The 57,671-nt window shown below is 58.6% G+C and carries 54 protein-coding genes and 2 pseudogenes (1 of these 56 running past the window's edge); 33 read left to right on the forward strand and 23 right to left on the reverse strand.

What is annotated here, in order from left to right; translation table 11 throughout:
* Positions 1-93: 93 nt before the first annotated feature.
* Both IVA98_RS27435 and IVA98_RS27440 read left to right on the forward strand, forming a co-directional pair.
* On the forward strand, positions 94-459 hold the full coding sequence (locus IVA98_RS27435; RefSeq protein WP_247355823.1) for a hypothetical protein: 366 nt from the start codon (positions 94-96) through the stop codon (positions 457-459).
* Positions 460-469: 10 nt separating this feature from the next.
* Positions 470-733, forward strand: a complete 264-nt coding sequence (locus IVA98_RS27440) for a hypothetical protein (protein ID WP_247355824.1) — start codon at positions 470-472, stop codon at positions 731-733.
* 95 nt (positions 734-828) lie between these two features.
* Here the strand turns inward: IVA98_RS27440 and IVA98_RS27445 are convergent, their stop codons facing one another.
* The 5 genes from IVA98_RS27445 to IVA98_RS27465 all read right to left on the reverse strand — a co-directional run bounded on the left by IVA98_RS27445 (position 829) and on the right by IVA98_RS27465 (position 7,016).
* Positions 829-4,224 (reverse strand): TM0106 family RecB-like putative nuclease, encoded by a 3,396-nt coding sequence (locus IVA98_RS27445; RefSeq protein WP_247355825.1) that lies wholly within the window; start codon positions 4,222-4,224, stop codon positions 829-831.
* 487 nt (positions 4,225-4,711) lie between these two features.
* Complete coding sequence (locus IVA98_RS27450; protein ID WP_247355826.1) at positions 4,712-4,993, reverse strand: hypothetical protein; 282 nt, start codon at positions 4,991-4,993, stop codon at positions 4,712-4,714.
* 390 nt (positions 4,994-5,383) lie between these two features.
* Entirely contained in the window at positions 5,384-5,839 is a 456-nt protein-coding gene (rnk, locus tag IVA98_RS27455; RefSeq protein ID WP_247356086.1) for a nucleoside diphosphate kinase regulator, read from the reverse strand.
* Positions 5,840-5,844: 5 nt separating this feature from the next.
* On the reverse strand, positions 5,845-6,300 hold the full coding sequence (locus IVA98_RS37325) for a GreA/GreB family elongation factor (protein ID WP_247355827.1): 456 nt from the start codon (positions 6,298-6,300) through the stop codon (positions 5,845-5,847).
* Between the two features lie 245 nt (positions 6,301-6,545).
* On the reverse strand, positions 6,546-7,016 hold the full coding sequence (locus IVA98_RS27465; protein WP_247355828.1) for a GreA/GreB family elongation factor: 471 nt from the start codon (positions 7,014-7,016) through the stop codon (positions 6,546-6,548).
* A gap of 1,409 nt (positions 7,017-8,425) precedes the next feature.
* Here IVA98_RS27465 and IVA98_RS27470 point away from each other — a divergent pair.
* From IVA98_RS27470 to IVA98_RS27510, 11 genes are all read left to right on the forward strand, one after another.
* Positions 8,426-8,665 carry a hypothetical protein gene (locus tag IVA98_RS27470; RefSeq protein ID WP_247355829.1) on the forward strand — a complete coding sequence of 80 codons (240 nt, stop codon included), beginning with the start codon at positions 8,426-8,428 and terminating at the stop codon, positions 8,663-8,665.
* Positions 8,666-8,677: 12 nt separating this feature from the next.
* Positions 8,678-9,187, forward strand: coding sequence for a GreA/GreB family elongation factor (locus tag IVA98_RS37750; protein ID WP_524536417.1), 510 nt, complete (start codon positions 8,678-8,680; stop codon positions 9,185-9,187).
* Positions 9,188-9,195: 8 nt separating this feature from the next.
* Positions 9,196-9,648 carry a nucleoside diphosphate kinase regulator gene (rnk, locus tag IVA98_RS27475; protein ID WP_247355830.1) on the forward strand — a complete coding sequence of 151 codons (453 nt, stop codon included), beginning with the start codon at positions 9,196-9,198 and terminating at the stop codon, positions 9,646-9,648.
* Between the two features lie 1,464 nt (positions 9,649-11,112).
* On the forward strand, positions 11,113-14,034 hold the full coding sequence (locus tag IVA98_RS27480; protein WP_247355831.1) for a monovalent cation/H+ antiporter subunit A: 2,922 nt from the start codon (positions 11,113-11,115) through the stop codon (positions 14,032-14,034).
* Positions 14,034-14,375, forward strand: a complete 342-nt coding sequence (locus IVA98_RS27485) for a Na+/H+ antiporter subunit C (RefSeq protein WP_104463919.1) — start codon at positions 14,034-14,036, stop codon at positions 14,373-14,375. The genes IVA98_RS27480 and IVA98_RS27485 overlap by 1 nt, the downstream gene beginning before the upstream one ends.
* Positions 14,372-15,988: a monovalent cation/H+ antiporter subunit D gene (locus IVA98_RS27490; protein WP_346657741.1), complete on the forward strand. Its 1,617-nt coding sequence runs from the start codon at positions 14,372-14,374 to the stop codon at positions 15,986-15,988. Before IVA98_RS27485 ends, IVA98_RS27490 begins: the two co-directional genes overlap by 4 nt.
* Positions 15,985-16,473, forward strand: a complete 489-nt coding sequence (locus IVA98_RS27495; protein WP_247355832.1) for a Na+/H+ antiporter subunit E — start codon at positions 15,985-15,987, stop codon at positions 16,471-16,473. The genes IVA98_RS27490 and IVA98_RS27495 overlap by 4 nt, the downstream gene beginning before the upstream one ends.
* Complete coding sequence (locus IVA98_RS27500) at positions 16,470-16,751, forward strand: K+/H+ antiporter subunit F (RefSeq protein WP_122400504.1); 282 nt, start codon at positions 16,470-16,472, stop codon at positions 16,749-16,751. The genes IVA98_RS27495 and IVA98_RS27500 overlap by 4 nt, the downstream gene beginning before the upstream one ends.
* Positions 16,748-17,146 (forward strand): monovalent cation/H(+) antiporter subunit G, encoded by a 399-nt coding sequence (gene mnhG, locus IVA98_RS27505; protein WP_247355833.1) that lies wholly within the window; start codon positions 16,748-16,750, stop codon positions 17,144-17,146. Before IVA98_RS27500 ends, mnhG begins: the two co-directional genes overlap by 4 nt.
* A gap of 283 nt (positions 17,147-17,429) precedes the next feature.
* Positions 17,430-17,558, forward strand: coding sequence for a hypothetical protein (locus IVA98_RS37015; protein ID WP_256468183.1), 129 nt, complete (start codon positions 17,430-17,432; stop codon positions 17,556-17,558).
* A 180-nt stretch (positions 17,559-17,738) separates the two neighbouring features.
* Positions 17,739-18,734, forward strand: a complete 996-nt coding sequence (locus IVA98_RS27510; RefSeq protein WP_247355834.1) for a universal stress protein — start codon at positions 17,739-17,741, stop codon at positions 18,732-18,734.
* A 1,093-nt stretch (positions 18,735-19,827) separates the two neighbouring features.
* On the opposite strand, the gene IVA98_RS37755 is transcribed toward IVA98_RS27510, so the two are convergent.
* Positions 19,828-20,337, reverse strand: a complete 510-nt coding sequence (locus IVA98_RS37755) for a GreA/GreB family elongation factor (protein ID WP_524536431.1) — start codon at positions 20,335-20,337, stop codon at positions 19,828-19,830.
* Positions 20,338-22,015: 1,678 nt separating this feature from the next.
* Between IVA98_RS37755 and rnk (IVA98_RS27520) the strand changes: the two genes are divergently transcribed.
* Both rnk (IVA98_RS27520) and IVA98_RS27525 read left to right on the forward strand, forming a co-directional pair.
* Entirely contained in the window at positions 22,016-22,441 is a 426-nt protein-coding gene (rnk, locus tag IVA98_RS27520) for a nucleoside diphosphate kinase regulator (RefSeq protein ID WP_247355836.1), read from the forward strand.
* 1,385 nt (positions 22,442-23,826) lie between these two features.
* Positions 23,827-24,309 (forward strand): hypothetical protein, encoded by a 483-nt coding sequence (locus tag IVA98_RS27525; RefSeq protein ID WP_247355837.1) that lies wholly within the window; start codon positions 23,827-23,829, stop codon positions 24,307-24,309.
* 172 nt (positions 24,310-24,481) lie between these two features.
* On the opposite strand, the gene IVA98_RS37760 is transcribed toward IVA98_RS27525, so the two are convergent.
* Positions 24,482-24,925 carry a GreA/GreB family elongation factor gene (locus IVA98_RS37760; protein ID WP_524536418.1) on the reverse strand — a complete coding sequence of 148 codons (444 nt, stop codon included), beginning with the start codon at positions 24,923-24,925 and terminating at the stop codon, positions 24,482-24,484.
* Between the two features lie 1,136 nt (positions 24,926-26,061).
* On the opposite strand from IVA98_RS37760, the gene IVA98_RS27530 reads away from it, so the two are divergent.
* Positions 26,062-27,486, forward strand: a complete 1,425-nt coding sequence (locus tag IVA98_RS27530; protein WP_247355838.1) for a cytochrome ubiquinol oxidase subunit I — start codon at positions 26,062-26,064, stop codon at positions 27,484-27,486.
* Positions 27,487-27,488: 2 nt separating this feature from the next.
* On the forward strand, positions 27,489-28,469 hold the full coding sequence (gene cydB / locus IVA98_RS27535; RefSeq protein ID WP_276577993.1) for a cytochrome d ubiquinol oxidase subunit II: 981 nt from the start codon (positions 27,489-27,491) through the stop codon (positions 28,467-28,469).
* Between the two features lie 1,258 nt (positions 28,470-29,727).
* On the opposite strand, the gene IVA98_RS37330 is transcribed toward cydB, so the two are convergent.
* From IVA98_RS37330 to IVA98_RS27580, 8 genes are all read right to left on the reverse strand, one after another.
* The gene (locus IVA98_RS37330) at positions 29,728-30,558 is read right to left on the reverse strand and encodes a universal stress protein (protein WP_247355841.1); all 831 of its coding nucleotides are present in this window, start codon (positions 30,556-30,558) and stop codon (positions 29,728-29,730) included.
* A 290-nt stretch (positions 30,559-30,848) separates the two neighbouring features.
* A complete protein-coding gene (ctaD, locus tag IVA98_RS27550) occupies positions 30,849-32,450 on the reverse strand; it encodes a cytochrome c oxidase subunit I (RefSeq protein WP_247355842.1) in 1,602 nt (533 codons plus the stop codon).
* Positions 32,451-33,330: 880 nt separating this feature from the next.
* Positions 33,331-34,059, reverse strand: coding sequence for an ABC transporter ATP-binding protein (locus IVA98_RS27555; protein WP_247355843.1), 729 nt, complete (start codon positions 34,057-34,059; stop codon positions 33,331-33,333).
* Positions 34,056-34,790, reverse strand: a complete 735-nt coding sequence (locus IVA98_RS27560; protein ID WP_247355844.1) for an ABC transporter ATP-binding protein — start codon at positions 34,788-34,790, stop codon at positions 34,056-34,058. Before IVA98_RS27560 ends, IVA98_RS27555 begins: the two co-directional genes overlap by 4 nt.
* Positions 34,787-35,734: a branched-chain amino acid ABC transporter permease gene (locus IVA98_RS27565; protein WP_247355845.1), complete on the reverse strand. Its 948-nt coding sequence runs from the start codon at positions 35,732-35,734 to the stop codon at positions 34,787-34,789. The genes IVA98_RS27560 and IVA98_RS27565 overlap by 4 nt, the downstream gene beginning before the upstream one ends.
* Positions 35,731-36,594, reverse strand: a complete 864-nt coding sequence (locus IVA98_RS27570) for a branched-chain amino acid ABC transporter permease (RefSeq protein ID WP_247355846.1) — start codon at positions 36,592-36,594, stop codon at positions 35,731-35,733. The genes IVA98_RS27565 and IVA98_RS27570 overlap by 4 nt, the downstream gene beginning before the upstream one ends.
* 37 nt (positions 36,595-36,631) lie before the next feature.
* Positions 36,632-37,786, reverse strand: coding sequence for an amino acid ABC transporter substrate-binding protein (locus tag IVA98_RS27575; protein WP_247356088.1), 1,155 nt, complete (start codon positions 37,784-37,786; stop codon positions 36,632-36,634).
* A gap of 59 nt (positions 37,787-37,845) precedes the next feature.
* Positions 37,846-38,328 (reverse strand): universal stress protein, encoded by a 483-nt coding sequence (locus IVA98_RS27580; RefSeq protein WP_247355847.1) that lies wholly within the window; start codon positions 38,326-38,328, stop codon positions 37,846-37,848.
* A gap of 883 nt (positions 38,329-39,211) precedes the next feature.
* Here IVA98_RS27580 and IVA98_RS27585 point away from each other — a divergent pair.
* The 4 genes from IVA98_RS27585 (at position 39,212) to IVA98_RS36865 (ending at position 40,692) form a co-directional block, all read left to right on the forward strand.
* On the forward strand, positions 39,212-39,580 hold the full coding sequence (locus IVA98_RS27585; RefSeq protein WP_247355848.1) for a BA14K family protein: 369 nt from the start codon (positions 39,212-39,214) through the stop codon (positions 39,578-39,580).
* A gap of 84 nt (positions 39,581-39,664) precedes the next feature.
* Complete coding sequence (locus IVA98_RS27590) at positions 39,665-39,817, forward strand: trehalase-like domain-containing protein (protein ID WP_247355849.1); 153 nt, start codon at positions 39,665-39,667, stop codon at positions 39,815-39,817.
* Between the two features lie 110 nt (positions 39,818-39,927).
* Positions 39,928-40,221, forward strand: coding sequence for a hypothetical protein (locus IVA98_RS27595; protein ID WP_247355850.1), 294 nt, complete (start codon positions 39,928-39,930; stop codon positions 40,219-40,221).
* 126 nt (positions 40,222-40,347) lie between these two features.
* Positions 40,348-40,692 carry a glycoside hydrolase family 15 protein gene (locus tag IVA98_RS36865; RefSeq protein ID WP_253075106.1) on the forward strand — a complete coding sequence of 115 codons (345 nt, stop codon included), beginning with the start codon at positions 40,348-40,350 and terminating at the stop codon, positions 40,690-40,692.
* Here the strand turns inward: IVA98_RS36865 and IVA98_RS37335 are convergent.
* Positions 40,677-40,913 carry a hypothetical protein gene (locus IVA98_RS37335; RefSeq protein ID WP_346657742.1) on the reverse strand — a complete coding sequence of 79 codons (237 nt, stop codon included), beginning with the start codon at positions 40,911-40,913 and terminating at the stop codon, positions 40,677-40,679. The genes IVA98_RS36865 and IVA98_RS37335 overlap by 16 nt on opposite strands.
* Between IVA98_RS37335 and IVA98_RS36870 the strand changes: the two are divergent.
* The 11 genes and pseudogenes from IVA98_RS36870 to IVA98_RS27645 form a co-directional block, all read left to right on the forward strand.
* Positions 40,851-41,246 (forward strand): annotated as a pseudogene (locus tag IVA98_RS36870) (glycoside hydrolase family 15 protein); the annotation flags it as partial. The gene IVA98_RS37335 and the pseudogene IVA98_RS36870 sit on opposite strands and share 63 nt — an antisense overlap.
* Positions 41,155-41,490, forward strand: a complete 336-nt coding sequence (locus IVA98_RS37340) for a glycoside hydrolase family 15 protein (RefSeq protein ID WP_346657743.1) — start codon at positions 41,155-41,157, stop codon at positions 41,488-41,490. The pseudogene IVA98_RS36870 and the gene IVA98_RS37340, both read left to right, overlap by 92 nt.
* 290 nt (positions 41,491-41,780) lie before the next feature.
* Positions 41,781-42,627: pseudogene (locus IVA98_RS27605) on the forward strand (SDR family oxidoreductase).
* Positions 42,628-42,725: 98 nt separating this feature from the next.
* On the forward strand, positions 42,726-43,409 hold the full coding sequence (locus IVA98_RS27610) for a hypothetical protein (RefSeq protein WP_247355851.1): 684 nt from the start codon (positions 42,726-42,728) through the stop codon (positions 43,407-43,409).
* A 650-nt stretch (positions 43,410-44,059) separates the two neighbouring features.
* Positions 44,060-44,572 (forward strand): hypothetical protein, encoded by a 513-nt coding sequence (locus IVA98_RS27615; protein WP_247355852.1) that lies wholly within the window; start codon positions 44,060-44,062, stop codon positions 44,570-44,572.
* A 473-nt stretch (positions 44,573-45,045) separates the two neighbouring features.
* A complete protein-coding gene (locus IVA98_RS27620; RefSeq protein WP_247355853.1) occupies positions 45,046-45,528 on the forward strand; it encodes a hypothetical protein in 483 nt (160 codons plus the stop codon).
* A 22-nt stretch (positions 45,529-45,550) separates the two neighbouring features.
* Entirely contained in the window at positions 45,551-45,928 is a 378-nt protein-coding gene (locus IVA98_RS27625) for a DUF488 domain-containing protein (RefSeq protein ID WP_247355854.1), read from the forward strand.
* Positions 45,929-46,188: 260 nt separating this feature from the next.
* Positions 46,189-46,494, forward strand: a complete 306-nt coding sequence (locus IVA98_RS37765) for a GreA/GreB family elongation factor (protein ID WP_524536419.1) — start codon at positions 46,189-46,191, stop codon at positions 46,492-46,494.
* 33 nt (positions 46,495-46,527) lie between these two features.
* On the forward strand, positions 46,528-47,079 hold the full coding sequence (locus IVA98_RS27635; protein WP_247355856.1) for a DUF488 domain-containing protein: 552 nt from the start codon (positions 46,528-46,530) through the stop codon (positions 47,077-47,079).
* A gap of 117 nt (positions 47,080-47,196) precedes the next feature.
* Positions 47,197-47,517: a hypothetical protein gene (locus IVA98_RS27640; RefSeq protein WP_247355857.1), complete on the forward strand. Its 321-nt coding sequence runs from the start codon at positions 47,197-47,199 to the stop codon at positions 47,515-47,517.
* An 89-nt stretch (positions 47,518-47,606) separates the two neighbouring features.
* Positions 47,607-48,251 (forward strand): TerC family protein, encoded by a 645-nt coding sequence (locus IVA98_RS27645; protein ID WP_524536420.1) that lies wholly within the window; start codon positions 47,607-47,609, stop codon positions 48,249-48,251.
* 948 nt (positions 48,252-49,199) lie between these two features.
* On the opposite strand, the gene IVA98_RS27650 is transcribed toward IVA98_RS27645, so the two are convergent.
* The 4 genes from IVA98_RS27650 to IVA98_RS27665 all read right to left on the reverse strand — a co-directional run bounded on the left by IVA98_RS27650 (position 49,200) and on the right by IVA98_RS27665 (position 54,249).
* Entirely contained in the window at positions 49,200-50,093 is an 894-nt protein-coding gene (locus IVA98_RS27650; protein WP_346657744.1) for a patatin-like phospholipase family protein, read from the reverse strand.
* Positions 50,094-50,252: 159 nt separating this feature from the next.
* Positions 50,253-51,779: an FAD-dependent oxidoreductase gene (locus IVA98_RS27655; protein WP_247355859.1), complete on the reverse strand. Its 1,527-nt coding sequence runs from the start codon at positions 51,777-51,779 to the stop codon at positions 50,253-50,255.
* A 24-nt stretch (positions 51,780-51,803) separates the two neighbouring features.
* The gene (folE, locus tag IVA98_RS27660; protein ID WP_247355860.1) at positions 51,804-52,418 is read right to left on the reverse strand and encodes a GTP cyclohydrolase I FolE; all 615 of its coding nucleotides are present in this window, start codon (positions 52,416-52,418) and stop codon (positions 51,804-51,806) included.
* Between the two features lie 982 nt (positions 52,419-53,400).
* Positions 53,401-54,249, reverse strand: coding sequence for a LysR family transcriptional regulator (locus tag IVA98_RS27665; RefSeq protein ID WP_247355861.1), 849 nt, complete (start codon positions 54,247-54,249; stop codon positions 53,401-53,403).
* Between the two features lie 193 nt (positions 54,250-54,442).
* Here IVA98_RS27665 and IVA98_RS27670 point away from each other — a divergent pair, with 193 nt between their 5' ends.
* Positions 54,443-54,850, forward strand: coding sequence for a c-type cytochrome (locus tag IVA98_RS27670; RefSeq protein ID WP_247355862.1), 408 nt, complete (start codon positions 54,443-54,445; stop codon positions 54,848-54,850).
* Between the two features lie 669 nt (positions 54,851-55,519).
* On the opposite strand, the gene IVA98_RS37770 is transcribed toward IVA98_RS27670, so the two are convergent.
* The 3 genes from IVA98_RS37770 to IVA98_RS27680 form a co-directional block, all read right to left on the reverse strand.
* Positions 55,520-56,320, reverse strand: coding sequence for a transposase (locus IVA98_RS37770; RefSeq protein WP_524536421.1), 801 nt, complete (start codon positions 56,318-56,320; stop codon positions 55,520-55,522).
* Positions 56,265-56,657, reverse strand: coding sequence for a transposase (locus IVA98_RS37775; RefSeq protein ID WP_524536422.1), 393 nt, complete (start codon positions 56,655-56,657; stop codon positions 56,265-56,267). The genes IVA98_RS37770 and IVA98_RS37775 overlap by 56 nt, the downstream gene beginning before the upstream one ends.
* 279 nt (positions 56,658-56,936) lie before the next feature.
* On the reverse strand, positions 56,937-57,671 hold the 3' portion of the coding sequence (locus IVA98_RS27680; protein WP_524536423.1) for a formate dehydrogenase subunit gamma. It continues 279 nt past the right edge of the window; the window shows 735 of its 1,014 coding nt (coding positions 280-1,014); its start codon lies beyond the right edge, outside the window — the gene reads right to left on this strand; the stop codon is at positions 56,937-56,939.

Genomic DNA, 57,671 nt, shown 5'->3' on the forward strand with positions numbered 1-57,671 from the left:
GGCCAGCTCCGACGAGACGAGCGCTACCAGCAAAACCCGCCGCGCGAAGGGGTCAAAATTGGACGCCGATGAGGGGTCAAAGTTGGAAGCCGATTGACACTCAAGACGCATTTGGACATCGACTACTCCGCGATCGAAGAATATGTCGGCCACGGCGACGTGAGCGAGCTCGAAGGATGGCTGCTCGCGCAGCGCAGCGACGACGGCGCGCTCGCGATCTGCAGGTACGAGGCCGATCCGCATGGCCACTTCGCGACAGACGCCGAGGCCGCCTCCTATGTCCTCTGGCGTGCCGTAGCGCGCTCCGATTTTCACCAAGAAGTCTTCGGCGTGGTCGGCGTCCCCAGAAGCTACTCCGTCGACATTGTCCGGTGGTCGCATCGCTCGATCAGGAACAATCCGATCGAGCTCGCATGGAATGGCAACGCGCTGAGCCGAGGCCGCGTTATTATCATCTGAAGGAGAAATGATGAAGACCGCCGTCACGATCACGATCGATACCGATGATTTGGTGGGCAAGACCGATTCCTATTTGGCAAGCCTGTGGCATGTCGCCCAAGCCAATCCGGCCGATACTTTCAAGGACGAGGAGGCAGGTCAGCTTGCGGAGGCGATCGGAAGAGAGATCATTCGGCGCTTTCTGCGTAAGACCCCTCCTGAACTCTGGAGCCACAGCGGCGAGCGTTTCAACTGGGCCCGACTTCATCTCGATAGGCAGCCGGAGGCGACTTAGTCTCGTACCTTCGAGCAGCATTGGGACAATTCCCTGTAGTTTGAGTCGCAGCGTGGGCCGCTTCGGGCGGCTCCGAACCGCCCTGTGATCAGATCTCAGATTGTTTCTGCCATTTCCAGGTACCGGCAGAAGGCGTTGGCGAGCGCCATCTGACGAGGCGTGCGGCATTCGACTTCAAACAGGCGCGGCGATGCCACCACCACGCAGATGCACTTCGCGCGCGATGTCGCGACGTTGAGCCTGTTGCTGCTGTAGAGGAACTCCATGCCCCGCGGGGCATCGCCGTGGCTCGATGTCGTCATCGAGTAGATCACGATAGGGGCTTCCCGGCCCTGAAACTTGTCGACGGTCCCGACCTGGACGCCACGAATACGCTCCTGGATTTCGGCTACCTGCGCGTTGTAGGGGGCGATGACGAGGATATCATCGCGCCCCACCGCCCGCTCCACGGCGGCCCGATCGATCCATGTCGTTCCCGACCGCAGGATTTCGTCGACGAGACCACGGATGCTCTCGGCCTCTTCCGGCGACGAGCTCTGATTGCCTTCGTGGACCACTGGAAGGTAACGAAGTCCCGCACCTTGCAGCCTTCCGGTCGACCTGATCGCCTGGTTTTTGAGGCCGGGACGCGGCTGCAATCGGCTTTCGTAGAACATCTCGGAATTGAATGAGCAGATGAGCGGATGCAATCGCCAGGTCTCCGCCAGGAAGAGGCCGCGATCGGGAGGCACGGTCGCGTGCGGGCCGAGGATATGATCGAGCGAAGAGACATCGACGCCGTCAGGATGGCTGCCCTGAATCGGCTGTTCGAGCTGGCGCGGATCTCCCAGCAGCACGATACTCCGGGCGGCTTGGGACACGGCCAGTACGTTCGCCAGCGACATCTGGGCCGCCTCGTCGACGAAGAGCACGTCGACGCTTTCCGCAGCGTCGGACCTGGCCCAGAACCAACCGGTCGCACCACCGATGCTACCGCCGATGCTCAAGGCCTCGAGGAAAGCTCCGTTGTCGGTCGTGAACCGAAGGCCCGGTCCATCGTCCTCCATCTCGGAAAGCTTCTGAATGCAATCGACGGCGAAGGCCTGCTCGCGCGAGGCCTTTCCTACTTCGTCCAGGAGATTTCGGATGACCTTATGGGAGTTGGCCGTGATGCCGACCGTCATTTTCTCCTTCGCGAGTGCGACAATCATTCGAGCCCCGGCGAATGTCTTACCCGCGCCGGGCGGTCCCTGCACGGGGAACACGCTTTCCTCGAGATCGACAGCAATCCGGGTGGCCGCCTCAAGCGGAGTCTCGCCGTCGGTTAGCAGCTGTCCGGTCCGAAGACGCGGAGTCACCGCCATCAGGAGGTCCCGCGCCGCCCGATAATCACCCTCACCTTCGATTCCGTGGTCGGCGACGTATTGGCCGATCCGGACCAAGGCGTCCGCGAGCACCTGCGTGTCGACGAAGTTGTGGGCGAAGACCGCTGCGGGATGCAGCCCAGGCGTATCGGCGCGCTTCTTGATGTCGATGGTACGGTCGTCGAGGGAAATGGCGACCACACGCCCGAATTTGTCGCCGCCGAGGCTCCTGAGATCGTCGTCGGCCCGGATGTCCGTATCTTGAGGCGCGAACGAATACCGGTGAACGGGAGCCTTGGCGGTCCCACCCCGCGCATCGAGAAATGTCAGCTCCGACAAACCGTCCCGCTCGTGGAGAAGATCCTCGGCCGACAGGTCGCGGAGACGGAAGTATTCCCACCAGACCGACTTCTTCTCGCGTCCGTGCCAGTCCAACATGTACGCCAACAGCCACCGCGCCTGCTGCTGTGGGCTTCGATCGGCTACGTCGTCCGGTACGCCTTCGGTAAGTCGGACCATGAGTGCGGCGATTTTTCTCTGGCGTTCGTCCAGCTCGGCGCCGGTCTCCGCCTCGGAGGGCGCCGGGCGGCCGATCTCGGTTCCGCCGGAGCAGAGATCCGCGCGTACAATCTCCAGCCAGTCCCGCAGGGCCTTGGTCGATGCGCAGTCGTCCTGGTTGTAGCCCCGGATGGCCGCCTTATCCTCTTCCGGAACCCCCGCCGCGTCGGCCATCTCGAGCCGGGCCTGCGTCCGCGCCATCGTCGCTCCGACCTCCTCCAGCGGGACCGCTCTGTGGTATGAATAGAGAGGTTCGAGCTTCTTGATCGAATAGCTTTCGATGCTCGCGCGGATCGCATGGCGCACGACCGAAAACAGATCGACGAATATCTCGGCGCGGAGCAGATCGTCGACCTCGTTCTCCCGTGTCGCATAGCGTCCCATTAGCCGCTTCAATGCCGCCGGTTCGTAGGCCGCGAAATGATAGATGTGAAGCCCGGGGTATTTCTTCAGGCGCTCCGTCACGAAATCAATGAAACGCTCGAAAGCTGCCCTTTCTTCCTGCCGGTTGGAGGCCCAATCACCGACGTACTTCTCGCCGCCTTGTTCGTCGGCGAAGAGGTACCCGAACAGGAACTCAAGACCGCCGTCGCCGACGAACGGATCGCCCTCGAAATCAAAAAAAATATCACCGGGAGACGGCTCCGGCAGGCGCGCCAGCCCGAAGCCCGGCGTCGGAGGAAGAGCCTCGTACAGGACCTTTCTCGCGTTCCTGCCTGCTACCTGTATCCGCGCCTGCTCGCGAACCTTCTCGAAGCTCTGCGCGGCACCGCGCTCCGGGCGCCAGGCAAGCGGTATCGGCATCGTGGCCAGCGCTGCGGTGGTGTCGATGCCGCGGCGCTCCAGTTCGCCGATCTGGGACTTGCTGATGCCTGCGACGAGCGACATGTGATCGTCCGCCCTTCTTTGCTCGTCGCAGTGACGCCGCCACCGGCATATTTCGCAGTGCTCGATCGGCTCGGGGTAGGCCGACGCGGTCTCACCGTCCGAAACTGCCCTCTCCAGGCTCGCCCGCACGTGTCGATAGTAGGCGGCATAGTCGGAGATGCGATACTGCTCGGGTACGTAGTTCGTAGCCGGAGTGACGACGTACGCCGACTCGGGCTCCAGACCCTGCATTTCGCGGAGCAGATCGGAATAGAGCGAAATCTGCAGGACGGTGTTGCCCTTGGTCTCGCGTGCAAGTTTGGTGTCGATCACTTCATAGGACCAGGCACCTAGGCCGCTCGATCGCTCGATGCGAAGGAGTACGTCAGCTCGTCCGCTCCAGATACCTCCGTGAAGGGCTGCCTGCACGATAACTGGATCCCCCCGGACCATCGCGTCGGTGGTCGCCGCGACCGCGCTTCGATCTATGCCTACGCCATCGATCATGGTCGCCTTCAATCCGCTTGCCTCGAGGTGATCAATGTAGCCCCGCTCATGGAGCGCACCGCGCTCGGCGAGCGTCTCCAGGACAGGATCCCAGACACGCGGCTTACCCAGCCGGCCGTACGCTACCCCCAAGTCGAGTTCTGTAAGATACCGACAGTTCAGATGACCGACGAGATCACCCGCGCTGAGATTTAGCTTGTCGCCAATCTTGTGCATCGTGTCCTTCCTCGGCCGGTCCCGTAGATCCATCCCGCCGCCTTTCCTCCATCGAGACATAGCGTGTGATGGCATGGAAGTACAATCATCAATGGTGGTAGTCGGCACCCATCGAAAGATGCCCGAAGCGCTGCGCTTCGCGATCTTTCGATTGCGAACTGGAAACCGAAATCGATGCTCGCCAAGGCGGCAGGTTCTCCATTTAACTATTGGCGTCCCTTCGAGCTGGTGGAGCACCATCTTGTAGAAGGTCTTGCTCTTATGAAGCCGCGCTCCAGAAATTGGGCGGATAGCGTGCCTGGTGCCTCGCGGCGTAGATCGCGCTGTCCGTCGGGGAAGCGTGAGAGGATCGCGACCGCGGACGAAGCGGTCGATGTCAGGACAGGCGGATGGATTCGGGCGGTTTCCGGCCAGTCTTGCGTGGCTTCGATCTTTGTGCGCGTGAAGAAAAAACTATCACCGGGGAAAGACCGCCGGAGCGACCGCTTTAATCCTTCGCATCGATCGATGCCGCATACTCGGGACATTGACCGTCTACGGCCTCGCCGAGTTGGCGACCGAACTCTGCTCTCAGAGCCTCCGGTTTCCACGTCGTCCCGTCGCTCTTGGTGATGCGCTTGGCGCGTTCGTAGGCATGACTTTCGGCTGCATCGTCACCTACGCGGATCGTCACATGCGGGTGAAAAGGGCATGCGGTCGTGGCGCGCGTAGTCTCCAGGGCATAGCGCACGGTCGCGCCGAGATCATCCGCGTACTCGCTGTCCATCATGTGCGCCTCCGCCTGGACTCTCCGCGGCTGTCCATCGACATCTCGGCTACGTCCGCCAGCCATCTCCGGATATCTGACCAACCAGAAGGAACTGTGTTCACGGTGCCTAGACCCATCGCCCTGCAAAGGAGATTCGGAACGGTTATTGTCACGTTGCGGATCGCTCATTCTTTCCCGTCCGGCGCCGGAAAACTGCAGTTAGCACAATTCGTGACGGCGGGGTGTCTCAACTCGATCATGAAGTCGAGAGAGGCGACGACCACCTTAGCGGTTGGACCTTCAAGCCTTGAAAAACGTCGCAAGGTAGAGCAGGGCAGCAAAAACGATTGTGATACTGATGACCGTTAACGCGGCCTGCTTAGTTGAAACGTCGCGCACATCATGCCTCCTTCAGTGGGACACACTTAGTATGGTCAAGGACCGCTTGCTGTTGCCTGGGGTTTGAAACTCGATGCCTTGACCAACCGACAGGCCGATCAACGCAGCTCCGACCGGCGTAAGGACCGAGATGCGCTTTAATGTTATGTCTGCTTCGTGCGGGTACACCAACACCACGTCCCGCACGTCACCAGTAGTATTATCGCAATACTGCACCTGTGAGCCCATGCGAACAACGCCGCGCAGATCGGAATTGTCCGTCACCACGCTTGCACGCTCCATCTCACGAGCAAGGAAATGCGCCACGCGCGGGAAGAGTGCCGAGCTCGAACTGGCCAGAGCCTTTAGGCGCCTGGCCTCATCCTCCAACACCGTGATGGCGGGCAACCCGATTCCAGGTTTGTCCTTGCGATTAGCCTTGGGCATTGCCTTCTCTCCTTTCCCAAGCTGCTGGTGGTCCGGGGTCATCGTCATCAAAGAGCTTCTTGCCCCGGAAAGACTGGATTGCTAAACAGTACCCCCACAACATCATTCGGATCAGCTCGACGGACGCTTTCAATTCTGACGACTTTGGTCCGCCCATCGGTAAGGAAGGGGATTTCGCTTCCGACCTTCAGCCCCACCATCGCGGCGCCCAATGGTGACATCACGTTGATTTGGATTCGCTCGGACGTGTAGTCTTCGGGATACACCAGTTGCCTCGTCTCGCGAGGGAAGCTGCAGTCGATGTGGAACGTCACCCACGAACCCATGGTGACGATGCTGTCCAATCTGGCTGCGCGATCAGGGACAATTTCCGCACGGTCGATCTCGCTCAGCAAAAAACGTGCGTCCACGTCGCCTTGATCTGCACCCACACGCGCGAGCCGTCCCAAGCGACTATGGTCAGACGCCGGAAGGGTGATGTCTGCGATATAGTAGTTATTCACAACATGCCTCCTTGTTTGAACTCGTCACGTGGGAGAGCCACACACTAAAGCGGCTTGATGAAGGTATCCGGAGGACACACTGCCGTCCGGCTAAGCTTCTGCTTGGACGCGGCCTGTATGCAAGCATCGCCGCGCGATGCGCAGACCTATCGAGGACATTATCATATCGTGCCAACCGGAAGACCTTCCGCCGCGTGCTGCCGTGATCAATCCTGCGCTCATTCTGACACATGGTGACTCCTCGATCAGGCGGCGGTAGGCCCTGGATCATTATCCGTTGGCTCATTGTCATCGGACCTGCCTGGACGAACCAGCGGTACTACGTTGATATCGGGGCCTGTTATGCTTTCGATCCTGACTACGTTCATGCAGCCCGAGACGAAGTACGGCATCTGATCGCCGACGTGGAGGCCGATCAATGCAGCCCCCAATGGCGATAGAACGGATATCTGGGCAAGGTCGGACGTGCAGTCTTCCGGCCAGACTAATTGGACCGTCTTTCGCGGGACGCCCCAATTCGTCCAATAGGTGATCCAGGATCCGATCGTTACGACCGACTGCAGGTCGATGGCGTCGCCTGGAATAATCTCAGCGCGGTTGATCTCCAGCCTCAGGAACATCGCACTGATATCGCCTCGCTGAGTGGCTACGCGCGCGAGTTGCTCGAGACGAGGATAATCGGCGGCAGACAAGGCGATCTTCGGAAGAGGTAGCACGGCGCACTCCTTCTGCTATGGCAAGTTGGGCCCCGGAGAGAAAGCCGCAAACCACAATTTTGATGAGAAGAGAGCCCGGACGGCGCGATTTGCCGTCCGGCTAAACGCGTGCTTGCAGGCGACCAGCATGGGGACAGAGCCGCGATATGCGCGGATCGATGTCGAATAAAATCGTCATGGTGTTAAGATAGTCCTGCATCGCAGGGGCCAACATTGCGGCGAAAGCGCGCACTAGGAGTCAAGCCCATCTTTGTGTTCTCGTATCGTCACTCCGACTGAAATTGACGCCGAGGGGAGCCGCTACTCTCCAGCCTGACTACGCGGCTCACATGGAAGAACAGGCTCGTCATGTCCGCCCGATTATCACAACTTGCTGATGCCGATCTCGACCACTCGACATCGGCATCGCGCGCTTCGCCGTCACGCCTCGACGAACTTCACCTCGCATCCGAGTCTGACGGCCGAATTCCATGCGGGGATGTCTGAAGCTATATCGGCGCGATCTATCTCCTCTCGAGGAGGTCCGTATCGACGCTCCTCGTAGGCAAGTCTTGAAGCAGCCTGAGCAGCTTTTGTCGGTCCATTCTCGTTAGAACTATGGACGGTCGGTCAGGACGCCTCTGTCCAGAGTTGGTCTCGGTGCTCTTCTCCCGGAAAGCAGCACCCTTCCCATTGACCGCCCTCGACGACAAACGGTCTTATTTGACCATTCGATGCAATGAAAACGCCGGGTTGGCGACTCAGATCCAACCGGCAGCGTGGCAGAAGTCGCATGCTTGTCTAAGATTGAGTTCGGCCAAAACAAGTGAAGCTGTTTGTCGCAAGTTGGCATGATATCGACCGGCGCTCTTTCTGTCTGGATGTCAGTCTCGTTAGTTGTTGATACAGGGCGTAATACGGGCAGAAGGAGATGATCCGCGATGGGAATGCAAGCCCGTATCTCATCGCGGGCGTTTTCGCGTAGGTTGAGCTATCTAGGTACGACGGCACGAAGCAGTTCGCGACAAAACGGCGCGCAGCAGCTGAGTATCTTGATTTTGCGGAGCGTCGCGCCAAGTATGTTGGCATGATTATCATTGCGCTCGATCAACAGTATTGCGTCGAGGGCCACTTGCAGATTGGCAAGTGACCCGGGCAGCCTTAATGGCTGTCCGGGCATAACTATTTTCATAACAATCTATCCTGCTCTGTCACGAGGTTCGTAGCACGCGCTGCGCTCGTTTACATGAGCCTGTTGGCGAAGGTGCGCCGCGATCCGAAGCTTGGTCAGTTGGCGACCAGAAGCTGGTCGTACGATCGAGCTAACACAAGGAGTCAAGCGATGATAGATGCGAGAGAGATCGGGCGATTGTACATGACCAACGCGAACGACGCAGTTTGCGACCATTGCGGACCATAGTAGCAAAACGGTGCAACTGGCCGGCAACAACACGCTGCAGTCATTTGCATATCTTGTCCGACTTGCAGGCGCCAAAACCGGAATGGAGGCGATCGAGGTTTCGGACGCATATTATCGAAATCAGCTCGGCGCGCTGGGGCAGCACGCGAATAATCTGATCGATCTCACCCGTAGGATGCGAACCATCTGTCTGGCCTCTTCTGAGCGCCAAGATGTGGACGAAGGCGTCTCACCCACTCGTGAAAACTGAGGAGTTTGTGCGATGTCAAACATCGGAGTCGATACCACCGAGCACTTGCCTCCGATCGTAATACCGCGACGGGACCATGCGCGCCTCGAACGCTTGGCCGATGATGCCGTGAAAGAACGTCACCCGGTCGGAAGCTTCTTGATGTCAGAGATTCGTCGGGCCGTCGTGTTCGAAACCAACCAGGTACCGGACGGTGCCGTGTGTCTCAACGAGTGGGTAACCTACAGAGTCGATGGTAGTCGGCAGTCTGAAAGCAGAATCTTGGTGTGCCCGCGCGACCTTAGGAACGGGCTGATAGAGCTATCGGTCCTCTCGCCGCTTGGTGCGGCGCTTCTCGGAATGAGCGTTGGACAGCGTATGAAGTTCTTCAGTATCGAGGGCGGGCTTCATTCCGTCATTGTCGAGGGCGTCCTGGCACCGGCGGGCGCACCCTTGTTGTTTCCGCTGCGCCCCCGCCGCATCGTCGGTCGGGCTTCCACTAGCTCTCGGGGGCCCGATGACGACGGCCCTCAGGCGGCTTAGGAGCGGATGTGCTGGCACAGCTGGATCGTTCGATAAGTCTCAAGGAGTGGGAAATGCAGCGCGACAGAGTAGCTGAGATGAGACCGCCGATTGCCATCGATGCCGATCATTTCGCCAGACTATCGGCGCTCTCGTCGATGGCAAGCGGGCCGATGGCCAAGGTATGCGAATATCTTCGGGAGGAACTCGATCCAGCGCATGTCATCCCGGCAGATAAATTGCGTCCCGATATCGTCAGTTTCGGCAGTAAGGTCAAGTTTCGGGATGAACAGACCGGAAAGGTTCGAGAAATAGTTCTCGTTTACCCGCTTGATGCCGATATTGCACGCCGACGTGTGTCCGTGCTGACGCCGGTCGGGGCCGCACTTCTGGGACTTTCGGTCAATCAGACGATTTCGTTCCGTACCAGAGCGGGCGAAAGGCGCGAGCTCACCGTGCTCAAGGTCGGGCGCGAAGACTAGTCGGACACCGAAAGAGAGAGCGCGGGTGCGATGGGGTGCCATCGCGCCCCTATGTATCCAATCAGCTCGTTGTCGGGTTGCGATTGACTGTAGCCTAATGCGACCGATGTCTATTGTGTCGCGGAATCGCACCGCGCTCGATCTCCCAAAGAATCCACACGAGGGCAATACCTAGGCAGACAATGACTGCCAAAAGGAGGAATGTCAGTTGGGGCGCGGTGAGTGCGGGGGCACCCATCGTATGCTTGGTGAATTCTTCGAGCGGCAGAGGCATTGCGTTCGTTGCGATTGTCGGCGTTCGGGTCTCTATGGGCCTCCTGAGTTGTCGTCCATTGTGCGAGTGTTGCAAACGAAAAATGTTATCAGTTCTCATCGATAATAATGGTAGGTGGAACGCTGACAAATGTGCACCCGAGGGCGCCCTTCGCTTTGATGTGTTGGGCTCGGAATTGTCATTTGGGGCAGGAGACCGCGCTGCGGCTGTGGCAGATTAGGATTGGGACACCAGACTGCAACGGCCCAGGCTCCCTATCGCAGGCCGATAGGGTGATAGCCATTGCTCCTATCGCAAGCTACGAATGCCTCATTGCCTTAGTCCCACGCGAAACCCAGAATACCCGATCCAGGCTGCAAGGGGGGCTACGACCGTCACCAGCGCAGACAGATAAGCACTCTCCGGCATAGTAGCGTGGGCGTCTTTTCCGTGGACGAACGCGTTGATGAGACCGAATACGCACATCGCAAGCAGCATCACGAAATAGAAGTAGATGGATCGCTGCTTTCTTCGATGTGTCTCTCGCGCTTAGCAAATTGACCGTCGCGCAAGTCGGTGTCGCAAGGAATAGAGGCAAAGGGAAACCAAGAAAGTTCGCGTGAATCGGGTGAAGGGGCCTAATGGAATGTCACTCGGGCATGAGCGCCCCCAGCATTTCCCGCGCGGGCGCAAGGCTTGCGTCCGTTAAAAAAAATAAGACGTATGAGACGTGATATCGTTCCGAGAGTCGAATCTTTTGAAGACGAGCATCAGCGACGTCCCACGTCTGTCCGTTTCAACCGCCCGACTGGGCGCTGAATTGACGTGGATGTGAGACGAATTTCGGCAGGTATTGGTTATAGTTCGATCCCTTGCAGCCGCGTTGGAACCACAAGGGCCGCCTTACGTGCCACCCTGCTCCGAGTTCAACCAAGCCCAGGAGACTCAGGCCGTCGGGATAAATGGCTTGCGGATAATTGCCCTCTGCGGCTTCTACGCTTTGCTTGGTGCTTTCGCAGCCGCAGTTGCCGCCTTAGTCGGCACTTTCCCACATTGGATCTGACGCCAGATACAGAGCGAACGCCGGGCAGTCGTCGAGCAGCTTCCACATCAGATCCGCGTGAATGCCACATGACAGTAGAGATATTCATCCGCCTCGGCTAAGCAACGAGGGTTAAACCCTTCACCTGCGCTGGGGGCAACGAACGCAAATGTTCCTCCTTGCCGTTCTCGTCCTTCCGTTCGCCGGAAGTTTCATTGCGGCATTCCTGAGGGTCAATGCGCGCACCGCCGAGGCATGGCTCGCCGGCGCCGTCGCACTCACCGCTTTCTGCCTCATGGCTGCGGCTTATCCGAGCGTGACGAATGGAGGCGTCGTCGGTTGGCGCACGGCGTGGATTGCCGAACTTGGGCTCGCATTCGTACTGAGACTCGACGGCTTCGCCTGGGCTTTCGCCATGCTGGTCACCGGGATCGGGTTTCTGGTGGTGCTGTATGCCCGCTACTACATGTCGCCTAGCGATCCCGTTCCGCGGTTCTTTTCCCTCCTGCTGGCCTTCATGGGGGCCATGTTGGGGATCGTGCTCTCCGGCAATCTCGTCCAGCTCGTCTTCTTCTGGGAGCTGACCAGCTTGTTTTCGTTCTTGCTGATCAGCTACTGGCATCACAATTCGGCAGCGCGTGACGGCGCACGGATGGCGCTGGTGATCACCTCGAGTGGCGGACTCTGTCTCTTTTCCGGTGTTTTGCTGATCGGTTACATCGTCGGCAGCTACGACCTGGACAGGGTGTTGGCGTCAGGAGAGGCGATTCGTTCGCATCCGCTCTATGTTCCCGCGCTCGTGCTGGTTCTGCTCGGCGCCCTCACCAAGAGCGCACAATTTCCCTTCCATTTTTGGCTGCCGCACGCGATGGCGGCTCCGACGCCGGTTTCCGCCTATCTGCATTCGGCAACGATGGTGAAGGCCGGCGTCTTTCTTCTGGTCCGCCTTTGGCCCGCCCTGGGCGGAACGAACGAGTGGTTATGGCTGGTGGGATCGGCGGGTTTGATCACGTTTCTCCTTGGCGCATTCCTCGGAGTGTTCCAGCAGGATCTGAAGGGCCTCCTGGCTTACTCGACTATCAGCCATCTCGGCTTGATCACCCTTCTGACCGGACTGGATACGCCGTTCGGACAGATCGCAGCGATCTTTCACATCATGAACCATGCCACCTTCAAGGCGTCACTGTTCATGGCTGCCGGCATCATCGACCACGAAACCGGCACGCGCGACATTCGGCGCTTGAGCGGTCTCTACGCGTTCATGCCGATCACCGCGACGCTGGCCATGGTCGCGGCCGGGTCCATGGCCGGCGTGCCGCTGCTGAATGGCTTCCTCTCGAAAGAGATGTTCTTCGCCGAAACAATCGAAGTCCATGACAATTCACTGGTCGATCAAGCGCTTCCCTACATCGTCACCGCGGCGAGCACCTTCACCGTTGCCTATTCTCTCCGGTTCATTCGTGACGTATTCTTCGGTCCCGCTCCCGTCGGTCTTCCGCGCACCCCCCACGAGCCGCCCCTCCTGATGCGGCTCCCGGCCGAGCTTCTCGTGCTGGTATGTGTCGTGGTTGGCATCGTTCCGGCGCTGACCGTGGCACCGGTCCTCGACACCGCTGCCGGCGCTGTGCTCGGCTCCAACATGCCGGAGTACAGTCTCAGGATCTGGCACGGCTTCACGCCCGAATTACTGATGAGCATCCTGGCGATGGTCGGCGGGGTCGTCGTCTATGTGATGCTGCGCTCCTACCTTCTCGTCAACGAGGGACCGCCCCTGCTCGGCCGGTTCAGCGGTAAGCAGATCTTCGACTGGATGATGGTGACGTTATCCTGGCGTCTTGCACGCTGGCTCGAGAGCAAGCTCGGGACGAGACGTCTCCAGACACAGTTGAGAGTCCTGGCCGGTACGGCGTTCCTCGCCGCCTTGCTGCCGCTCTATTCGCGCGGCGTCCCGCTGGCGGATCCCTTGCGGACTACATTTGACCTTGCGTTCGCTTTGCTTTGGACGGTCGGCGCCGCCTGCGCGGTCGGCGCCGCGATCCAGGCAAAGTTTCATCGTGTCGTCGCGCTGATCCTGCTCGGGTCTGTCGGTCTCGTGACCTGCGTCACCTTCGTATGGCTGTCGGCTCCCGACGTGGCCCTGACGCAGATCGTCGTCGAGACGGTCACGACGGTCCTCCTGCTACTCGGCTTGCGATGGTTGCCAAAACGTATCGCACCGGCCGGGGCGGAAGCGCCAGCCGGCAGGATTCGATGGCACCGCGTGCGTGACTTCGCGGTCGCGCTCTCCGTCGGTGTCGGGTTGGCGACGCTCGCGTTTGCAGCCCTGCAGCACCCGGATACGAACAGCATCTCGCGATACTTCGTCGAAAACGCCTATACCAAAGGTGGCGGAACCAACGTGGTCAACGTCATCCTGGTGGATTTCCGCGGATTCGACACGTTGGGTGAAATCACGGTCCTCGCCGTCGTTGCGCTCACCGTCTACGCGCTGTTGCGCCGCTTCCGTCCGGCGCCCGAGAGCATTCCTGTTCCCGAACAGCAGCACGCCCAGGACAGCCACGACGAGGCGCATCCCGACCGACAGAAAGGCGACACCACCAGGCACACGACCGAGACCGCGTCGGTGATGATAAGGCTGATGTTTCCCATGATCGGTGTCGTGGCGGTCTTCCTGCTGTTGCGCGGACACGATCTTCCCGGCGGAGGCTTCGTCGCCGGCGTCGCGATGGCGACCGCGTTCATCCTGCAGTACGTGGCTCGCGGCACGACCTGGGTGGAAGCTCGTCTGCACGTCATGCCGGTACGCTGGATGGGAATCGGGCTTCTGCTCGCTGGGTGCACGGGGGCCGCCGCCTGCGTTTTCGGATATCCATTCCTGACATCGTACTTTGCGTATGCCGAACTGCCGCTGATCGGCCGCGTCCCCACGGCGAGCGCATTCCTTTTCGACGTCGGCGTGTTCTCGCTCGTGATCGGCGCCACGGTTCTGATGCTCATCGCGATCGCGCATCAATCGCTGCGTCGCTACGCGGTTCCGCCTCAGAGCGGCCGAGGCGTGGCCAGTGAGCCATCGAGGGAGGAACTGGTCTGATGGAGTTCGTGCTGGCGATCGGTATCGGGACGCTTGCGGCGTCCGGCGTTTGGCTGATCCTCAGGCCGCGCACCTTTCAGGTTATCATCGGGCTGTCGTTGCTTTCCTACTCGGTCAATCTGTTCATCGTCGCCATGGGGCGAGTGCGGACGGGGGCTCCGGTGCTCATCGCAAAGGAGGCTGGAGATCCTGCGCGGTATGCCGATCCGCTCCCGCAGGCGCTGGTGCTGACTGCCATCGTCATCAGTTTCGCGACCACCGCGCTTTTCCTGGTGGTGCTGCTGGCATCCCGCGGCCTGGCGCGGACCGATCATGTCGACGGCCAGGAGCCGGAAGCGTGAGCGGCGTCTCGGGCCTCGTCATCGCGCCGATCATCCTGCCCCTGCTGGCAGGTGCCGGCATGCTGCTGCTGAATGGAGAGAAGCACCGGTCGATCGTCGCTGGTCTCAACGTCGGCGCAACCGTTGCCCTCGTTTGCATTGCCACGGTCCTGCTCGGAATCTCCGATGCCGGCACAAGGGACGTCTATCGTCTGGGAAATTGGCCTGCGCCGTTCGGAATTGTTCTCGTGCTCGATCGGCTGTCGGCTCTAATGCTGCTGCTGACCAATGTCCTCGCGCTGGCCTCAGTGGTGTACTCCCTTGCACGCTGGCACAGGGCAGGCGCGCATTTCCATCCGCTGTTTCAATTCCTGCTTATGGGCCTCAACGGCGCCTTCCTCACGGGCGATCTCTTCAACCTGTTCGTGTTCTTCGAGCTGTTGCTGGCGGCGTCATACGGCCTTCTGCTGCACGGATCCGGCCTTGCACGGGTGAAGGCGGGGCTGCATTACATCGTCGTGAACCTCGCCGCCTCGCTGCTGTTTCTGATCGGGGTCAGCCTGATCTACAGCGTGACCGGAACGCTCAACATGGCGGATCTCGCGGCGCGCGTGCCGGCGGTCGCCGCCGAGAGCCGCGGCTTGCTCGAAGCAGGTGCAGGCGTGCTGGCGGTGGCCTTCCTGCTCAAGGCGGGAATGTGGCCCCTGAACTTCTGGCTGCCGACCGCCTACGCAGCGGCAAGTCCGCCGGTGGCGTCGATCTTCGCGATCCTGACCAAGGTCGGCGTCTATGTGGTGCTGCGCCTGTCGCTCTTGCTTTTCGGCGAGGACGCCGGCGCATCGGCCGGCTTCGGCAGGGAGTTCTTGTTGTTGGCCGGCTTGGCGACGGTCCTGTTCGGAGCGGTCGGTGCACTGGCCTCACAGGACACCGCCCGACTCGGCGGCTTCTCGGTGCTTGTCTCCTCCGGAACGGTGCTCGCCGCCACGGGGATGGGACAGGTCGGCGTCACCAGCGGAGCGCTGTTCTACCTGGTCAGCTCGACGCTCGGCATCGGCGCGTTCTTCCTCCTCGTCGAGCTCATCGAGCGCGGCCGTGAACCTGGAGCGGACATGATCGCTGTCACGCGGGAGGCTTATGGCGAGGAGGTCGAGACAGACGAAGCCGAAGCGGACGTAGGCATCGCGATCGTGGCCACCATGGCATGGCTCGGCATCGCTTTCATCGGCTGTGCGCTGGTGATCGCCGGCCTGCCGCCGCTGTCCGGATTCATCGCCAAATTCGCGCTGCTCGCGGCGGCGCTGCATCCGGCCGATCAGCCGGGCGGAGCCATTCCCGGCAGCGGATGGACTCTGCTCGCGGTGCTGATCCTCTCGGGTTTCGCGACCTTGGTCGCGATGGCACGCGCGGGAATCCGCATCTTCTGGGCCTCGCCCGATCGCACTGTGCCGCGCGTGCGCGTGATCGAGATGGCCCCGATCATGTTCCTGCTGTTCATCTGTGCTGCGCAAACCGTCTGGGCCGGTCCCGTGATCCGCTTCATGCAGGCCGCGGCGCACTCCCTCCACACGCCGGCGGACTACATCAGCGACGTCCTGGACACCGGCTCTCGCAGCCGACAAACGGAGGGCAAATGACACGCTTGCTGCCCTTTCCGATCATCAGCTTCTGTCTGCTCGCTCTGTGGCTGCTGCTCAATCAAGCGATCACCTTCGGGCACATCCTGCTTGGCTGCATGATCGCACTCGTCGGCGGACGTATCCTGATCATCTTGGAATTGCCGCCCGTGCGGGTCAGGCGGCCCGGCATCATTCTGCGGCTGTTGCGAATGGTTGCGATGGACATCGTCCGCTCGAACTTGGCCGTGGGACGGATCGTTCTCGGTTTCGGGCGGCGACAGCGCAGATCGGGTTTTGTGGAGATTCCGCTCGACATCCGCGACCCCTACGGGCTGGCCTCGCTCGCCTGCATCATCACGTCGACCCCGGGGACGTTGTGGGTGAACTTCGATGCCCAGAGAGGGGCGCTGACCATCCACGTTCTGGACCTCGTCGATGAAGAGGAGTGGGCCCGCACCATCAAGGACCGTTACGAACGTCATCTGCTGGAGATATTCGAATGAGCCAGCTCATGCTGACCTACTCCCTGCTGGTCGCACAGGTGTTGCTGGGATTGGCGATCGGCTGCGGCGCTTTGCGCATCTTCCTTGGACCTCGCGCGCAGGATCGCGTTCTCGGTTTCGACACGTTGTCCGTCAACGCGATGTTGTTGCTTCTGACGGTCGGGATTCGAACCGGCGAGGCGCTCTATTTCGAGGCGGCCCTGGCCATGGCCCTGTTCGGTTTCGTCGGGACGGTTGCGCTCGCCAAGTTCCTCCTTCGCGGCGAGGTGATCGAATGAACGGCATCGAGCACTTGCCGCCTTGGGCGGCCGTCCTCACGGCGGTTTTCCTTTTGACCGGCGCTGCCGTCACGCTGATCGGCTCGCTGGGCCTTTTGCGGCTCGGTACGTTCTACGAGCGGGTCCATGCGCCGACGCTCGGAACGACGCTCGGCACCGTGTTCATCGCGGCCGCTTCGACGGTCTACTTCTCGGTGCTGCAGACCAGACCGGTGCTGCACGAAATCCTGATCATCGTCCTCGGCGTCGTGACCACTCCGATCGCGCTGACCGTTCTCGTCGGCGCAGCCCACTTTCGCGACACCGCGGAAGGGGCACAGCTGGGCGAACCCGCAGGCCGGGTGCAGCCCCACGCGAGGGTTCCGGGCGACGCTCCCACCGGCAAGGCCGGCTAAATGTCGCAATTGATCTGCCGCGGGGCATGCTTAGGTCCATTGTAGGCATGATGCTGGACCGCGTGCACATCGCCGCGACTTCAGCAGGCCGATCGTCGGCATGCGCCGGCGAACTGATCTTGCGGTGCCGCTCGAAGATCTGCGGCATTCCCAATAGAGGACATGATGACCAAAGTGCGACCAGACATTCAGGAGAACCGGCTGCAAATCGGCATGTGACCCGGGCGATGTGTATCGCCCGGGCGCGGCAACTCAACGATTCCAAGCAAGCCGGGAGTTCTTCATGTCTGTCTTTTTCGCACTGCTCGTCCTGACCTCGTGGATCCTGTTCATCTGGATCTGTGATCCGGACGGATTCCGCACAGCCTTTGCGCGCCGTCCGCCCCCGATACCGCATCATCCGGAAGGGTGATGCTGAAAGGTGCTTCGTCACCTCGCGCTCCCGCTCCTACGGTTTTCGACCGCGACACGCTGCTGCACTCCGGATCTCGGGGCCGCCTGTGCGTGGCCGCGTCATGAGCGGGCCTAAGCAATCAAATCGCCGCCTCGCCGAGACCGCCTCGGCTAGGTGGGCCAATACAAGGGTTCTGACATGATCATCGTCGCTGCGGCGGATTTTTCCACGCGTTCTCATCGCGCTCTGCGCCAGGCCGGGCTTATCGCTCGCGCCCGCCGTGCCGAGCTGCACCTCGTTCACGTCGTCGATGAAGACCTGCCCGCCGAGCTGGCCCGCATGGAAGAGCGCGAGGCTCAGCGCGTCCTGACAGAGCAGATCGGCTCGATGCCCGAGCTGCCCGACACGCGTTGCCATGCGACTGTGATCAGGGGGCACCCTTTCGATGGGATCTTGCGCGCGAGCGCCTCAGTCGGCGCCGATCTCATCGTCATGGGCGCCCATCGCAAGCAGTTTCTGCGCGACATCTTTACGGGGACCACCATCGAGCGCGTCATCCGCGGAGGAAAGTATCCCGTGCTGATGGTGAACAACGAAGCCCAGCGGCGCTACGAACGGGTTCTGGTGCCGGTCGACATGTCGGAGACATCGGCCGATGCGATCCGCTTCGGCCTGTCCGCTGGGCTTTTAGAAGACGGAGCGACGCTTCTTCACGCCTTCTCGCCGGTGGCGAAGAGACGATTGCTCAGCTCTGGTGCGAGCGCCGAGGTCATCAGTGGATATGTCGATAGCCAGCGTCACGGCGCGATGGAGGACATGAGCGCTTTTCTCGTGGCCAATGAGTTCGCCACCCAGCGATGGTCGCTCAGGGTCGACGAGGGCGCGCCCATGCAGGTGATCTCGCGCGCTTTAGCGGAAAAGCGGCCGGACATGCTCGTACTGGGTACTCACGGCCGATCTGGGTTGCTCCGAGCGTTGATTGGCAGCGTCACAGAAGAAGTGTTGCGGTCCGTGAACGTGGACGTTCTCGTCGTTCCTCCGACCGGCAGGCGCTCGCGCCAAGCGGTCGAAGCTGTCATCAGCCAGCAGCTTGCCGGTGGCGCTGTTGACGAAATGGACCAGGCAAGACCCGCCACACAGACGTGCGAAACTCCCCCTTGCGATCCGTCTGCCGATGCGAGGGCACCTGAATAGGAAGTTGCGGTCCATGATCTGGACCTTGCGCCTCCGCAGGACCGAGCGAGATTGCGGATCAATACGTAAGGCTCGGCTCGATCACGGCTTGACAACCTCGGATATCGAAAATGCGGCCCTGCGGATTCCGTCTCACTCTTTTATGTCCCGACGAGGGTGCCAGTTACACCGGAAATAGCAGCCCCATCACCAGGGCTGCAGTAGTGCGAATTTGGCGATGAACCCGGGCAGCGGCGGCAGCCCGGCGATGACCAGCGCGCACTTGCGCGCTGGGTGCCGCCATTCAGGCCAAATTTCACCGCGTGGCTGCACCAATACTGCTCGGAGGGGCGGGTCTTGTCACGCGCGTTTGTTGCGGTGACAGCCGCGCCAAGGCTCTAATTATGTTCGGCGCCGAGCGTTTGCACAAGATCAGCGACCTCGCGGCCGTTCGCTAACGGCACCAAGCCGATTTGCGCGACCAGCGATGCCGGCTCAGAGCTCAGCGCAGTGACGACGTCATCTTACTTGGCGCGCTGAGGCTCTGTGAGCCGACCGCTAGAGCGCAACTCATCCAAGGTCTTGCCATAGCAGTCGGTGACCGGCGGCCTGTTGGTGGGAACCGCTACGACGCCATTGGCATGGACCGTAATGCTTAGCCTTCTGTCGGCCGTGACATAAAGAGCATCGCCACTTTTGTCGACCCTGGAGAGATACCCAACTCGCCAACTCTGATCTGCTTGAGCGTAGCACAGGATAGTGGCCGGAAGATCGCGAAACACTGGCTCGGCCGCAGCTCCCGTCGCTAGGGTGACGAGAGCTGAAATTAGGACACCCGCCGGCCGTGTCGGTTGAGGTATGCCGGAGACATTTGCCATTACGCTCCTTTCGACTTTATCGCCGATGATTAGCATCAATAATAGAGAAAAGGACAGGTAGGCATCGGGGTCAATCCGTATCCGGTTCACCCTTTGTCGCACCGGCTGGTGACGAACGAATGGGTACAACGAGCTGCACCATCACGTGATGCTTGCCTTAATGTCCAATGCGCCGACCGACCCCTAAACATTCTGCATTGCACTCATCGGCCGCGCAGCTCCCCGATGATTTCTAGTCAGTTCTGTTGGGGAAATGCCCATGCGAATTGAGAGACAGACGATCGCTCCGGACCTGGCTCGCAACCAAGGACAGTTATGCTGCTTCGGTCTCCGCTTGAGGTACACCATTCGGCCGAGGAGCCTTCCGATAGTCCGATCAAGGCTGCCCCAAGCGGGCTCAGCACCGAAACCGCGTTTGGTTGGTTAGACCGGTCGCCTGGGAGCACAAGGACTATTCGCCTCTTGGCGCCGGCGATGTTGTCGCGTACTTCCACATGTGAGTTGACGGCCACAACATTTGGTGGAAGTTGATCATCAGGGACAATTGTCGCTCGCTCGATTTCCCTTAGTACGTTTGAAGCGGCGGCCGTCCCGCGACTATTCGCCAGGGCGGTAGTTGCAACGGCATACAGCTTCTCCCGATCGGCCTCTGAGATAGTGATCGGTGGAAGTGCTGCTTGGTGCTGATCATCAAAGATATTCATCTTCTCGGAGTCCTGTCCTATCCAGCTGCGCAATTTTCGCATCACGCGCGCGTTCTACAAGCGAAAAGATTTGCCCATCAGGATCAAAACAATTGATGTATTGAGCTCATCTTCGCGTTGGGACGATCCTCACAAAGGTCCGGACCAATAGGATATAGACGATCTATCGATCATGAAACTTGCACTCATACTCCAATAAAATTCGTTTGCGTGTTGCATCCATGCGCGAGAAACTGAGGTCGTCAGACGCCGTTGTTGAGTGCGCACGCCTGAAGAACGCATCGTTCGCTTGATGTTTCAGCTCACCTGGCGGTGCTGGAAGAAATGGGCCACCAATGCAAAGCCTTAGTCTTGGCCGGATCGCTCTTATCGTAGCTCTGGCCGCCTTGCTTATCCTGACGGGCGGGTGGGCGATGGCAGTATGGAACGCCCCTAGCGACGTCGTGATGGATAAGCACGGTTGGATCGCCTTGGGCCTCGGCACATTCTTTTCGCTTCTCGTGGGATGCGGCTTGATGGCACTAATGTTTTTCAGCAGTCGCAGCGGTCACGACGATGCGGCCGATCCCTTCAGGAAACGGCACGAGCCCAAAGACCGAGTGGATTGTCTCTGAGCGGGCTTCAAGCTGTCCAGTTCCAACTTCAGCCGAACAACTCATCAAGGGAGCGTCGTTCGCGCTTGACCGCCGTGCCCTCAACACGTCCGCACCTTCCGCGGGAGTGATGGCACCTCTCTCCTTCAGACCGAATTAACCTGACGCTGGTCGCGCTACGCTCGGACTTTACGGCGATCAGCAGGCTGCCCGGAGGTTCGTGCATGATCTATTCACCAAGCGATCCGTGAACAAGCGCGCCCGTCCTGATGCGTATGGGCAACCGCGATAAAACCGGTATTCATCTTCCTTACCGACGAAATTCGCTGTTCCGCTAGTTTGCCGTATTGAGTTCGCCCGCTGTTTATCTACAACGCTTCGCGCTTCGCCCCTCGTAAACTACCGTATGGACTACAACTCTTTGATCGTCGGGGAATGACAGACATGGCCTCGGCGGTAGACTTGCTGTTGGACGGGACTATCATCGCAAGCAGATAAACATTCCTATCACAGCTCGGCTTTTCGCTTGAGCCAGCGCTTCGCGGAGATCGGGCGAACCGTCGAACGACAGGAGATTCTTTCGATTACAGAGCGTAGCATCACCGCGTCCGTTCGAGAGCACCTTGTCCTGGCGAAATGCCGCATTTGACTTCGTGCAGCGAAAGCCTAGGTCTGTGTGTATGACATTGAGCTGTGCAAGAGTTCGTAGAGGCCTGCGTTACGCAGGTCATCTAATCGCGGGAAATTAGCCCCGAGCTCGGTGCCGTGCCACCGCGCTCGAGCTCGGGGCAGGTGGAGCAAAACGGATGCCCTACGGTGGCGAGCCGCAGATGCCTGGCGAGTTTTCCTTCCGAAGCCTGGCGCGTGCGCCCACTCCAATCCGATCAATCCGCTGGGAGACGCAGTAGGCCATGAACAGAGAACTCGCGTCACACACTCATGAGCAAATCGAGCGTTCTGCACGATCGACTCCATGATTTCCCCAACTCGCGGGCGAACTGCATAACATTGGTCCTGCCGGCGGTCCCACGGCAAGTGGAGACTAGGCAGCGCCAGCGCTAGGCGGCAACGATAGATCTGGGTCTGGCCACTGCTTGAAGTGCTAGTTGCAAGAACGGAGATGAAACATGACGTCAACACTGCCAAAGGCGACGATGAGCGTTGAGATCAAGCCGCCAATAACGCTTACAGCCAACGATTTCGAACGGCTTTCGCTACTCGTGCGAGTGGTAGAGAACAAGACGCCGGACGCAGCCTCTGTACTTGCGGATGAGCTTGCTCGCGCACACGTCCTTGCTGACGGTCGTCCTAAACAGACCGTTTGCATGGGCTCCGAGGTGCAGTTCCGCGACGACGCCACCGGGAGCGTTCAGGTGATGACGCTGGTTTATCCGGGCGATGCGGACATCTCCCTTCGAAGGATCTCGGTTTTGACACCCGTCGGCGCCGCCCTGATCGGTCTTAGCGCCGGAAACTCAATCACGTGGGAGACACGAACCGGCGAGCTTCGGCAATTGACCGTCCTTAGGGTCCGCGAGCCCCAGCTTGCTTGAGACCGCGTTGTTTCTTCCCGATAGAGTTATTGATGGCGAACACGCTACGAGAACGAGTTGACCGGGGGTCAGTCGCAAAATCGGTCCGATTGTCCGGGCTAGTGAATATTCGTCCGGGCTCGACACTCATGATTCCAACAGCTCAGGCCGGAGATCCGCATGTCTGTATTTGTAACGCTCGTAATTCTAACTTTGTGGGTATTGTTCGTCTGGTTCTCCGATCCCGACGGATTCCGGGAGGCCTTCGCTCGCCGGCGTCGATGGACAAGTCACGCCGACGAAGATAGGTGACCTGCGACGTGTTGAGCACTTCCCATCAGTATGTAGATCCGGTGGACGAACCTGAACGTGCCTTCCTCGAAAGCTTGATCCGCGAGGACTTTGAGCGCAGTCATCCCAGCGATACACTTGAAGACCTTCGGCGCAGGACCTCCTATTCGAGGCATGACAAAGGACTTCTTCGCGATTGGATGGCCTTAGCGGCAGTCCGAGCCAGGATTTCCGCAGGACGCACGCGAGCTAACGGCGCAGCCTGAACGTCTGCTCAGCCGATCGTGCTTTGGCAAAGAAATCGGCGTTGCCGAGGACACGTTCTCATAAATGAGGATCCTGTTCTGAACGTCGTTGCTGCGACCGATTTCTCGACCTGTTCGAACCGCGCGTTGCGGCAGGCCATCTAGCGCGCTCGGCGGTGATCAGCTGCATCTCGTCCATGTTGTGGATGACGATCAGCCAACAGACCTGGTCAGCATAGACGAGCGCGAGGCACGACGAGTGTTAACTGAGCAGATCGCTCTATGTCGGAGCTGCGAGAGTTTGGATGCAGTCCCATCGTGGTTAAAGACTGCCCGTTTGACGGATTCTGCGAGCAACTGCCGCAGCGGACGCGAACGTTCTGGTGGTTCCTCCCGCTAAGCTCTACACTCAGAACTGGCCCAGCATGCGCTGTGATAGACATTAGGTTCGTCAACGATCGTTTCGCAGACTAACCGTTGATTTGGCACCAATCAAAATGGACGGCTATCTCGGCGCCAATTGCATCGAATGGACGAGGACGGGTCACGCCACGCGGGACTTTTCCTCTTTCGGCGGACGGACCGAACACTACCTGCCCTTCCATGCAGCAAGCAGAACACCTAATCGCTTTGATCGACGCCCTAGTTTTAGCTCTATCAATTTCTTTGATGCGACCGGGCAACTATTTTCGCTTGTCCTTGATAGCAGAAGAAGGACACTGAGCAAGGAGGGGCGCGACGGCCATCGCAGGCTAGGCCAAGCAGAACTAGGCGAGGGCTCCGTGCGTCGAGCAAAGCATGCTTGTTCGCGTCCGCCGCAAAGCGGAATGACATCCGACTTACTTCGGATGATCTTTGATGAGGGTCCAGATGGAGAGCCGCACCACCGTCGCGCCATCGTCTAGATACGACGACTTCCTTTATGCAGTGATCTGCGAAGATCGCAATGGAACTCAGGTTAGCGTCATTTCCGCGTTGACACGATTGGATGTTGATCCTTGGGCGGAGGCAACCCGTCTTGAGACAATGAAGGAGACGGACGCAAAGGCGCGATTGATGGCGATGCTCGACCGAGCATCCGCACAGAATTGGAATTCCTCGCAGAAAGACGCGGTCGCGCGGCGGCTGATTGAGCTACTTCCCTCGCCCGAACGGGACTCTTTTCCGATCCGCGTTTCGGAGACCCACGGGCGAATGCTGTTCTGCCTTGTACTTTGGTGGGGCTTTCTGCTCGCAACCGCTGTATTCTCAAACTACAAGGACAAGGTGGACGAGGTCTCTGTTATTCACTCAGGAGCGACGGTCACTTCAAAGAGCGGACCCACCGACAGCGCGAGGAGCACTGCGGACTAGTTCTGCAGGCGCCTCTTTCGAAGCAAGCATGTGCTTATCCGATTCTGCAAGACGGACGCTGGCTGGCGACCGCCAGACGATTTGATGAGAATGAACGGCGCCGCGACAAGTGCCTATCGCAGTCCTTCGATTGGATCCTCTCTTTTTGGCTTACGCCATCCATCTCGAATCGTCATCGAAGGATTGGTCCATCAACGCTTGAGGGCGGACCACCGGAGCGACCAGAACTCGGCTCCGGTCGGGTGACGTTCTCGATTCTGATGATATCCATGTCTCCCGCGGCGAAGTATGGCATTTGGTCTCCCGTCCGAAGGCCGACCAGCGCCGCGCCTAAGCTCGACAGAACGGAGACTTGACTTGGATCGGAGGTGAGGTCTTCAGGCCAAACCAATTGAACCGTCCTTCGTCGAATACCACGATTGGTCCAGTACGTAACCCAAGATCCCATTGTCACAAGTGATTGAATCTGACGAGCGTCATCCGAGACGACGTTAGCACGTTTGATCTCAGCAAGCAGAAATGTTGCATTGTTCTCGCCTCGCTCCGCACTGAGGCACGCGAGCTTCTTAAGGCGCGGATGGTCGGACGCGGTCAAGGAGATGGAAGGTAGAGGCATCACCACACTCCTTTGTTGGGTAAGGCGAGGCGAGCTTCGGATGGAAGCTATCAAGCAGTCAATCTGATGAAGAGGAGCATCCGGACGGCATCGTGTTCTATCGTCCAGCCAGATGCTTGAGTGCGAACGTCCGCCGGCCGCTCAACGTTAGCGTCAATTTCGACCGCGTAGATCATGGTAAGTCAAATATAGGCCTTGGTGGCAACGCATCCATTGCGGCGAAAGCACGCACTAATTGGCTCGCGATCCGCTGCCGCCGCTGACGCCACTTTCATTCCTCTGGCGACATCGCGAGCGGCCGGCATGTCGTCGATAGGTCGAATTCCTCGGCATCATGCTCGCTGACGCTCCCCAACTGCCAATACTCCCTTGATCCGAGCCAGCTCGCACTATGCTGATCAAAGTTGTCGCGGAGCGTAACATCCGAGGCTTCCAGTGCGACAATTCGTTTTGGCGTTCAAAGCGGTTCGAGCGCAACTTCCCTGAACAACTTGCGGCGGCGATATGTTGTGCCGCAAAAAGGTCATGACGGTCCGCAGGCTTTAGCCGCTTCCCCGCTCCTTGTCGCTTAGCTTTGGCGCTGCTTGCCTGGGTCGACTGCGCGTGATTTTGGGTGGATCGCTCGCCGGAAAGGTCTGCTCCAACTGTCGATCCAACTCTTCGTCGAGTTCTCGCTTTTCGCGCTGCTCGCGCGTCTCACTTTCCCTTGGCATCACGAAATCTCCGCTTTTGGCGATCGCAAGCGATGTTCGGTCGCTCGCTCTCAATCAACACCAGCGGGGTCACAGTAGCCGCATTATAAATCAACTCCCAGCGAAATTGGTGGTGAACACTCAGTGAGCCTGATCTGGATGGGACCTTCTCATACGCTTTCAGTTCCCCGGTTGTGGAACAATCAAGATGGCGAAGCTGCGAGCGCATTGCATCAGTCAGTCCGTAGACTCGCGCTTTATAGCGGATGCACATTCACATTGAACGAGAAGGCGATTCCAGCACCAATCGCCTGCCGTTGGTCCCTTCGGCGTTATCCTCGTGCCGCTTGCGTTGACGTAAGGCTTGAAGAAGGACTCATCTGGGTGAGCAACACAGGTTGTGCTACATTGAAATGCCCCGGCTGCACATGAACGGAGATCGCTATGTTTGAGGGCTTCGATGCACTCCTGCTGGCCCGCATCCAGTTCGCTTTCACCGTATCGTTTCACTTTATCTTCCCGGCGTTCACTATCGGTCTGGCGAGCTATCTAGCTGTGCTCGAGGGGCTGTGGCTATGGAGCGGGCGCGCGATTTTTCTCGACCTTTTTCACTACTGGATCAAGATATTCGCACTTTCCTTCGCAATGGGCGTGGTTTCCGGTATTGTGCTAACATATCAATTCGGAACCAACTGGTCGGTCTTCTCCGACCGTGCGGGCCCCATCGTCGGGCCACTGATGGCGTACGAGGTGCTGACGGCCTTCTTCCTGGAGGCGGGCTTTCTTGGAATCATGCTATTCGGCATGACTCGGGTCGGTAAAGGGCTACACTTCGCGGCTACATTGGCGGTCGCTGCCGGCACGCTTTTTTCTGCGTTTTGGATAATAGCCGCCAATTCTTGGATGCAGACCCCAGTCGGACATTCAATCAGCAGCTCGGGGCAGTTCGTACCGACGGACTGGTGGCAAATCATCTTTAATCCATCCTTTCCGTACCGCCTCATTCATACTGTACTGGGCGCTTACCTCACCACCGCATTGGTCGTAGGCGCAGTGGGTGCTTGGCACCTCCTGCGGGCGCCGAACAATGCGGGTGCCCGGGTGATGTTCTCGATGGCGATGGGTATGGTTGTCAGCGTTGCTCCGATCCAAGCTGTTATGGGCGACTTTCATGGCCTCAACACTCTCAAGCATCAACCAACGAAGATTATGGCGATCGAAGGCCATTTTGAGAGCTATCCAGGTGGGGCGCCATTGTACCTCTTCGGCTTTCCCGACCGGGAGGCGGCAGCGGTGCGATACCCATTGGCCATTCCAAAGCTCGGCTCCCTCATTCTGCACCACAGTTCTACTGCGCCCATTGAGGGCTTGAAAACGGTTGCCCGCGAGGAGTGGCCGCCGGTGGGCATCGTCTTCTGGTCGTTTCGCGTCATGGTCGGCCTCGGGCTGTTGATGATAGCGCTCGGAGGCCTTGCGCTTCTCGCACGAATACGCGGCCGCCTTTACGAGTGGCGCATCCTTCTGCGTTTCGCGGTCGCAATGGGACCGGCCGGCTTCGTCGCGGTCATCGCCGGCTGGGTGACCACCGAGGTCGGACGGCAGCCTTATACCGTGTACCGGCTTCTCCGAACCGCCGAATCTGCATCACCGCTTGATGCACCCGCGGTTGCCTCCTCCTTGCTCGCATTCATTGTGGTTTATTTCGCCGTGTTCTCCGTAGGGGCCTGGTATATTCTGCGGTTGATGTCACATGCGCCTGCAATGGCCGAGCCCGGCCTGGAAAGCGGCGATGTGCCTATCCGAACTGCAGGCATAACGCCAGCTTCGGCGATAGACCCAGACCGCACCATCGGAGCAAAGAGGATTTGACCATGGATCTTGCGACGCTCTGGGCATTCATCCTCGCCTTTGCGATATTCACGTACGTCGTACTAGACGGGTTTGATCTTGGAATAGGAATTCTGTTTCCGTTTCTTCAGCCAGGACGCCACCGCGATCTGGCAATGAATTCGGTAGCTCCAGTATGGGATGGCAACGAGACGTGGCTGGTGCTGGGGGGCGGCGCACTTTTGGCCGCATTTCCACTTGCATATGCCATCATCATGCCCGCCCTCTATGCCCCCATCGTTGCAATGCTGCTCGCGCTGATCTTTCGCGGCGTCGCGTTTGAATTCCGTTGGCGCGACGTTCGTCATCAGAAGATCTGGGACTTCTCATTCGCGGGTGGTTCGATGCTGGCCGCTTTCGCGCAGGGTATCGCGCTAGGAGCGCTCCTGCAGGGCGTTGCTGTGGAGGGACGTCAGTATTCAGGCGGCTGGTGGGACTGGCTATCTCCCTTCAGCGTTCTAACTGGCGTTAGCCTCGTCGCTGGGTATGCCCTGCTTGGCTCGACGTGGCTGATTATGAAAACGGAAGGATCGCTGCAGGAACACGCTTTCCGGCATGCCCGGATATCCGGGATCGTAACGGTCATCTGCATTGGCGCCGTCAGTCTCGCCACTCCATTCCTCGAAGAGGCATACTACGAACACTGGTTTGCTTGGCCGAATGTGCTATTCACCGCCCAGGTCCCGCTAGTCGTTGCCATCGTAACGGTAGCGCTCGCGGTGAGCCTGACACGAAGGTACGAACGCCTCCCCTTCGTCTTAGGGCTTTCATTGTTCGCACTAAGCATGGCGGGACTTGGCATAAGCATTCCTAGTCGGGTCAGTATCGATGACGCGGCTGCACCACGGTCCAGCCTCCTTTTCATGCTGATAGGAGCAGGCATTCTGATTCCAACAATCCTTGCTTACACTGCCTATTCGTACTGGACTTTTCGGGGCAAGGTGGATCACGAGGGCTACCATTGACCGACGATCCGTTTTGGAAGCGCTTGCTATGGTTCGTGATGTTATGGATGGCCGGTGTAACCACCGCGGCCACGCTTGGTTACGGGATCCGACTTTGGCTGAAGTGAAAAAGCTTCAGACGCGACACAAAAGATAGCTGTCCCAAATTTCGTGCTGAAACTTGAAAAAGGTTCTTCCGAACGTGGTAGTGCTCCGCAGATATCTTCGACCGACACTTTGGGAGCCTACCCGTCTCTCGGCGAAGCCGGAAGAGACCTCGGCGTTCGGATCTGTATCCCGTTGCAGCGCTCGTGGCCGCATCTATTGACGTCATTGGCGATTTGCCCAGCCTTTCCTAAAGCGTCTTGGCCCTGAGCGCAGCGGCACTAGTTTCGGCCTTCGCTTTAGGGCGATCAGGCATGGGTCCGCATTCGGCGACTGCTGGTCTGGACGCCAATGGACAACGCAAGGTCAGAGGCGGCAGTTTCCACGTTGACCTCGCAGTCGACGCAATGGCTTTTCGCGGAGCAGTAGGATGAGATAATCCTCCTTTAAGGCAACGCCGCGTTCCAGCCCTTCGTCAAGGCGATGCAGCGGAGGGGCATCCGCGTGTCGTTTCCAATGATTGCACCGCTCCGCCAATGGTTGCCGGCGAATTATGGAATTGCACAAGGTTCAGGCGACCAAGCGAGCCGACTCGAACTTCGGCGTTGAAGCCTATCCGGGTCTCTGGCCAACAATCGTAATCCACGATCTGCTTGCACACCACGCTGTGCCAAAAAATCGAAGTCGGTCCCGCGGATGTACTTGCCGGGTTGAAACTACAGTTTTCATTTGCGTTTCCTCTCGGTCGAAAGAGCCGAGTAACGGCACCGGTGAAGCTGAGCCCTCAAATTGATCACATTCGAACGCGGCCTTAGAGCAGGCCAGTCTGGTGACGTTGCTCAATGAGACAGCACGAGACGCTTGAATATGAAGCCAAGCCTTTGCCTGGAATTCAATACGTTTATCAGACGGCGGGCGGATGATGGCAGGCTCCTATTCGGAGCTTGCGGCCGCTAAGCGGAGATCAAACCAGCCGCTGAGGAGTCGGGCCGCCAGTGAAGTGCGCCCACTCCATGGGTCGGGCCATTCGCCACGCGCGTGACCACCCCCGACTTCCATCGAAAAGCGCGCGCAATCCGCCGGCGTAACAAACGTGTCGACACCCTCGAGAAACGCACTTTCAGTCCGACGCGAACTCCTGAAACATTTGATCAGCCGCCCAGATTGCAGCAGTTCAATGCGACATTAGGGTTGGAACATTGGCCGAACTGAGCATGTCGCGCGTCACCCCGCCTAAAATGAACTCGCGCAGCCGCGAATGACCATAGCCACCCATAACAATCAGATCTGCCGACTGTTGTGCCGCGTGAGAACGGATCCTGCGCGACACATCTTGCCCATTAGCAACAATATTCCCTACTTCGACAATTACATCATGTCGAGAAAGATGATGCGCTATGTGTGATCCGGCGATGCCGTCGTCTCGTTTCCCATTCGCTGCAACGGTTACCACTTCAACCCGTCTGGCCCTTGTCAGGAATGGCATCGCGTCGGCTATAGCGCGCGCGGCGTTGCGGCTGCCGTCCCAGCAAACAAGAATCCGATCGAACTTGACTTCGCCGTCCTGGAAACAGGGAACGATCAAGACCGGACGGCCGGATCCCAGCAAGGCCGCCTCGATCATCGCGTCTCCTGACCGTTCGTCCTCATCGTTAGCCTGAGGGAGGATCGTCAGATCGAACCTTCGCGCCGCGTACGCAAGGCGTTCAGGCAGGCTGACCGCTCCTGCACTTAGAACTATCGGCTCGGCGGAGAGGCCCTCCCGCTGGCATGTTTCCTCAAACCGGATTTTGGCGACTTCAGCGGCGGCTTCCATTTCTCGGCGATAATCCTCCAGAACAATCGCCGGAGCCCAATCAAACAACGCTCCAGCGAAGGCGGCGTCCTGCACAAATGCAACGCCAGTGAGGTGCGCATCGAACGTTTTGGCTAACGTTACGGCATAGTCCAGTGCGGGCGATGGCACATCGCGCGGCGGAATGGTCACCAGAACGTCCTTGATCACGTTACTCTCCACTTGTCTTCGCGTATGCGGCTTCGCATCTCGGCAGGGCCTGAAGCTCCCTCTTGCAAGGCCATTAGACAAACGAAATCTATTGACGCTTGATTGCATTTTTCACGTTGCATGAGTGGGACATGGTCTCGCCTTGTCCATCGCACTGGCGCGCGCTCTTGACTAACAGCTAAACGGTCGGCGGTTAGACGCAATGACAGGGCATCGTTGACTTGGGTTCGAGGAGTCTTCGACGCAAATTGCTCCTCGGAAAGGATCATTTGCAGCGCTCGTGAATCCTCTTATTCAATTCGGGGCAAGACCTCGAACTGATGAAACGGCGGCGGAGAAGATAACGTCCACTCCAGCGTGGTCGCGCCAAGTCCCCACGGATTGCCAGCAGCCTTCTCTTTCCGGACGAACGCCAAGATCATGCCAACGAAGAACGTGACCAATCCAGCTGCGGAGATATACGACCCGATCGACGCGATCTGGTTGAAGGCTGCAAATGCATCGGGATAATCTGCAATTCGTCTCGGCATTCCCGACAAGCCGAGGAAATGCATCGGAAAAAATGCCAAATTGACGCCGACGAATGTCAGCAAGAAGTGCAGATTGCCGAGAGCCTCCGAGTACATGTATCCGGTCATCTTCGGAAACCAGTAATACCAGCCCGCAAAGATGGCGAACACCGCGCCAAGCGACAGCACGTAATGGAAATGCGCAACAACGTAGTATGTATCCTGTAACGTCCTGTCGATGCCGGGATTGGCGAGTACAACACCGGTCACGCCACCGACCGTGAACACGAAGATGAAACCTATTGCCCACAGCATCGGCGTTCTAAACGTTATGGAGCCGCCCCACATGGTGGCTATCCACGAAAAGATCTTGATGCCGGTTGGAACAGCGATCACCATGCTGGCCAAAGCAAAATACGCTTGGGCGCTACTGGACATCCCGACGGTATACATATGATGGGCCCAGACTAGAAATCCGATAACCCCAATAGCAAGCAGTGCATAAACCATTCCTAGATAACCGAAGATCGGCTTTCGGCTGAATGTGGAAACGACGTGACTAATGATGCCGAAGCCCGGCAGGATCATTATGTAAACCTCGGGATGACCGAAGAACCAGAACAGATGTTGATACAATACCGGGTCTCCGCCGCCCTCGGGCGCAAAGAAGGTCGTTCCAAAATTGCGGTCAGTGAGAAGCATTGTGATGGCGCCGGCGAGTACAGGCAGCGACAGCAACAACAGGAACGCCGTCACGAGGACCGACCATACGAACAGCGGCATCTTATGCAAGGTCATGCCCGGCGCCCGCATATTGAAAATCGTGGTGATGAAATTTATCGAGCCGAGGATGGACGAGGCGCCCGCGAGATGCATGGACAGGATCACGAAATCGACGGCTGGCCCCGGGTGGCCAGAGGTCGACAATGGCGCGTAGAGCGTCCATCCAGTACCAGCTCCGTCCGAGCCAGGGGCACCTTCGACGAACATCGAGACTATAAGTAACGCAAACGACGACGGCAGCAGCCAAAATGATATGTTGTTCATGCGCGGAAACGCCATGTCCGGCGCGCCAATCATCAGCGGCACCATCCAGTTTCCGAATCCACCCATCATCGCCGGCATGAGCGTGAAGAAAATCATAATAAGGCCGTGGCCGGTCACGAATACGTTGTAGGTATGCGAATTCGTAAAAATCTGCAGGCCGGTCTGCTGCAATTCGATCCGAATCATAACTGAAATGAGTCCGCCGATCAGACCTGCGCAGATTGAGAGCACGAAGTACATCGTGCCGATGTCTTTGTGGTTGGTTGAGTAAAGGTAGCGGCGCCAGCCGCTTGGATATGCGTGATCTCTCTCGCGCGCGTCGGCAACTCTCGTCATGGTCGGATCACCAGCTCCAATCAAGCGGTTCACCCGCGACTGATACAAGGATCGAATGCTGCAATGGCGCTTCAGACGAACGATCTCAGCTCGATGTCCGTCACATCGGCTCCCACGGCAACCCTGCTGTCTCTGTCTCATCGAAGGATGCTCGCGACAAACGAATTTAATTGTCGTTTGAGTGCACGATTCCTGATCATCGGACCGGCGCGCTGCCATGTCCGCTACCTATTTACGAATCAACACCGATTGTGCCTTGGAAGAGCCTAAAGACATGTCTCAGCATCGCGCCAGAACACGCTTGGCTTCGCGGCATATAAAAGCGATGCTGCCCCTCGCGTCATCGGCGAACCGCACCTGATGCTCAGTCTAAACGAGCCGTTGCAGGTACCACGCAACGCGACTTCAGGCACGACCATAAACTGAAACAGTTCGCCTATGGATCATTGCGCCGGCAACCGGATGCGGTTGGCGTCAACGGCTGGTGATGATTGTTTGACAGCCGACAGTTCCGGCACAGACGATTCTTGCTCGGCCGTTCGCCTATCTCTATGATCGCCAAGACGGCTTGACGTATCTAGGGGTCACCACCGGATACATCTCACGAATCTTCCGGAACTCGCGCGCGATCTCTCCATGGCCGGCTGCATCGAGGAATTCGCAGAGAACGGTCTCAGCGTTCGCGTGCACATTGCAACCATCGCCGCCTAGTTGAAGTGACTTAAGTTTATTGATCGCGTCTTCTTTAGTCATCTCGATTTCCTGTTTAGGCAGGACCAGCCACTCTACCTGCCTTCCTCAGACTTGATACGTGTGTCCACGCGGCCGACATGAATCGGACAGACGCTAATCCGGACGGCTTTCCGTCCCGAGCTACGCCTCAAAGCCCGAGATAGGCACGTCGGACTTCAGGATCGCCTATGAGTTTTTCGCTAAATCCGCTGCGAACGATATGACCGGTTTCCATGACGTAACCTCGATCGGCAATCGACAGAGCCAGGTTGACGTCCTGTTCAACCAATAGAATCGTCACGCCCTCCCTGCGGATCGTCGCCAGCACCTCCATCAACTGCTCTACGATGACGGGCGCCAGTCCTAAACTCATCTCGTCGATCATGAGGAGGGTTGGAGCGGCCATCAATCCGCGAGCCATCGCGCACATCTGCTGTTCGCCTCCCGACAAGCTACCAGCGAGCTGACGGCGCCGCTCCGCCAGGCGCGGAAATAGTGCGTACATCTTGTCCAAGTCACGACCTATTGCAGCCTTGTCATCACGGATGAAAGCGCCCATCAACAGGTTGTCCCGTACGCTCATGCGGTCGAAGAGCTGACGACCTTCAGGAACCTGCACGAGGCCGGCTCTAAAAGCACCGTCGGACGTCATCGGCAAGAGGTCCCGGGCATTAAAGGTCATGCCGCCCTGGCAGGGAAGCACGCGCGAGAGCGCGCGCAGCAGAGTTGTCTTGCCCGCTCCGTTGCTGCCGACCAGCGCCACGACCTCGGCCGTGTAGATCTTCAGGGTTACATCCTGCAAGACCGGCATTCCGCCGTAGCCCGCACTTACTCCGCGCACGTCAAGCAGCGGGACCGCTGCCGGGTCCAATTTCATGCCCGCCTCTTGCCGAGATAGGCCTCGACGACCGTTTGGTTCGACAGAACGCGGCTCGGATCGCCCTCGGCGATCTTCACGCCATGATTCAGCACCAGCAGCCGATCCGACAGAGTCCTGATTGCCTTGATGACGTGCTCGATGACAAGGACGCTGATCCCCTCATCGCGAACTTTGCGGATCACTTCGATCACGTCTTCGATCTCGACCTGATTGAGACCCGCCATGACCTCATCGCACAGAAGAAGCTTCGGCTTCATTGCCAACGCCTTTGCCAGCTCGAGCCGCTTGCGGCCGGCCCCCCCCAATTCGTCGGCGCGCTGATCGATATTTTTGGCCAGTCCTACGAAATCCAACTGAGCGCGAGCCTGCTCGCGGGCTTTCGACATGTGGATCTGTCCGCCTCTCCGTCCGAACAGTGCCCCCACGGCGACGTTGTCCAGAACCGATAAACCGGGAAAGGGACGCATGATCTGGAAGGTTCGGCCTATCCCCAGTCTCGCACGGCGATATGCAGGCAAGCGGACAATGGACCTTCCTTCGAAGAGGACGTCGCCGGAGCTAGGAGCCAGCGTTCCGCTTATCAGGCTGACCAGCGTGGATTTGCCTGCACCGTTCGGACCGATCAGGCCGAGGATCTCGCCACGCAGCAGCATGAAGCTGACGTCGTCGACGGCGACCAGGCCCTCAAAGCGCCGCGTGACGTGGCTGATTTCGAGCATCGCCGTCATAGCTGGTGGCTCCGAATATTTTCGGCGAAGTAACGCCAGCCCGTGCTGCGAAAGCGCCGCAGCACGTCGGCCAGGCCCCGCGGCATCAAGACGACCGCGGCGACGACCACAACGCCGAAGAACAGGCCCGCGAGACTGGTGATCTCGCTCGACAGAAGCTCGGAGACCGCCGAAAGCGAAAGCGCCCCGACGACGGGGCCGAAAACCGTCCCGGGGCCGCCAAATACCGCCATGATGATCATCTTGACGTTCAGGCCGATATCGAATGCGCTTTCCGGGTCGATGAACGTAACCCAGTAGGCGTGAATGCCGCCCGCCAGCGCACTGAATACGCCCGAGATGGCGAAAGCCACGGTTTTGTAGAGGGTCGTATTGACACCCATCACCGCCGCGCCTTCCTCGTTTTCGCGGATAGCGATCAATCCAAAGCCGAAGCGGCTGCGCGTCAGCCAGTAGACGGTCAGCGTCGCGAGCACGAGCAGCAGCAGCGACAACTCGTAAAACAGCGGGTCGTTGTTGAGGGGCGGCAAGACGAGCCCGACGTTCCGCCCGGCCAGTTTCACGTTGGAGACGATCGCGGCCATGACCTGGGCGAGCGCCAGCGTCGCGATCGCGAAGTAGTGCCCCCTCAGCCGCAGCACCGGCATCCCGATGAGCACGGCAAACACGACCGCAAGCGCCGCGCCGAACAGGAGGCCGACCCCGAAAGGCAATTGCCACTGCGCCATCGCGATGGCCACGCCGTAGCTGCCGAGCCCGTAGAACACCGAATTGCCGAAGGAGGCATAGCCCGCATAGCCCCCAATGACGTTCCAGCCCTGCGCCAGAACCGCCAGAAGCAGGGCATTGATGCCGAACTGGATGAGCACGTCCGAACCGAACCACGGCACCGCCGCCAAGACGGCAAGCGCGGCCACAAGTAGCATGGTGCGTGCCATCTTCATGCCGCCTTCCCGAGCAGGCCGTTGGGGCGCACGATCAGCACCAACACCAGCACGCCGAAGCTTGCCACGTCGGAGAAAGTCGATCCGATATAGAGCGCGGTCAGCGACTCCAGGATTCCCAGGAACAAGCCGCCGACGATCACGCCGATCGGATTGTCCAGTCCGCCGACGATCGAGATGGCAAAGGATTTGGCCGTCAGCGCCGCGCCGATATATGGGTTGATTTGCGACACCGTTCCGTAGAGGCCTCCGGCGGCGCCAGCCAGCGCAATCCCGATTCCAAACGTCATGGCGTAGAGGTGTCGGGGCTCCACGCCGTAGAGCCGGGCCGCAACCAGATTTTGCGCGGTGGCGCGGATCGCACGTCCGAGCCGTGTGCGCAGCAAGAAGAGCCACATGCCGACCGTCAACACGATTGCAATGCCGAACGCCAGAAGACGCGACACCGGCAGCACCACCGTTCCCAAGGCGATGCTGTTGCCGGCAGAGGACGGGTTGATGGCGCGAAAGTCGGCTGAAAACGCCAACTGAGCCAAATAGGTGAGCACGACCTCGATCCCGAAGGTCACCAGCAGAGTGTTGAACATCGGGGCCCTGACGATCAGGTTCAAAAGACCCCGCTGCACGCCGTACCCTACCGCGAACATCACCACGGCAGTCAGCGGCAACCCCAGAAAGGGGTCGATGCCGGCATAAGTGTACAGGTACCAGGATACATAGCCGCCGAGCATGATGAACGCGCCATGCGCAAGGTTGACGATATTGAGCACGCCCCAGACCAGGGCGAGACCGAGCGCCATTACGGCGTACAAACCGCCTAAGAGTATTCCGTTGACCAACACTTGTGCGAGCAGGTCCACATCGTCCTCTTCTCTGCCGACCGCTCGTGCAATCGGCCTAACGCGCGTTCCAGGCCGGCATCGGATATCGTGGCTGCGCGATGTTGCCATTGACGCCGTAAATCGCGGCCAAGCCGTCGCCCTGGACCTGGATGACCGTCTGGGGGAGATCGATCTGGCCGTTCTCATTGAACGCAATCGGGCCATACAGGCTGTCGAACTTCACTTTCGAGAGTGCGTTCCGCACCTTCTCCGGGTCGATCGTGCCTGCCATTTCGACGGCCTGTACCAAAGCTTCCACGTCGGCGACGCCGGAGGCGGCATGATAATCCGGGTCATATCCGAACTTCGCCTTGTAGACGGCGGCAAACTGCGCGGCATCGCCGAACCAGCGGTCCTTCAGGTCTGTCGAAGGCAGCCAGGCCGTCATGCCAAAAGCGTAATCGGCATCCTTGCCCAACGCCTTGCGGAAATCCTCGCTCGGAACACCAACCGTGAAGGAATACATCTTCGGCGCGACCGCAAGGCTCTTCGCCTGCCGCACGAAATTCAGGATCTCGGTTTCGTGGCCGGCGACCAGCACCGCATCGATGTTCTTGCTCCTGATCTGCGACAAGAGAGAACTGAAATCCGTAGCGTTTGTGCTGTAGCGCTCATCCATGACTAACGTCAGACCTGCTTTTTTCAATTTCGGCCGAGTACCCTCCGCCACCGAAACGTCGAAAGCGTCGTCCGCATATAGCAGCGCGACGGATTTAGGCGCGGGATCAAGTCCCTTCAACATCTCTACTGTCGAACCAAAATAGTTGCTGGCCGGTGCAAGCGTTCCAAAGATGTACTTGAACTTGCGCGAGAAGATCTGGTCAGACGCACCGCCGCCCTGGACCATTGGAATCTTGTATTTCTCGGACACTGCGGAATCCGCTATTGCGAAATTGCTGGCGAATGGTCCCAGCAGAAAATCGACCTTGTCCTGAGAAACTAACTGAGTGTACTGGCGCACGCTGAGGTTCACGTCAGACTGATTGTCGTAAAGCTTGAGCGTGAGTTTGTGCGCTTCATTGCCGACCTTGACGCCGCCGAGGGCATTAATTCGATCGATCGCAAGTTGATAGGCGTCTCGATAGTAGCGGCCCGTGTTGGCCACGGGCCCCGTCAGCTGTACAGAGGCCCCTAGGACGATGTCCTTTGCAACGCCCCTGTCCGATGGCATCGTAAAGGCTGCAGCAACCAGCAAAAGAGCTGCGAGACCAGGGACTTTCAGTATAGCGTTCATCCCTTCCCCCGCGCCTTCAGTTGCCGAATCGGGGTGACGTTAATCGCCGGTTGATCAGGCTTTACCGCGATGAGGACGCTGCATGGCGGTTGATGCAAGATGGATTCGCCGACCGATCCATTCAACCAACGTGCAAGCGTCCCTTGGTCTCGGTGACCCACGACAATCAAGTTCGCGTTCATTTCTCTGGCGGACAGAATTATCTGTTCCGCTGGCTTGCCATACTTAATTTCGCTGGTTGCAGTGCATCCAGCGCGTCGCAAACGCCTTACGCCTTCGTCAAGCACTGACTGGAGTACAAAACGTTGATTGTCTGGAATGTAAGACATTGCCTCCACGATCAGCATGCTTTCGGTCGGGTCTATGATCGCAAGGAGATGAACGGTCGCCCCGCAAGCTGATGCCAACGTTTCGGCTTGGGCCAGAGCTTCGCGACCATCGGGTGAGCCGTCGAAGGCCAGGAGCAATTTTTGAAACATGGCGCAATCTCCCTGGTTGGTACGCTGCTCGGCTAGTGCATTGACTGCCAAGGTCTGAGGCGCCGCCTGCACCGGCCATTATGGAACACGTTCACGCACAGGCACTCGCCCGAAGCCGGCCGCCTGGAATGCGTCAGGCGCGAAGACGGGTGCATCCTCCAAGCCATCGGCGAACAGGTATTGGCTGTGGCTGCAGGCGTCCTTCATTGACAACTCGCGGCAGTAGCGACAACCGATCGCTGTCGAGACTCTCTGAATTAGTCAACAGCAACCGAGCGTCCACGACTTGCCTTAGCGTTCTGAGCATGGAAGTCACCAGCTCAAGTTTCCCCGATTCTTTTATCATCTCGGCCTCCGCCTATTCGCGCCTCGCCGATGCAACGATCGATACGCTAACGTTGTTAGCAACGTATGCCCGAGATCCTTTTTGACAAACGAAAAGTACCACCACTTAATATCGATATTTTTGATGTGAGGCCTCGCCGGGAAAATGAGCTGGCAATCAGGCCACGAGTGGACACTTCGTCAGCGCGGATGGCCGGCTTGACGTAGCCAGTGAGCTCAATGCCGATCAACGCGCTCGAGGATCAACGTGGCTGCGCACTCGAACAAGGCTGGCACAATGGCTCACGCCTGCCGGCCAATGGACCAACTGGACGTCAATGCGCAAGGAGAAGGCGGGCGAGACATCATGACTGACTTTTGGTCGGCGCCGTAGCTCTCTGCAGAGAAGCAGCTAGACGTCGGGCTGCGGAGCGAGCGGTGTGTGCGCGCCTTACGAAGATTTCATTTTCTGCGACTCTCTGACGCCGGGCCCCGTGTTTTCGGAACGGAGCGGGCAACCCGCTGTTGCTCCAACATCCTCAACAACACGGAGCCCGACATGACGCGACGCAGAACTTTCATCGTCGTTGCGGCCGCCGGGGCGATGCTCTCGTCCGCTGCTTCATCGACAATCGCCGCCCCCCTGATGCCGACAGCGACAACCGGTCCTGGGCCGAGCGTGCAGCAGATTCAGTATCGGCATTGGCACGGGCCGTACCGGCACCATCATTGGCACGGACCCCGCTACTACGGTAACGGCGCGGCCGTCCTGCGCGGGCTGGCCGCCGGCGCGATCGTCGGCAGCGCGATCGCAAATAGCCAAGCGCGTGCAAATGCCGACGCCTACTGCGCGCAGCGCTATCGCTCCTACGATCCGGGCTCAGGCACCTATCTGGGATACGATGGAGAGCGTCACCCCTGTCCCTGACGCGTTCTGATGATCCCGTCGAAAGTGCAGGCGGAGAAATGGAACCGGAGGACAGGACAGCCATTTTGGGTATCGGGTGTCCAAATGGCCAAGATTGAAGACTATGCGTTGCTCGGCGATTGCAAGACTGCAGCTCTGGTCGGGCGCGACGGTTCGATCGATTGGCTGAGTCTCCCCCGGTTCGATTCGGATAGCTGCTTCGCGAAGCTGCTCGGCGATGGGCAGAACGGCTACTAGAAACTGTCTCCGGCCGGCCGCTCTGCGGCCGAGCGGCGTTATCGCCCGGCACCCTGATCCTGGAAACAATCTTCGAGACTGACCAAGGCAGCGTCCGCATCAGCGATTTCATGCCGCCGAAAACCGACCTGTCGAAGGTCGTCAGATCAGTCGAAGGCATCAAGGGCAAGGTCGAGATGCACAGCGAGCTGGTGGCGCGCTTCGACTACGGGGCCGGCGTGCCATGGGTGAGCCGGCTTGAGGATGGCGCGGTCAGCATGGTCGTCGGGGAGTCGATGCTGATCCTCAGAACCGACGTGACCATGCGCGGCGAAGCGATGAAGACCGTCGGCTCCTTTTCAGTCACACCGGCCCCAGCGCGTGGCCTTCGTTCTCTCGCACCAAATTTCCTACCAGGATCCTGACACCCCGGAAGACCCCGCGGCCCTCCTGAAACAGGCGGAGCCCTCTGGCGCGACTGGTCCCGCCGCTGCAAGGCAGCGGGGCCGTATTCGGAGGCGGTTCTGCGATCCCTCATCACGCTGAAGGCGCTGACGTTCGGGCCGAGCGGCGGCATCGTTGCCGCGGCGACGAAGCCCCTCTCGGAGCAGATCGGGGGCCTAGAAACCGGGATTACCGCTTCTGCCGGGTTCGCGACCGGCACGCTGACGCTCTTGGCTCTCGGGGGAGCTGATTACTACGACGAGGCGCGCGCCTGGCGGGATTGGCTCGTCTGGGCTGTCGCGGGAAGTCCCAAGCAACTTCAGATCATGTACGTGGTCACCGGCGAGCGCCGCCTGACCGAATGGGAGATCCCGTGGCCGTCGGGCAATGAAAACTCGAAACCAGTCCGGATCGGAAACGTGGCGCAAACTCAGCTTCAGCTCGATGTCTGATGGACGCCTTGTACCAGGCTCGCCGCGGCGGACTCCGCGAGAACAAGCGGGCCTGGGCGATCCAATGCGCCTTGCTCGACCATCTCAAGCGTATCTGAAGAGAGCCGGATGAAGGCCTCTGGGAGGTTCGGGGCGGAGCAAAGCACTTCACCTTTTCGAAGATCATGGCGTGGGTCGCCTTCGATCGGGCGATCAAATCGGCCGCCGAATTCGACATGCATGGGCCGCTCAGGAGTGGGAGGCCGCAGCGCGCCGCGATCCACGAAGACGTATGCCGGCACGGCTACGATGAAGGGCGCCAGACGTTCGTCGAGGTCTACCGCGAACCGCAGCTCGATGCGAGCCTGCTGCTGGTACCGGCCGTCGGCTTCTTGCCGCCCGAGGATCCGCGCGTGATCGCGACCATCTACGCGATAGAACGCAAGCTGCTCGCGGACGGCTTGGTGCGGCGGTACGATACGGGTGCGACGAAGGACGGTCTCCCGCCCGGCGAAGTCATGTTCTTGGCTTGCAGTTTCTGGCTGGGCAGATGCGTATCATCTAATCGGCCGTGACGCAGATGCCAAGACGCTGTTCAAGCGGCTTCTTGCGCTCCGCAACGACGTCGGCCTGCTCTCCGAGGAGTACGACACCTCGCGGCGGCGCCTGGTCGGCAACTTTCCGCAGGCCTTCTCCCACATCGCGCTGTTCAACACCGCCCACAACCTCACGCACTGCGAAAAGCCGTCGGAGCACCGCGGCGGCAAAAAGGCCTTTCCGAATAAGGGCAAGGAAGGGCGGGCTCCGCTCAGAAGGTAGCGATGGTAGTGAACTCGACCGCCGCGACCGCTCCAGTCGGTCCTGGCGAGCGCTCGCGCCCACACGTACGCTTTCCGGTTGTGCTGGAGGGCCAGCCTGCGCTGGTGACGGGCGCAAACTCCGGATCGGCGGCGCGGTCGCGCTCGGACTGGCCGCTTCGGGCGCGCATGTTGTCGTCATTACGTCGTGGATCCCGCCGCGCCTGATAAGGTCGTCCATGAAATCGAGGCCGGTGGCCGGAAAGCGACGCGATTAATGCGGACGTCGGCAACGAGGAGGATGTCCGCTCGATGTTCGCTCGGGCGATTGATCATTTCGGGACGCTGCACATCGTGGTGAACAACGCTGGATTGCAGCGCGACGAACCCTTTCACGACATGACCATCGAGCAGTGGAATAGGATTCAGCGTCAATCTCACCGGCCAGTTCCTCTGTGCCCGGGAATCCGTCCGCGAGTTCAGAAGACGCGGTGCCGTGAAGGATATCTCGGCTGCCGCCGGCAAGCTGGTTTGCATGAGCTCCGTCCACCAGGAGATACCCTGGGCAAGCCACGCGAACTATGCGGCATCGCAAGGCGGCGTCATGCAAATGATGCGAAGCGTCGCGCAGGAAGTGGCTCCGCTCGCCATCCGCGTCAAGGGCGTGGCGCCGGGCATCATTCGGACGCCCATCAGTCGGCCCGCTTGGGAGACCAAAGAGGTCTACGAAAACCTGATGACGCTTGTGCCCTACAAGCGCATAGGCGAGCCCGAAGTGTTGCCCAGCAGTTGCTTGGCTTGTCTCCGATGCGGCCGACTACGTCACGGGCGCGCCCCTGTTCATCGACGGTGGCATGATGCTGTTCCCAGGGTTTGCGACCGGCGGTTAGGCAGCCGGCTAAGCGGCCGTGCTCGCAAAGAGGTGGGTCTAGCCACCGATCGGCCCGTCGCGCCTCAGTGCCGATCGTTAAGCTGCCTAGTCAGCGAGCCTTATGCGGCCTTTCGTGCAATGCGGATCTCGATTTTGCACCCGCTGCCTTACTCAGCACGTCAACGTTTGCGGTCGCATTCCGAACACGACACCCAGTTCTGCCATTGTAATGGCCGAAGGGCTTCAGCGACGTCATTTTGCATCAGAACTGCACTGATCATGCATTGAAATGACAATGAAATTCGTTTGCGAGATCCCATCTCTGATGAAATACAAGCCTTCAAACAAATGAGCAAAGCGGTACAGAATCGCCCAAGGAGGCTTCCATGTCACGGAACGTAGTACGACCGGTCACCGATCGTCGCGAGCTTTTAGCCGTCGGTGCCGCCATCGCAGCCCTCGTGCCACTCTCCGGAAGCGCATTCGCGGCAAGCAGACATTCTCACCGCGCGAAAAGAAGGGCTCGAACTGATAAAACGCTCGAGACCGCAGCGGTGCTGCGAGATCTCTGGGTCGGGCATATCTTCTGGGTAAGAGCGGTCTCACTCGCCACGATCGAGAAGCAGGACGATGTCGCAAAAACTGCCGAGCAACAAGCTGTGGCCAACGCCAAGTCCATAGCCGCAAGCATTGAACCATTTTACGGAGCGGGGGCCAAGGACGCCTTCTTCAAGCTCCTCGCGGGGCATTATAGTGCCGTAAAGGCCTATCTTGTGGCGACCGTCGCAAGCGACGCTCCCAAGCAAGGCACGGCAACTCAGACCCTCACGTCGAACGCCGAGGAGATTGCCACCTTCCTGAGCAAAGCAAATCCATATTTACCGAAAGACGCAGTGTACAATCTTCTTTTGGCGCACGGTGGTCATCACATCCAGCAGATCCAACAGTTGAAGGATCACAAGTACGATGCTGAGGCTCGAACTTGGGAAGAAATGAAAACCCACATCTATCAGATCGCCGATGCTACTGCCGACGCTTTAGCAAAGCAGTTTGCCGAGAAATTCTCCTGACCTTCGACACAGGCGACGAGCGTAGGAGTGAAATGCCGCTCGTCGCCGTGATCCTCCCTTGTTGCGATGAGAACTGAGAGCGTCCGAGGACATTAGACGTTCTGCTTGCAGACTTCGCTCGTTGGTACGACGATGCCCGAAACGCATCGCTTACAATCTCGGTTCGAGCAGGTCTGCTGCAAGCCGGGTGGTCGCCTTACCGATTACGATTTAGCAATACCGCCGATCCGCTTAGCGTGCGTGCGTTGCGCGTCCGCCCGGCGGAGGCGGCGTGGTTTGCCTAATCGAGAAGTCCATTTTGTCACTTTCTGCAGCGACGATCATGGTTTTATAGCCAGGCTTTGTTTTGCTTTTTGTCCCCGTTTCATCCCACGTGAGCCCTCATCGGAGCTGCTGCCAACAAATCAAACGCCCTGACTTCTCATTGTCGGATGAACATTCAACGAGTGTCAGGCGGCATGACATAGCGCGAATTGCGGTATTATAGCTCCTCCAAAGCCACCAACATTCTTGATGCAAAATGACAATAACTTTCGCTTGTAGAAATTAAGCGAATGACGCGTAGTTGCGCACGGCAGGCGATGAAATAGACAATCCAAAGGGTCAAAAGGCTGCAGATCTTCACCTCGTTCTCGCAGGGAAACGAAATCATGTCAAAATCTTGGTTACCCCAACAAGCGCACTCAGACGACACGATCCAACAATTCGCGCCAACTCCTCGCAAGATGAACGACGCCGACCCCGGATGTTTTGGCTATTGGTCCAAAGAGGAGATAATGAGTTTTCTCAAGCTGCTTCTTGATAGTGAACGCATCGGCATCACTGCATATGCGGCGATCGGGCGCGCGGCAGATTCGCATCTCGCAGACATTGCCTTTGAAGCCGAATTGGGTCAGGGGGCAATTTGCGTCCTCCTCAAAAAGGAACTCGTCGCCAGAGGAGGAGCTAACATCCTTCGTCGCAACACGACAATCGCTCTTCCGAGCACCGATTGCAGCCTCCGACGACGGATTGCTTTTGCAAGTCACAATCAGATTAAGTTGGCCGACATGCTCGAGGATGCCATCCTGAACATCTTCGATTCAAAACTCAATGCGAAGCTTATGTATTTGCTGTTGCTACATCGCAAACAAGTCGAGCAACTCGAAACGTTGGTCACCTAGCTCGATCAAGTTCCGCCCTCATAGTTCGCCCGATTCTTCCGCGTGGATTTGCAAAGACAATCGCTTCAAGCAATGGATCGAACGATCGACGCCGAAAAGATACACCAAATCGTGCAACCGCATGCATGAAGACGAGGGGGATTTCGTGATGACTGCAAAACACTCCCTCACACAGCGAGAAAAAAGAGAAATCGATCGCCAATTGGTGAGGAGCTGGAGGGTACATTTCCAGCAAGCGATCCACCCAAGATTACTCGCTAAGCAAGCTCGCTCGACCTCCCCGAGCGAACAAGGAGGGATGCTCCAGCACCTAAGGCTCAACGGAGGCAGACAATCCTATGAATATGAATTGTCGCAAGTCTCATTTGTCAGGCGCTGCTGATGGCGCGCACGATACCAGACCCCCCCTATAACGCCGCGACGGCGCGCCCTTCGCCAATTGGAGTACTTTTCTCGAAAAGTGGGAGCGTAGTATGACTGAACTATCTCGCCGCGAACCCCAGTATGACGCTTTCTTGTTCGCTTCGGTTTGCGAGACCGATGACATGACATTGAGCGTCGTGTCCCTACTCGCGCGTCAGAACGTCGATCCCTGGCAGGAGGCGTCCCGTCTGTCCCAGCTTTCTAGAGCTCAGGCAACAAACAGCCTTGCTGCCACGATTTGGAAGTCGGATAGCGCGCAATGGTCCCCGTCGGAGGCCAGCATAATAGCGGTTCGTCTGATCGATCTCCTGCCGTCACATGCTCGTCGCCGCCCTACCCCGCCCTGGGCGAACGACAGTAGCGGCAGATTGACGTTTTGGGTCGTCGCGGGAATCCTATTTATGTCAATCGCCATTTCGGGAAACAGCATGCAGCGGGAGATCAAGAACTCCGGCGCTCCCATCGAGGTAGTCAGCCAAGCCGCACAGAACGCAACTGTTGCACCATCATCGCGCGGGATGGAAACAGATTAATCGAGATACGGGAGGCGGATCGATGGAAAGGACGATTGCTGCGCAAAGCATCAAGTTGAAGCGGGCATACGATGCCGCTCTTCCCGGTGACGGCACTCGAATACTGATCGACCGACTTTGGCCCCGGGGTATCAGTAAAGGAGATGCTGCAATTGATCTTTGGGCCAAGGACATCGCACCGAGCACTGCCCTGCGGAGGTGGTTCGGGCACGACCCCGCTCGATGGCACGAGTTTCGACGCCGTTACTCTTTGGAGCTACGTCAGCACCGCGATCGGCTCGGCGAACTGCGCGCGCTCGCCCAAGGAAGACGGATTACACTCGTCTTTGCAGCGCATGATAGAGCTCATAACGATGCGGTCGTTCTGAGGGAGATCTTGCTCGGCCGAAGCATCCCATGAGCGTCTCGTCCTCGGTCGCGTTCCTACTACGGTGGCCGACCACATCTTCGCTGGACGAACGTCATCTATCGGATGACTTTTGTGTAAGTGGAGTTCGTCACCTTCTTGGGTTCGGAAGATGTTTGAAAAACGCGGTGGTGCAACAATCATGACGACTCCCAGCGAGATCGCGTTAAGCAACGGCCCTCCATCCTATTGACGGGTTCGGACCGGGAGCGCTTGTTCGCGTTGATTGGCTTCGCGCCGACGACAGAAGTTGCTTGCTTTCTTCACGAGGAGATCGAGCAGCGGATGTTGCGCCAGACGATATCGCTCCGAATTCGATCGTCAGGCTCGACTGTGACGTAAAATTCGTAAACCATCGAGATGCACGAGTTCGCAAAGCGCGGCTTGTCCTCCCTGAGGAGGCTCAAGACAGCCACTGCATTTCAGTGCTAAGTCCAGTTGGAATTGCGCTGATTGGTCTTGGGCCGGGACAGTCGATCCGATGGACCGAGCATGGAAAGGAGCGCAGCCTCGCGGTTCTTGAAGTGCAAGCGAAGAGGGTTGGCAACGGCGCGCTATGAAAACTGCAGTAATCGGAACCGAAGATATTGAGTATGGGGCATCGGATTTTCACGATCGGGCACTCGACGCGCTCCCTCCACGAGTTCGTGAGCCTGTTGAGACCGCAAGAGGTCAGGCTCGTCGTCGATGTTCGAAGCGTTCCACGTTCCCTTTCCAACCCGCAGTACAATGCCGCGCGCCTTGCTCGCGCGCTGTCCGAACTGGATATCGGCTATGAACATATCCCCGGCCTCGGGGGCCTCCGCGGCAAGAGACGAGACGTTGCGGCGACCGTAAATTCATTTTGGAAAAACCGTAGCTTTCACAATTTTGCGGACTATGCCATGAGCGACGAATTTCGGTGCGGCCTCGCCAAGCTGCGCAAACTTGGACATTGCACCACATCTGCAATAATGTGTGCTGAGGCAGTCTGGTGGCGGTGCCATCGAAGGATCATTGCCGACTATCTCATCACGGAGGGCGAGACAGTATTCCACATTTTGGCGAACAATCAGGTCGTGCAAGCATCTCTGACGCGAGGCGCTGTCCTACTGCCAGACGGCACGCTGCACTATCCTGCTTCGCCTTTTCCAAGAACAATATAGTTGCAGCAAAGCGTCGATTGAATTCCTTTGTCTGAGTTAGGCATCACGCCTACGCTCTCTCCTAACGCTTCTCTTCGATCTGGGCATCATCGGCAACGAGAGCGTTGCGGAGGCATCATGTCTACCAAGCAGAATGGCAGGCCTACAATCGCAACGGTCCTCCAGACCAAACTCCAGTATCTTGTCCCGGCGGTTCTTTTGCTCGCAGCCGCGATCCCACTTGGCGGCCTTTTGCTTGTGACTCGAGCACCTCTTCTCCTGGAATCAATGAGTGTAATCGCGATTGCGGTCTCAGCCATCGTCGCATTGGCCGCCTGGCGCTTGTCGTCCGATCGTCAGGGCCCCGGCATTACCATGTGGGATGCTTCGGGCGCGTTTGCGTTCATCGGATTTGCGGCTGGAATGTTGAGCGGGCCTCAACGAGTGCTCTGGCTCTGATCATTCTCATACTCGATCGTTGTGACAAATAAATTAGTTCAGACAGACCTGATCGCGCCTTCCTCATTCGGAAGTCAGAAGTCCAGGCCATGCTCCACTTCATTTCAAACGAGGTCATGGCACTTATTCAAATCGTTGTGATCGACTTGGTCTTGGCCAGTGACAACGCCATAGTCATCGGATTGGTCGCGGCGGAATTGCCGCTGCAGCAACGCACGAAAGCTGTGCTAGTCGGTATAATCGCGGCGACAATCCTGCGCATAACACTGGCTGCAGCAACCTCTCAATTGCTTCAGGTCGGAGGACTCGTGCTTGCGGGCGGCATTTTTTTGCTCTGGGTGAGCTGGAAGACGTTCCGAGAATTGCGGCTCACCGCTGAAAGGCAGGAAGACGCAATCGAAACAATGAGCAATATGGACGTCAACGATGACCGGACAATTGCCGGTCGTATTCCGCGCAAGTCCTTTGCTCAGGCTGCAAGTCAGATCATTGTTGCCGACGTATCAATGTCTCTCGAACGTGCTGGCTGTTGCAGGCGCCGCTCGAGAGCATCTCACCATTCTGATCATTGGACTTTGTCTATCAGTTGCCCTGATGGGCATTGCGGCGGGTTATATAGCCGGCTCCTGCACAGGCATCGATGGATCGCGTATGTGGGATTACTCGTCATCCTGTATGTCGCTGTCGATATGATCTGGCGCGGGATGAGCGAAGTGTTGCCGTTGATAAGTTAATCATGACGCTGTTGACGCCAGAAAACTCTCGAACCGCTCGCGCGGCGTGAGCTGAGCCATGCGCCGACATCGGATCTTCTGCTGGGATCACAGCTCCGCAGCTCAGATTATTCATCTGAATTGTCATGGCGCGTCGTCTGAGCGCATGATACCACCTTCGCTTTCCAGCCGACTTATCTGTTTCACGTCCTGGCGAGTGAATTTCGGACGCCGGCCCCATACTGGCATCCTCCTCGATAACAACGACCCCAAACCTTTCGAAAGCGCGGGTCACAGCTTCGGCATCGCTTTCTGAATTGAGCCATGCGCTGCCGCTCGCCTCCATCAGGGCTATCCTTTCGACCGGGATTCCAGCAACACCGGCAAAATCCTCCCGACTTATTCCCATTAGACGGCGCGCGGCGGCAATCAATCGCCCTGTCACCTTAGTCGTAGTGCCTCTCGATAAATTCTGAGAACTGTGGACGGAATCCGCCCTTCCATGTCGCATCTTAACGTCACCCCATTAACTCAGCTCGTTTTCTACGTGCTTGCGCAGACGGACAATCGGAGCTGCTACCCGGCGCATGGCCATCAGGCATAGTCCGAAACAGAGGCCACCCCGGCAATCGCCGTCGCGGATGAGGGTACATGCAGCAGGGACCTGCAGCCGCCACCGTCGAACCGGCCAGAGCAATGGGAGCGGCAGAATCGGCGCAGCACGGTTGAGATCTCAGCAACGAGTACATCACATGCCATCCTCCGCCAATTCTCGTCCCGCTACCTAGTCGCGCCGCCATGACAAGAGAAGTCAAACGTCAGCGCCTTTTGGGTGGCGGATCCTGCGGAAACGCCGCTTCGGTGGCGTCGAACAGAAGAACTGAGCCAGTCCCTGATCGCTCCGGGTGGAACCGCGACGGCGGGGAGTGCGACTCGGGTGAGCTTTCTCGAGCAGCGGCACTCGGTGACCTAATGCTGGTGCGTCTGCCTGTAACTGTGCTCATGCTTGTGCGTGCTCAATTGGGCATGAACGCGGGGACGGTCGAGACCTCCTTCGGAAAGCCAAGTTTCGGTGCTCATCGCGGCCCGTTCGATCAGCTCGCTGGTCTTCGAGAAATCGTACGGCGTTTCGGTCAGCGGACAAAGCGGCGGCACCACAAAATAGTCAATGCTATGATCGAGGCCCTGTAACTCGGTCATTAGCTGACGCCCGATCAGCAAGGTCAGTGCATGCAAGGCATTTGCGACGGCCCCGGCTGGCGGTTGCTCCAGAGCGCAGGCGTAGCCGGTAGGAAGAACGATCAGGCGCCTCGCGCCACTCGCAACCGCTACGGTGACCGGGGTGTTACTCGATATTGCCCCATCTGCAAGATAGAGGTCGTTGAAGTACACTGGCTCAAAAGCCGCCGGAATGGCGGCGCTCGCGATGATGGCTGGCGCTGCTGGACCGTCCGACATCACGACGGTCCGCCCCGTCAAGATGTCGGTCGCAACGATGTGCAGCGGGAGCTTTGCATCCTCAAGATTGCGGTAGCCGAGATTGTTGTCGACGAGCTGGCGCAGCGCATCCGACGAAACAAGGAAGTCCCTCCGATACAGAAAACCCATTATGGTCCGCCACGTCAGCGGAAATACATCGCTCCGGCGCAATCCACGCCAGATCGTATCCAGTCGTTGAATCCCTTCGACCGTTGGATTACCCGCATAATAGGCGCCATTTAGCGCGCCGACGCTTGAGCCAACGACCATGTCGGCGGCAATGCCACGACTCGTCAGCGAGTGCAGCATGCCGACGTGAATGGCACCCAAGCTGCCCCCACCTGCGAACACAAATGCGGTCCTTGATCGCTCGTGGCTGGGCACGAAGCTGGCTCCTAGGGTCGGAAAGGGTTCAACTGCGGCATTGCGCGGCCGCAAAGCCCCGGATTAGAAACATCTTTGCGCGACGCTCTCTAAGCTGAATGGCCTTGTAACGGCTTGAAGAGGCGCAGGGGACATGGCGGTGGTAACAGCCAGGCGGTGTCAGCGCATCTCGTTTCGCTCCATCGCTAGTTCGGCCTGTAGGCTGGCAAGGTCGCGGTAGATCGAAGCGACCGCAAGCACGCGGCCTTTGCTTTTGTATCTCAGTAGGCAGTCCCTTGCAGCGATGCTACCGTCGAGGGCAATCTCATCCCACGTCTCGGCGTGTCCGACGTAGTTGATCCTTACGTCGTAATGCGTACTCCAAAAAAACGGCACCGCGTCAAATGCCTCACGCTGTCCTAGCATGTTCCGAGCGGCGGTTTGCCCTTGACGCTCCGCCACTACCCAATGCTCAACCCGAATATTTTCGCCTGAATGCGGATCTGGCCAGCGCGCAATATCACCCGCCGCATAGATCCCGGCGACGCTGGTTTCAAGATAGGCGTTCACCCTAACTCCGCGCTCCAGCGAAAGACGAGCCCGTTCAGCTAGATCGAGTCGCGGACGCACGCCGACGCCGACGACCACAACGTCGGCCTCCAACACGCCACCGCTTTTCAGGATCGCGCGTTTGCCATCTATCTCGGCCACGGTATCACCTAGATGGAAGATAACGCCCTTCGCTTCGTGCAGCGCGCGTATGAACTCCGCCATATCGGGTCCAAGCACGCGCTCCATCGGCCGTTGCTCCGGCGCGACGACGTGGACCTCGACATCTCTTGCACACAATGCCGCCGCGACCTCAAGGCCGATGAAGCTGGCACCGATCACGATTGCGCGGCTTGTGGCGTTCAGAGACTCAATGATCCCCCGGCAATCCGCAAGCGATCGCAGCGTGTGGACGTGCGGTTGGTCAGCTCCCGGAATCGGCAGCTTCACCGGCTCCGCACCTGTCGCCAGCAGTAAACGGTCGAAAGGAATATCGTCGTCACCTGCGATAACGACGTTGCGTGCCTTGGTATCGATCGAGAGGACCTCTCTATTGAGCCGCAGATCGATACCGGCTTCAGCGTAGAAGCTGCCTGGCCCCAACGGCAGCCAATCCTCCGGCGCGCTGCCAGCGAGATATTCCTTTGACAGGTTCGGCCGATCGACTGGCGACACGGTATCGTTGCTCAGCATGACAATGCTGCCGCGAAACTCCTGCCGCCTCAACATCTCCGCTGCAGCGAAACCGGCCGCGCCGCCGCCGACGATCACGATCCGGTCCGGTGTATCAATGCGTACGTCACCACGCGCCTTCGGCTGTTCGCGCTGTCTCCGAACGAAGATGCGATCTCCCTCGTAATCGACTTGCCAGACCAAGAGCGGGGTGAGTGCCGGCGCGCGGGTTGCTTCGCCGGTCCGCAAATCGAAACAGGCATGGTGCCAGGGGCAGCGGACGCTCTCGCCGACCACGAGCCCTTCGGCCAAGGGTCCGTGATAGTGACTGCAATGGGCGTCGACGGCAAATACCTCCGGACCGGAACGCACTAGCAAAACATCCTGATCGCCTACATGACCGAGCAGGGTCTCGCTCGTGAACATGCTCAGCGCGATGCCTTGCGTAAGGTCTGGCCCACTTGGCTTAGCTCTTTCTTCCACCATGTTTCGCTCCTTCAAAGGCCGCCATCAAACGGCCATGCCGAGAAACTCCCGGCGTGTCAGGGTGCTGTCGCGGAAGCAGCCCAACATCCGGCTGGTGACCAGATCGGTGCCGGGCTTGTGCACGCCGCGGGCGGTCATGCAGTGATGCGTTGCCTTGATAATTACGCCAACGCCCCGCGGCTTAAGCACATCGTTTATGATGTTGGCGATTTGCGCCGTCATCCTCTCCTGAATCTGCAGGCGCTTGGCATATACGTCGATTACGCGGGCGAGCTTGGAGATCCCGACCACGCGCCCATCCGGGATATAGGCCACCCAGGCCCGGCCGATGATCGGCGCAATGTGGTGCTCGCAATGACTTTCGAAGCGAATGTCCCGCAGCACGATCATCTCGTCGTACCCATCGATCTCTTCGAAGGTCTTCTCCAGAATTTCGGCCGGATCCTGGCCATAGCCCGAGAAGAATTCCTCCAACGAACGGGTCACGCGAGCCGGCGTTTCGACCAGGCCGTCTCGGTCGGGATCTTCGCCGGTCCATCGGATGATGGTCCGTACCGCTGCCTCGACTTCCGATCGACTTGGCCTTTGGGTCTCCGGTTGCGGCACTCCTCGGTCCAGAATATGCACCTTTGGATTCATCGCCATTCCCTCTAAGGCAGTCGAAGCGAGGCCTTGGCTCACATGGTGGAGCCCATTGGATGGTCCGTGAGCACAAAGGTTCCCGAACTTACGTAGACTGACGAGCGGTGCAGAATGATGAGGTCATCTCGCAAGATGCCGGCAATCGATAAGCCGATCCTCTCACTCTTGCTTTCGGACCGCTGCTGTCGAGCGAGAGAGCTCCGGCCGCGAAACACCTTTGGACCTCATCAAAACTTCAACTGGCGTTAGACTCTGCCCATCGTGAGCCGAATGATCACTCCAGACAAACGAATTAGCCTGTCATTTGAGGACAACGTTCATGCTGCATGTTTGGCAATTGTCGCGGAAGTACACCAAGATCTCTTACAGATGCGTTCTGTGTGGCGCGGTGTAAGGACAGGCTGGCAGCTGCGCTCGACGGCTTGCTGGACCTAGTCGCCGTCCGCATTCTGCCCTTCGATACCGCCGCGCAATGCCAAACTCGCCGTCAAGGCGCGCGCAGAAGAGGCTTTCCCAGACCCGAGGGCTATCTCGCCGCGACGCGGCCGCGCATGGTTCGCCGTGATGCCGCGCGACTCGAGTGCGAGCAATGCCTGCCGGTCTGACGATGATCGATCCCTGGACGTGACCAGCTGATAGCGTCACCGTGACAGCAGAAACCGCGACGAATTGCTGATCGCGGTAACCGCTTCCGGTGCTCGCCGGCGGCCTCGACTTACAATCGCCCTCTGATTACGGCTTGATCGCGAGAATATCGCGCCGACCAGGATGAGCCGCATTCGAGATCCAAAGCGGCAAGACGAACCACATCGCAATGCGCAGGCGCGACCTTGAGAACGATATTGGCTGAGAGCCGCACCCATCGCCGAACGGCGGATGCGCTAGTTGTGGTATCACAATGCGAATCTCTTCGACTGCGCAACAGAAATGAGGTCTTTGATCATCTCGAGTTGAGGATAACTATAAAGGCAAGCGTCGGCTATTTTGCTTCCAATTTTGCGACCGCGCGCAACACGGTGAGCGCCGCACCCAATGTAGCAGCATCCACGTTCGTCGAGTGCGTGGCATAGACCGGGAAAGAGAAGTGAGGCGCACCAGGGACCAGATGGAGTTTCCCTGTTGCTAGATGAGGCTGAACCGCATGCATTCGGAAGTAGCCGGAACCACCCTCCCGCAGAACATAGTCAAGGGCCAGAGGACCCAGGTTGGCCACCATGCTGGGGGTCGTATCCGGAAAACTTACCGCGTGATGAAGCGAAAAATCCGGTCCCCATTCAACATGAACATATCCGGGATCATCTGCGCGATATGTTTCGGGGTCGGTTGTTACCAGTACGAGCTCTTCCTCGATTAACAGGTCGATCTCCAGACCAGGTCGATGCTGCGGCGCGTACATGATCGCGATATCCACCAGTCCGGCCGCTACGTGCGTGATTAGATCTTGAGGAACGTCAACGTGCACGCGAAGTGCAATGTCCGGGTGTGAGCGCCGCATCTTCCTGACCCACTCAAGCAGAAGCGGCTGCCACAAGCTGACCTCGCTTCCAACCGTCAAAACTGCGCGGTGTCCTTCAGGTACCGCGACCTGCTGTTTTGCGCGCTGCCACAATTGCACGAACGTCGGAGCGTAGCGGAGGAACTGTTCACCGGCCGGAGTGAGGCTTGCGCCTGCCTTATTGCGAACGAAAAGGGGGCGTCCGAGCTGCTGCTCAAGAAGGCGCACGCGTGCACTAACCGTGGTTTGTGCGACATGCAAACGGTCGGCGGCTTTGATGAAGCTCCCCGTGGAGACGATCTCTATAAAAGTTCTGGCGAGCTCGATGTCCATGGTTTCATAGCATAATCAATGAGGACAAATGTCAATGAAATTCATTTGTCTGCTCCACTGCTCAATGGGAGGGTAGCGCTCATGAACGAGCGGCGTGGGCTGACTAGCCGGTAACGTCAAACTTTCCCTCGTCACCAATGCGCGCAGTAAAGGTTAGCCGTCGGGACTGCCGAGGACGAAGAAGTTGAACCCAATGTCGACGCTGGTGCTTACGCTAATGTTTATCGCGGCCGGGTCAGCGCAAGGCCAGGATCCTGTGATCCCCTCTGTGGGCAGCCCGGACGCCGGTGCATTGGTCTTTAGGAAATGCATGGCCTGTCATCAGATTGGCCCTAACGCTCAAAATGGAATAGCGCCAGTGCTGAATGGAGTCGTTGGCCGGCCAGCTGGGCAATACCCAAACTATAGCTATTCATCGGCGAATAAGAACTCAGGCTTGGTGTGGGACGAGCGGACGTTAGCCGCTTATCTTCGCGCGCCGACCAAGGTCGTGCCTGGCACAAAGATGATCTTCTCTGGCCTGAAGAAAAGTCAGGAAATATCAGACGTCATCGCATACCTGAAGCAATTCGAAGCAGATGGCAAGCAGGTTAGCCGATGATCGATCCGCGTGGGAAGGGTCTCGCCATTTTTGCCGGTCCTTAACGGAAAGAACCAGCCATGGATCAGCAGCCAGACACGTTCCGCGAAGCGTCAGCGTGTTCACGACTGGGAACGATCTTCAGGAGGCAATCGGCGAGCTTCAAAATTCCGGATTCCACCGAACCGAACTAAGTTTACTCGCCAACGAGGAGGCGGTGAACGAAACGCTTAGCGGCGGCCTTGCGAGTAAACGAGCCGCCGGAGACGACCCAGCAGTGCCGCGAGCAACATATGTCTCTCGTGAGACCATTGGCGACGCTCAAGGTGGCATGTGGGTGGCCTCGTCGCGCCCACGCGTGGGAAAGTTATTGTCAAGTTGTCTCACCACCATTTCGATCTCGCACCCTTGAACGTTTCGGGGTCGAAATGAAAGAGCGTCTGATGGCTGAACCGCGGCATCGCCGGCTTCCGCTTGATCGACGGCATGCTGGCCTCCACAGTTCAGCAAATCGACAAAGGGCGTTGAGGCATTGGTCAAGCCAGTACACCCGAAGAGCCACGAGACGAGGAACGTGAGGCTGTCGCAACGGTTATCATAACAAGGCGAGAGGAAGGAAAAGATATGCGCGGAACAGCAATACTGGTGGTAGGCACTGCGCTTATTGGGGATGTCGCGCTTGCACAGACTTCATCTTCCAATTCTGATCCTACCAATAATCCGGCCGCCAACTCGGCCGCCAGTAACCCGACTACAGCTGCGCCCACCCAACCTCAGCCACAAGGTCATCCCGGGCCTATTGATACGACGTCCGGCGGTACGCCGGCATCGAGCCCCCAGGGGGATTCGCCGCCCGGAATGCAGCCCCGCCCCAACGATCGTAAAGAGGGCGTCACTCCGAAGAAATGACCGAGGGCAGTTCTGGGCGTCAAGTTCAGCAAAATCGATCATGGAGCCTGGTTGAGCTGTCTCCTCGGAGCCGCCGTCGCTCGCCTCACCCAGAAGCGCAGCGGGTGAGCGACTGCGGCGGAAGGGTGGCGCGCATCCCCTTGGTGGCCTGAGCAGGCCGCCTGGCGTAATGCCTCCTTTCTTGTATTCCTTGAGTAGATCCATGTTTAGGTAGCGATGTTCCTCGAAGCAGGCCTCGTGGCGCTCGGCGGCCAAGGCGCGCACTGGCCGCAAGCAGCTCTGGGCATTGGGCAAGATCCGCACCACGTAGGTCCGCGGTGAGCTTGGGGTATTTGCCACTCCATTTGGCGAGCCAGGCCGCCAGACGCGCCGCACCTCCGAGAGGTCGCGCCGATCGTACATCCAGCGCAACTCGAGCAGGCAATCGTCGTCGACCTTGCGCCGCACATAATCGAGCGCATTGCGCAGGAAGTGAACATAACCGCGCTGCCAGAACACACCGGTGAGAACGTCGGGACTGCATTCTTTAAGCGTATAGCCTTTCGGACACGGCGAACTCGACGTCATGCAGGCCACGAGCATTGAGCCCTTCCAAAAACTCTTTCCAGCTCGATCGGCTCTCCGGTTGGCGAGGTCGACCGCGAGCACTTGGACCGGCCTCCCAGTCGATGCCGATCGCGATCAGCACCGCGTGGCTGGCAATGATCCCATCTTCCCGGATCCGCTCGTAACGGGCGTGTAGGATCAGATAGGGGAAACGGCTCTCAGCTTGCGTTCGCAGGAGGCTTTCAGAGGCATCCAGCCGCTTGTTGATCGCGCTGATCGCAGACGCCGAGAAGGCTTGGCCGACCGGGTCTTCGATGACCTGCTTCCTTCCGGGTCGAGGCGCCCTGCACGTACAGCTCGGCCAAAGCCGCAACCAGCGCCTTCTCCGACGGCTGATAGGGCTCAAACATGGGCTCCCAGCATCTCCTGCACAACGGCCTGGATCAGTGGATTGAGGAACTTCTTATCCGACGCCAAAGCTGTTTGACGGCAGAGACATCCGTCCTAATCTTCGTCACGGTCATGGTCCCTTGCTCCTTCTAGAGGCTCGTCGCCCTCGATCTCTTCGCGGCTTTTCAACCGAGTAGTCGACGGCCGCAGTATTCGACGGCGTTGCGCTAGGACCTAGGGGACCGCAACGTTCTTCTCGCGGCTATTCCGCCGGAGTGGTGGCCGACTGCCGCTGCCTCTCGTTCGGTCCGGTTCGCGCCCGCTCTTCTTCAAGCCACAGATTGTGATGTTCCTTGGCCCAATTGACATCGACGGTGCCACTTCCCATCGCCTCGAACGCACCTTCCATACCCACTGTACCGATATAGATGTGCCCAATCATAGCAGCCACGAACAACACGGCGACGATGGCATGAGCAATCTGAGCGATCTGCATGCTGGCGACGTCGGTCCCATAGAATGGGAACATCAAGACATAGCCACTAGCAGCCACAGCGGTGCCACCGAGAACGACGATCCAATAGATCATCTTCTGACCAGCGTTGAACCGGTAGGCCGGCGGGTGATCATGACCGACGATGCCGCCGCCCCTCTTCAGCCATTCCACATCGACCCGATTGGGGATATTTCCCGCGATCCACATGAGAAATATCAAGAATACACCGATCGTGAATGGAAAGCTTAGATAGTTATGGGCATACTTTGCCGATTGCGACCAGGCTGTAAACGACTCCGGGCCGATGAGAGGCAACAGTAGCGGCTTGCCGAAGGTTACGTTGAGCCCCGAAAGGGCGAGAATAATGAAACAGGTGGCCGTCATCCAGTGCACGAACCGTTCGAAGCCATTGAACCGCACGACAGTACGGCCCGATCGTCCACTCTCGATCTTCACCATGCCGCGCCAGAGATAGAAGCCAACGAGTACGGCCAGAATACC

Source organism: Bradyrhizobium sp. 160, assembly GCF_023073735.1.
Taxonomy (GTDB): Bacteria; Pseudomonadota; Alphaproteobacteria; order Rhizobiales; family Xanthobacteraceae; genus Bradyrhizobium.

What these genes read in the sequence shown, in the direction of transcription:
- IVA98_RS27440 (WP_247355824.1), top strand. Translation starts at nt 470, where the DNA reads ATGAAGACCGCCGTCACGATCACGATCGATACCGATGATTTGGTGGGC.
- IVA98_RS27445 (WP_247355825.1), bottom strand. Translation starts at nt 4,224, where the DNA reads ATGCACAAGATTGGCGACAAGCTAAATCTCAGCGCGGGTGATCTCGTC.
- IVA98_RS27450 (WP_247355826.1), bottom strand. Translation starts at nt 4,993, where the DNA reads ATGATGGACAGCGAGTACGCGGATGATCTCGGCGCGACCGTGCGCTAT.
- rnk (WP_247356086.1), bottom strand. Translation starts at nt 5,839, where the DNA reads ATGACCCCGGACCACCAGCAGCTTGGGAAAGGAGAGAAGGCAATGCCC.
- IVA98_RS37750 (WP_524536417.1), top strand. Translation starts at nt 8,678, where the DNA reads ATGTCAAACATCGGAGTCGATACCACCGAGCACTTGCCTCCGATCGTA.
- IVA98_RS27480 (WP_247355831.1), top strand. Translation starts at nt 11,113, where the DNA reads ATGTTCCTCCTTGCCGTTCTCGTCCTTCCGTTCGCCGGAAGTTTCATT.
- IVA98_RS27485 (WP_104463919.1), top strand. Translation starts at nt 14,034, where the DNA reads ATGGAGTTCGTGCTGGCGATCGGTATCGGGACGCTTGCGGCGTCCGGC.
- IVA98_RS27495 (WP_247355832.1), top strand. Translation starts at nt 15,985, where the DNA reads ATGACACGCTTGCTGCCCTTTCCGATCATCAGCTTCTGTCTGCTCGCT.
- IVA98_RS27500 (WP_122400504.1), top strand. Translation starts at nt 16,470, where the DNA reads ATGAGCCAGCTCATGCTGACCTACTCCCTGCTGGTCGCACAGGTGTTG.
- mnhG (WP_247355833.1), top strand. Translation starts at nt 16,748, where the DNA reads ATGAACGGCATCGAGCACTTGCCGCCTTGGGCGGCCGTCCTCACGGCG.
- IVA98_RS37015 (WP_256468183.1), top strand. Translation starts at nt 17,430, where the DNA reads ATGTCTGTCTTTTTCGCACTGCTCGTCCTGACCTCGTGGATCCTGTTC.
- IVA98_RS27510 (WP_247355834.1), top strand. Translation starts at nt 17,739, where the DNA reads ATGATCATCGTCGCTGCGGCGGATTTTTCCACGCGTTCTCATCGCGCT.
- IVA98_RS37755 (WP_524536431.1), bottom strand. Translation starts at nt 20,337, where the DNA reads ATGCGAAAATTGCGCAGCTGGATAGGACAGGACTCCGAGAAGATGAAT.
- rnk (WP_247355836.1), top strand. Translation starts at nt 22,016, where the DNA reads ATGACGTCAACACTGCCAAAGGCGACGATGAGCGTTGAGATCAAGCCG.
- IVA98_RS27525 (WP_247355837.1), top strand. Translation starts at nt 23,827, where the DNA reads ATGGAGAGCCGCACCACCGTCGCGCCATCGTCTAGATACGACGACTTC.
- IVA98_RS37760 (WP_524536418.1), bottom strand. Translation starts at nt 24,925, where the DNA reads ATGCCTCTACCTTCCATCTCCTTGACCGCGTCCGACCATCCGCGCCTT.
- IVA98_RS27530 (WP_247355838.1), top strand. Translation starts at nt 26,062, where the DNA reads ATGTTTGAGGGCTTCGATGCACTCCTGCTGGCCCGCATCCAGTTCGCT.
- cydB (WP_276577993.1), top strand. Translation starts at nt 27,489, where the DNA reads ATGGATCTTGCGACGCTCTGGGCATTCATCCTCGCCTTTGCGATATTC.
- ctaD (WP_247355842.1), bottom strand. Translation starts at nt 32,450, where the DNA reads ATGACGAGAGTTGCCGACGCGCGCGAGAGAGATCACGCATATCCAAGC.
- IVA98_RS27555 (WP_247355843.1), bottom strand. Translation starts at nt 34,059, where the DNA reads ATGAAATTGGACCCGGCAGCGGTCCCGCTGCTTGACGTGCGCGGAGTA.
- IVA98_RS27560 (WP_247355844.1), bottom strand. Translation starts at nt 34,790, where the DNA reads ATGACGGCGATGCTCGAAATCAGCCACGTCACGCGGCGCTTTGAGGGC.
- IVA98_RS27565 (WP_247355845.1), bottom strand. Translation starts at nt 35,734, where the DNA reads ATGAAGATGGCACGCACCATGCTACTTGTGGCCGCGCTTGCCGTCTTG.
- IVA98_RS27575 (WP_247356088.1), bottom strand. Translation starts at nt 37,786, where the DNA reads ATGCCATCGGACAGGGGCGTTGCAAAGGACATCGTCCTAGGGGCCTCT.
- IVA98_RS27580 (WP_247355847.1), bottom strand. Translation starts at nt 38,328, where the DNA reads ATGTTTCAAAAATTGCTCCTGGCCTTCGACGGCTCACCCGATGGTCGC.
- IVA98_RS27585 (WP_247355848.1), top strand. Translation starts at nt 39,212, where the DNA reads ATGACGCGACGCAGAACTTTCATCGTCGTTGCGGCCGCCGGGGCGATG.
- IVA98_RS27590 (WP_247355849.1), top strand. Translation starts at nt 39,665, where the DNA reads ATGGCCAAGATTGAAGACTATGCGTTGCTCGGCGATTGCAAGACTGCA.
- IVA98_RS27595 (WP_247355850.1), top strand. Translation starts at nt 39,928, where the DNA reads ATGCCGCCGAAAACCGACCTGTCGAAGGTCGTCAGATCAGTCGAAGGC.
- IVA98_RS37335 (WP_346657742.1), bottom strand. Translation starts at nt 40,913, where the DNA reads ATGCATGTCGAATTCGGCGGCCGATTTGATCGCCCGATCGAAGGCGAC.
- IVA98_RS27610 (WP_247355851.1), top strand. Translation starts at nt 42,726, where the DNA reads ATGTCACGGAACGTAGTACGACCGGTCACCGATCGTCGCGAGCTTTTA.
- IVA98_RS27615 (WP_247355852.1), top strand. Translation starts at nt 44,060, where the DNA reads ATGTCAAAATCTTGGTTACCCCAACAAGCGCACTCAGACGACACGATC.
- IVA98_RS27620 (WP_247355853.1), top strand. Translation starts at nt 45,046, where the DNA reads ATGACTGAACTATCTCGCCGCGAACCCCAGTATGACGCTTTCTTGTTC.
- IVA98_RS27625 (WP_247355854.1), top strand. Translation starts at nt 45,551, where the DNA reads ATGGAAAGGACGATTGCTGCGCAAAGCATCAAGTTGAAGCGGGCATAC.
- IVA98_RS27635 (WP_247355856.1), top strand. Translation starts at nt 46,528, where the DNA reads ATGGGGCATCGGATTTTCACGATCGGGCACTCGACGCGCTCCCTCCAC.
- IVA98_RS27640 (WP_247355857.1), top strand. Translation starts at nt 47,197, where the DNA reads ATGTCTACCAAGCAGAATGGCAGGCCTACAATCGCAACGGTCCTCCAG.
- IVA98_RS27645 (WP_524536420.1), top strand. Translation starts at nt 47,607, where the DNA reads ATGCTCCACTTCATTTCAAACGAGGTCATGGCACTTATTCAAATCGTT.
- IVA98_RS27655 (WP_247355859.1), bottom strand. Translation starts at nt 51,779, where the DNA reads ATGGTGGAAGAAAGAGCTAAGCCAAGTGGGCCAGACCTTACGCAAGGC.
- folE (WP_247355860.1), bottom strand. Translation starts at nt 52,418, where the DNA reads ATGAATCCAAAGGTGCATATTCTGGACCGAGGAGTGCCGCAACCGGAG.
- IVA98_RS27665 (WP_247355861.1), bottom strand. Translation starts at nt 54,249, where the DNA reads ATGGACATCGAGCTCGCCAGAACTTTTATAGAGATCGTCTCCACGGGG.
- IVA98_RS27670 (WP_247355862.1), top strand. Translation starts at nt 54,443, where the DNA reads ATGTCGACGCTGGTGCTTACGCTAATGTTTATCGCGGCCGGGTCAGCG.
- IVA98_RS37770 (WP_524536421.1), bottom strand. Translation starts at nt 56,320, where the DNA reads ATGCTCGTGGCCTGCATGACGTCGAGTTCGCCGTGTCCGAAAGGCTAT.